The sequence below is a fragment of the Armatimonadota bacterium genome, assembly GCA_013359125.1.
In the GTDB taxonomy this organism is placed as follows: Bacteria; Armatimonadota; Fimbriimonadia; order Fimbriimonadales; family GBS-DC; genus JABWCR01.
Window position 1 is genome coordinate 57,672 of record JABWCR010000002.1, and the last position, 56,843, is coordinate 114,514.

Below are 56,843 nucleotides of genomic sequence, written 5' to 3' on the forward strand. Positions count from 1 at the left end.
CGCCCCATTCGACGTCTTGGAACAGCTGCCGCACCGTGCCTGCGACGATCGGCCCGCGCCACATGGCGGCTTGACCCTCTTCTAACAAAAAGCCGAGCGACATAAGCGAAACGCCATATCGGCGGATGGGCTGCATCTTATCGTTGGCGATGTGCGGCTTTTGGTTCTCGGCCCCCATCATCATGGGGATGCTGGGACCATAGATGTCGGCGTCCAACAGGCCGGTTTTGGCGCCGCTCTCCGCCAGCGCGACGGCCAAATTGACCGAGATAGTCGATTTGCCGACGCCGCCCTTGCCGCTGGCTATGGCGACGATATGCTTCACGCCCGGCAATGCGGAGCCGTCCATGCCGGCCTTCTCCCGCACCCTTGCGGTCATCTGGACTTTGACCTGACCGACCCCCGGGATGGCCGCTAATAACCGTTCGGCTTCGGCCTGCATCTCTTCCTTCACTGGGCAGGCGGGCGTCGTGAGTTCTATGACGGCAGAGGCGATGCCCGATTCGATCTTCGCGCTCTTGACAAAGCCGAGCGAGACGATGTCGCGTCCCAAGTCGGGATCGACGATCTGCGAAAGGCTCGCTAAAATTAGGGGATCGAGGTCTTGGCTCATGCCGCCTCATTCTACCTAACGGGTATCATTTTGTCCGTATGGTCAACACCCCTCTCATCTTTGAACGAAGCGTACCGAACCGTGTTGGAATCGAGCCCCCTGCCTGCGATGTGCCCAAGAAAAGTCTGAGCGAACTGCTCGGCGAGAGCAATTTGCGAACCGATGCGCTGATGTTGCCCGAAGTGAGCGAAATGGACGCCGTGCGGCACTATACGCGGCTTTCGCAGAAGAACTATGGCATCGACACAGGGTTCTATCCGCTGGGGTCGTGCACGATGAAGTACAACCCGCGCATCAACGAAAAGGTGGCCGCGCTGCCCGGGTTTGGCGCGATCCATCCTCTGCAGCCGGCTTCGACGGTGCAGGGCGCCCTTAAGATGCTTTTCGAGCTTCAAAGCGATCTGGCGGCGATCACCGGCTTTCCACAGGTTTGCGTGCAGACTGCCGCCGGGGCGCATGGCGAACTGCTTTGCCTGATGCTGATCAAGCGGTACCACGAATCAAAAGGAGAAGGCGGCGCCCGCCGTTACATTCTGATACCCGACTCGGCGCACGGCACTAATCCGGCATCGGCGGCGCTCTGTGGTTACGAAGTTAAATCGATTCCGACCAACGCAGAAGGCGATACCGATTTGGAAGCGCTCTCAGCGGCGTTGGACAGCTCGGTTGCCGGCATGATGATGACCAACCCGAGCACGCTGGGGCTGTTTGACCGTAATGCCAAGGAGGCGTGTCGGCTGTTGCACGAGGCCGGAGCGCTGGCTTTCTGCGACGGCGCGAACATGAACGCCCTGGTTGGTATTGTAAGGCCAGCGGACGTTGGCTTCGACTGCATGCATCTAAACCTGCACAAGACGTTTTCGACGCCCCACGGCGGAGGCGGGCCGGGCGCCGGGGCGATCGGCGTCTCAGCCGCGTTAGAGCCGTTTTTGCCAACGCCGCTGATCGTCAAGTCGGGCGACGGGTACGGCCTTGAGCACGATCGGCCTCAGGCCGTTGGGCGGATCCACTCTTTCTATGGCAACTTTGGCAATCTGCTTCGAGCCTATGTTTACATTCGATCGTATGGCGGCGACGGATTGCGCGCAATAGGGGAGCATTCCGTGCTGAACGCAAACTACATGCTTTCGCAGATTAGGGAGGAGTTCCCGCCTCATGTGGATCGATACTGTATGCACGAGTGCGTCGTAACGGCGGAGCGATTTAGGCAACACGACGTACGAGCCTTCGACATTGCCAAGCGGCTGTTGGACTACGGTTTTCATCCGCCCACCATGTACTTTCCGCTCATCGTGCCAGAGTGCTTGATGATCGAGCCGACCGAGACAGAAAGCAAACAGACCATCGACTCCTTTGCAGGCGCATTGAAAACCATCGCGCAAGAAGCCCGCGAAAATCCCGACTTGTTGCACGACGCGCCGCTGACGACGCCCGTGCGTCGTTTGGACGAGACGGCGGCCGCGCGCAACCTGCGCCTAAGGTGGCAAGGCGAGACGGTCTATCCCGAGGACGTTCCGGCTTGCGCGTGCTGATCGAGTGGAGCGGAGCTGCCGAGCGCCAAATGGCTCGGGACGCCGAACTGTTCGAAACCCTCAAGGCAGGGGAGACCGCGCTCCGGATTTACGATTGGGATCGACCAGCGCTGACCATCGGTTCTAACAGGCCGCTCGATCCTTCCATCGGCAAAGCGGCGAGAGAGCACGGCATTTGCGTCTATAGGCGTCCTACCAGCGGCGATGCAGTGCTGCACGGGCACGACGTTACGATTGCGCTGACCGTTCGTTCCCCTCAACCAGGCAAGCGAATCAGTCCTCGTTGGCTGATAAGATCCGTCGGCGAAAGGATGATCGGCGCTTTCGGGATGCTCGGGATTAGAGCCGTTCAAGGTTCAAATGCTGTAGGAAGGTCTTCGTCTCAATTCGATTGCTTTAACAACTCTGCGCCTGCGGACATAGCGGAGGCCGAGACCAGCGTCAAACTGATCGGGTGCGCCTACCGAGTGGCCGAGCATGGCGCGCTGTTGCAGGCGTCGATACCGGTTCGCCGTCCGATCCACGATCGGCCGCTCTTTGGGCACGAGATCAAGGTGTTTAAGCTTCTCGAACGCGATGCGGTGGCCGAGGCGCTGGCAGCCAGTTTTTCAGACTTCTAGGCCGTCGTCCGGCACATATTGGCGGAGATATTCCGCCGATTCTTGCAAGTCCGCCAAAATCTGCGCTTCGGTTACGGTCGAACCGGGGATGTATTCTAAGACGAGGCAGATCTCTTCTGGCGGCGCAATGCCGGGGAAAGGCTTGCTCTCCGCAATGGCGTCGATCGCGGCATCCATCCGCACGAAGCCCTTTTCGTTGTGTCTCGCAGTGAACGGCCAATGATGGCTGGCATCCGGGGTGGTCTGTTGAAGGTGGATAACGCGGCACGCTTGGGCATAGCGTCGGAGCCATTCTCGATAGTCGGTGTCCGGCGCGTCCAATCCATAGTGCATCCCGCAGGCGTGTCCAGTATCGACCGTAAGGAACACTGGAACCCCGGCCTTCTTGTCGTTGGCTTCTCGCAGAAAGCGGCCCGCTTCATCCAGGGTCCATGGCTTTTCGCTCGGGATGTACATCTGTTCCTGAAAGATCGCGGTTAGTCCGCGTTCCTCTACCAAGACGGATAGTCCTTGGAATGTTTCTATCAGGCGGTTCCAGAGTCGCTCGGTTTCGTCGGAATCGGCCAGGGTTTCGACCGAGAAGGCGTCCCAGTGCCCTCCGATTGCAGGAGCGCCAATGGCGCAGGCAAGCTGGGCGGCCTGTTCGATCCATTGCATCATTCGCGCTCGAACCGTCCCGCTATAATGGCTCAATCCGTGAAAGCGATGCGTGGCCACGCCCGTGTAAAGATCAACAATCTGGAGCCCTTTATGTCGAGCGATGTTGCCGAACTCGGAGGCTGCATCGCTCTGATAGGACTCATCGCCGCTGAAAAAGGGATCGAGCACATCGGCGCAAAAACTAAGGCGGCGAAAACCACAGGACAACGTTACATCGACCCAGTTTTCCGGCTTTTCCCAACGGCGCGTTAGGAAAGCGCCGTTGACGCCGATCGTCAGCTTCATGCCGCGAAGAGTTTTATCAGAGCCTTGCGATGCTCCTCGGTAGCGACCAAGATAACGGTGTCCCCGGGCGACATCACCATCTGGGAGCAGGGCAATGGCTGACCGTCCCGCACAAGGGCGGCGATCAGGCTTCCTTCGGGCAGCTTCACCTCTTCGACAGCCTTGCCGACAACGGGGGAGTCGGGCGTGATTTCGGCCTCGATAATCTCTATTTGACCTCGCTGAAGAGCGCCGATCGGCAAGACTTCGCCCACCTCGACTTCTTGCTCCAAAAGGTTGATGATGTATCGCGTGCTACAGATCGTCTCCAGAATGCCCAGTCGCTTGAAAAGGCGCTCGTGGCGAGGGTCTCGCACTCGCGCCAAAATGCGCTTGACCTTAAAATAGTCCTTTGCCAATTGCGAGATGATCAGATTGTCCTCGTCATCGCCCGTAGCCGCCACAACAACGTCTGCACGCTTGGCTCCGGCGCTGTTCAGCACGCGCACTTCACAGGCATCGCCATGGATCACGATATCGCTCAGTTCGTGTCCAAGATGCGCCGCGCGCCGACGATCCTTCTCAAGCAGCGCCACTTCATAGCCTTGTTGGGCCAGAGCCTTTGTAAGGTAGTAACCGACATCTCCGCCGCCCGCAACGATCACAAACATTTCGATCTCCTATTCGCTCATCAGCTGCTGTAGTTCTGGCAAAAAAGCGTTGTATTGGTCGATTGGGCCGGACGGCTGCTCGGTCAACCAATCGCGCCAGAGACCCGCGACCATGGCCCCTGGCGTAATGGTAAAAATGCCTTGATTCCGATAGGCGTCGGCGCGAACGGGGTCGTTGACTTTCGCCCCGACTCGTTTGACGCCATAAAGTTCGCGCGCCATCTGAGCGACCATCAGATTCGTGTTGTCGCCCTTTGTGCATGATACGAAGGCCTCGGCGCCTTGTAGGCTCGCCTTCTGCAGGGTGTCTTCGTCCAGACCGTCGCCAACCACCACTTGGCACTTGTGCCGCTTGCCCAGACGGGTAAACGAGGTCGAATCGACATCGATCACGGTAACTTGGTGTCCCTTCTCGCTCATGATCAGAGCCAATGCCGATCCGCTCCGTCCGCATCCCAAGATGACTAAATGCATGCCTTATCCCTCCTCAGGAAATCGCACAGCCCATACGCCGCACTGAGCGTTTCGCAGCACAATGTCCAGGTTGTCTCCCATTAGAGCCACACCAATCCCTTTTCGGCGCCCGGCTTCCATTACGATCACGTCTACCTTTGTGTCTTCCGCCCTTTGCAGGAGCGCTTTGGCAACTTGGTGCGAACGAATGACTTGAGCGGCGCCTTCTATGCCAGCGTCGGTCATGATGGTTTTTGCGTTAGCGATCGCCGCTTCTGCTTGCGCCATGCCGGGCGGATTCGGATCGTCCGTCGAGACGGAACGGGGCAGTTCTAGGACGTGCACCGCCTCGATTTCAGCCCCTACTGCCATAGCGACCTCGCAAGCCAGTTCTAAGGTGCGGCGGTCGTTGGCACGGCCAGGCACTGCGACCAACAGCTTCTGGGGAAGGCTTTCTTCACCGGCGTCGCCAAAGCCAAGCAAACGCATACCTTTCAATCTTACCCCAAGCCAGGAAGCGGGGTCTCTTTGGCGAAGAATCGAGCAATGCAACTTGAGTTCGAAGCCTTCTCCGTAACGAAGAAAGTACCTCTCACCATCAGCCGCGGCACGACCGCACAGACTCATAATGTTTGGGTGCGAATCAGCGGCGAAAGCACTGAAGGTTGGGGCGAGGCTTCGCCGTTCGGCGTGGGCGACACGGCTCAATCGACCGATCTCATCTTGTCCGAACTTGCGAGGTCGAGGCCGTTGGTCGGTTCGATCGAACCGTGGGAGATTTCAAGAACTGAAGGCCTACTGATCGGCGAGAAGGTGTGCTCTGCCGCTCGCACGGCTATCAATCTGGCGCAATGGGATTGGGTAGGGAAGAAGGCCGGATTGCCGGTCTGGAAAATGCTGGGCTTGGGCCGTAACAATCTCGTCCCAACTAGCGTAACAATTGGCATAGGATCGCCCCAAGAGGCGATTGAGCGACTGGACAAGTGGCGTCAAGAAACATCTGCGGCGTCTCTGAAGATTAAATTAGGAAGCCCTGAAGGCACAAGCGCGGACAAGGCGATGATGGAGGCTCTGATCAAGGAAGCCGGAGACGGCATGGCGCTGCGAGTAGACGCGAACGGCGGTTGGTCTCTATCGGACGCGATCGAGATGTGCAACTGGCTGAAAGGGCGCGGGGTCGATTATGTCGAGCAGCCCCTCAAGCGCGGAAACGAGGAGGAACTGATCGATCTTAAGCGCTCCACATCGATGCCCATATACATCGACGAGAGCTGTTGGACCAAGGCCGACATCCTCGCCTATGCCGATCGGGTCGATGGCATCAACATCAAACTCATGAAGTGCGGCGGAATCAGCGAGGCTTTGCGGATGGTCGCAGTGGCCAATGCGCTGGGCATCAAGGTGATGTACGGCTGCTATTCCGACACGTCGCTAGCCATATCGGGCGCGTCCCAAATCTCGTCGCTGGCAGATCATCTCGATCTGGACAGCCACTTGAACTTGGCCGACGACCCGTTTGAGGGAGTCTCTATGATCGATGGCCGAATTGTGCCGACCGACCGACCGGGCTTGGGGGTCGTAAGGCGTGAGAATTGAGCCTAATACAAAGTCGGCGATCTTGTATCACGGCGGCTTCTTGGGTCCCTACGGCAAGACCGGCAATGCTCTGTTGCGCTACGCGGACTTTGACTTTGTGGCCGTCATCGATAGCGAGCGCGCAGGGCAATCGATCGAGGCTCTGAGCGGCATCCCGTGCAAGGCGCCCATAGTCGCCACGGTGGAAGAAGCGCTGGCCTATGGGCCCGAAGTTCTCTTTATAGGCATTGCGCCGCCCGGCGGCACTCTGCCTGAGCCATGGCGTGCAGACATTGTGTCGGCGCTGAAGGGAGGCATGAGCCTAGTGAACGGCCTGCACGGCTCAATGGCGGAGGACCCTGAGTTCGCCGCGGCGCTTCAGCCCAATAGGTTCATTTGGGACTGTCGATTGCCGGAAAAGATATCGACCAACGGCTCGGGAGCGGCCAGAACGCTGGACTGTTTTCGCGTGCTGACCGTAGGCGCAGATATGGCGGCCGGCAAGATGACTACAAGCCTGCTGGTTCATCGCGCTCTGGTTGGAGAAGGCATATCGAGCCGCTTTCTGGCAACCGGACAGACCGGGATCATGATATGCGGCGAGGGGTTTCCTTTAGACGCCTATCGCGTCGATTTTGCAAGCGGGGCTGTGGAGACCTATGTCCGGCGCATGGCCGACTGCCGGGTGTTGAACATCGAAGGCCAGGGATCGCTGTTCAATCCAGCGTCTACGGCGACGTTGCCTCTGCTTCGAGGCGCTCAGCCGCAAGCGATGATTTACTGTACGCGGGCTTTTCAGACGCATTGCCGCCGATACGACCATGTGCCGATTCCGCCGCTTCCTGAGGCTATTCGAATTTGCGAGGAGGTTGCGTCCGCGGGCGGCTCGTTCGAACCGGGCAAGGTCTTAGGCATCGCGATCAACACGTTTGGTCTGGACGAGCAAGAGGCTCGGCGCGCAATCGACGAGGCTGAGAGCTCTACTGGACTTTGTGCAACCGACCCGGTTCGCTTTGGGGTTCGGGGCATCGTCGAAGCGATCAAGGCGCAGCTCTGATGTTCCAAGAGGTATCAGTCAGGTCGCAAGAAGGTCTTAAGAAAGACCTTGTGGCAGTCGAGGAGCCGCTCGCGATCACGCTTATTCAGGAGCGCGCAGAGGGTTGCGAAGAGCATCCATTTGCCATCACCATGCGTACGCCGGGGAACGACTATGAGTTGGTCATGGGTCTCTTGTTCACAGAGGGCGTCGTATCGGCTGCCAGCGATGTTCAGGCAATGGCCTGCTTAGAGGGCGACGAGAATGTGATGACGGTGCGACTCCTGCCGAGCGTGGCCATAGACCCAGATCTGTTTCGTCGCAGCGTTACGGCCACTTCCGCATGTGGGCTGTGCGGTCGCGTTGCAATCGACAACTTGTTGGCCGATTATCCTAAGGCCGTGTGGAGCCTTCCGCCCTTAAAGGCGTCTCTGCTTTGTCAATTGCCGTCCGTTGCTCAAGAAGCGCAGGAGCTGTTTCGGACCACGGCCTGCGCTCATTCGTCGGCTTTGTTCGACCCGCATGGTCGCTTGATCAAGCTCTTTGAAGACGTGGGCCGCCACAATGCCATGGACAAGTTGATCGGATGGGCGGCGATCAACGACCAACTTCCGTTAGAAAACCGCATAGCCCTGTGCAGCGGAAGGCTGGCATTCGAGCTCGTTCAAAAGAGCGCGCGGGCCGGCATTCCGATCCTGGCTGCCGTCGGGGCGCCGACCTCGCTAGCGGTCGAATTAGCCGAGAGAACAGGCATTACGCTGGTTGGATTCTTGCGCCAAGACCGATTCAACGTCTATGCTCACAGCGAGAGAATCTCATGTTGAGCCTGCGGTGCGCGATCCTCGCGGGCGGGCGCTCGTCGCGCCTCGGCCAAGACAAGCGATTTCTCTCGATCCGAGGTCGAACTTGCTTTCAGCGGGCGTTGGACGCCGTTGCCGAGTTAGATCCTGCGCCATTCCTGCTGGTGCGGGACGAAGAGGATGCTCGGCAGTTAAAATGCGCGACGTGTGCGATTCTTACAGACCCTTTGCCCGGCGAGGGGCCTTTGGCGGCGCTGGCCAACGCGCTGGACCGCCTGGACAAAGATTGGCTGCTGCTTCTGGCCGTGGACTATCCGCTTGTAACGCCTTTCTTCCTTAAGCGCATGACGACCTATGCCGAAAGAGACGGCAGAGATTCGCTCTGCATTGTGCCCTGCGAGGGAGAGATGCCGCATGTAACCTGCGCTCTCTATTCGAAGCTGACCGCACCTTCATGCCAGAAGTTTGTGGACGAAGGCGGGCGATCGATACAGCGATGGATACGCACCCTCTCGCCCATTTCGTTCGTCGATGAGTCGATTTGGGGCCGTTGGGGAGCGTACAAGCCGTTGCTCAATTTGAACACGGTCGCAGACCTTGAGGCGTTGGAAAGCCTAGACGAGCAAGGGTATACTTGAACCCAAATTCGAACCACGGAGGGCGTTTCGACATGAACCTTGAACAACGATTGCAAGATGCTATAGAGCCCTATCGACTTCTGAATCACCCGTTCTATCAGGCTTGGAGCGAAGGGACCTTGCCGATTGAAAAACTGCGCGTCTATGCGGAGGAGTACGGCGCCCTGGTTGGACTGCTACCGATGGGCTGGACCGTTCAAAACGACGAGGAAACCCAGCACGAGGAAGAGGAGCATATCGAACTGTGGGAAGAGTTTGCCCACGGCCTTGACACGCACGCTGGGGAAGGCACGATCGCCCAGACTAAGACCCTGGTGGAAACGACCAGACGGCTGTTCGGCAACCGGGCAACCGCGCTCGGGGCGCTTTATGCGTTCGAAGTGCAGCAGCCCGAGACAGCCTCGTCCAAACTAGACGGTTTGCGACAGTTCTATAGCCTGCCGACCGAGGTGGAGCCTTACTTTATCGAGCATAGCAAGAACCATCACGAGGCCGAGAAACTGATAGCCCGACTGACGCAGCTGAGCGATGAGGACCAGGCGATCGCGATCGCTGCTTGCGGCGAGATGGCCAAGGCGCTCTACGACGCCCTGACCGGCATTCACGGCGAAGCTGCAGCCTGAGTCTCGATGATCTGTTGAGGGGCGATGCCAGCGTCTAGGCTCGCCCCCAAAGCCTTCGCCGCGTCTGTATCGAAAAGCACCCCGATCAATTCCGAACCCGTAACCGTGCCGCCCTGTCGCCACACCAACTCGCAGATTCTATGAAAGACGCTGGTTACGTTCGTGGCGTCCAAACGGGACAAATTCAGGGATATCTGGGCATGGCCTCGTTGGGGGAGCCAGACGCCGATCGCCCGAACGCCGGTCAGCTCTGGCTCGGTGTCTCGCAATTCTCGCACCTGCTTGGCCACTTCTTTAGCACACTGCAAGTCGTCTGCCGTTAAGTTCACGTTAAACGCGGCCAACGGTCGGCGCACGCCCATTATGGTAGCGCCCGCCGTTGGATGTAAGCGCGATCCGCCATAGTCCGGCTTTCGCAAGCCGTTCAAGGTCTGACCGACCCATCCTTCAAACTCGCCTTTGCGCAAAGTCGGCAGGTCGGCAATTCGTCCCGGTTTGGCGGATTGTTCATACAAATAGACTGGTGTGCCAACGTCCTTCGCATAACGCTTGGCAATGCGATGAGACGCGATGACTGCTTCCTCTTCTCTTGCTGGATCAAATAACACGAACGGCATCACATCCAGCGCGCCGATCCTTGGATGCGCGCCTTCGTGCTTGTTAAGATCGATCATCTCTCGCGCAACCATGCCCGAGTCGATGACAGCCTTGGCAACGTGCCGCGCGAGGCCAGAATAGGCAAAGACAGTGCGATTGTGATCGGCATCGGGCCATTCGCCATGAAACTCGACGCGATGGGACGCAATGGCGTCTCGGATTGCTTGGAGGACCTTTGGGCGACGGCCCTCTGAGAAGTTGGGGACGCATAGAAGGCGCAAACCCTTCATGCCGCCAAGTTTACCAGCCTGTTATGCGGCCAGTCCTTGGAGAGGCGATTCGCTCAACTCGGCTTCGCAGCCAATGATCACGGCTTGGAGCTGATTAGGGGTCAGTTTTAGGATTTCGAGAGTCCACTTTGGAGGCGCCGGCTCTTCTTCTTCGATCTGTTTCCTGACAAGATGGGCCGTCCAGTCCGCAAGTTGAGTAACGGCGGTCAGCCAGGGTTCTTCGAGCGCGGCAGGGTCATCCTCATGATGCTGTCCGATCGCATTTGCAAGATTTTCGGGGAATCGCCAGTGGAGGCTGACCAAACGACCCAGCTCCGCATGTTCGCAAGTGAAAATCTCTTGCTCGGCGGGCAACGTCGGTACGCCTTGGGCGACCAGTTGCTCTACCAGATCGTAATCTTCGCCGCCATATCGATCCAGCAGCGGCTTGCCAATGTCGTGCAACAATCCGGCGGTGTAGGCCTCTTCGGGCGATGCTTCGTGAGATTGGGAGGCGATCAGCCGGGCGCACAATCCGACATCGATGGAGTGTCGCCACCACTGCCTTCTTCGAACGTTCTCTCGATCGGCCTTGCCTAAGAACAGCTCGAACATGCCAGCCGTGGTCGCGATGTGGCGTATTGTCTGAAAACCCAAGAAGACCACCGCTTCCTTAATCGAAGCAATCTTTCGCGGCAGACTGTAGTAAGCCGAATTGACGGTGTTCAAGACGCGAGAAGACATGCCGGGGTCGATCGAGATGACGGCTTCCAATTCTTTGGCTGTGGCATGGGGATTGGACGTTAGGTCGATAACTTGATGAACGACCTGAGGCAGAACCGCAATGTCCCGGATCTGTGCGATTATCTTGTTGCCATCGTTCATCTATGTGCTCCTTGGCAAATCTATCCGCTGTAGATAACGCGGACAATCTCCTCGATCGTTGTTTCGCCCATCAGCGCTTTGCACAGCGCGTCGTACTTCAGCGGTCTCATGCCCGTTGCCAGCGCCGTTTCTCGTATGCTGTGCGCTGCAGAGTGCTTCAGTATCTGGTCCCTAATCTCGTCGTTGATCGTCATCAGTTCGTGCAATCCCGTACGGCCCTTGTATCCCGTCCGCTTGCAGAAGTCGCATCCCGCGCCGCGATAGAGCTTGACTCGTTCGGGCGGATTGGGCAAGTCGAAACCCTGAGCGAGCAATTCATGGTAGGGGATTGTGTACTCTTCCTTGCATCGAGGGCAGATCGTTCGGGCCAGTCTTTGCGCCAGTACGGCGACCAAAGACGAAGCGATCATGAAGGGTTCGACGCCCATTTCGGTCAGGCGAGGCGGCGCGCTGGGGGCGTCGTTCGTATGCAAGGTAGACAGGACTAAGTGCCCGGTCAAAGCCGATTCGACCGCGATTGTCGCCGTCTCTTGGTCTCGCATCTCGCCGACCATGATGATATCGGGGTCTTGACGAAGCATGGCTCTCAAAGCCCGTCCGAAGGTCAAACCGGCCTTGTGGTTAACCTGCACCTGGTTGACGCCCGCAAGTTCATATTCGGCAGGATCCTCTGCTGTAATTATGTTGACCAATCCGGTGTTAAGTTGCGAGAGAATTGAGTAAAGGGTTGTGGACTTTCCCGAACCTGTAGGGCCCGTTACCAAGATGATCCCATAGGTGCGCGCGCAGACCTCTTCTAATTTCGTCAGCGTGTCGCTCAAAAAGCCTAGCTTGCTCAGACCGATCCGTATGTTGCCTTTGTCCAGGACGCGCATGACGACTTTCTCGCCATAGAGACAAGGCAGGGTGGAGACGCGAAAATCATACTCGTGCCCATCGATCGTCGCGCTGATGCGATTGTCCTGAGGCACGCGCTTCTCGGCGATGTCCATTTCGGACATGATCTTGAATCGCGAAACGAGCGATGCCTGCACGCGCTTGGGCAGCACCATATTGTCCAGCATGACGCCATCGACGCGGTAGCGAACTTTGACGCACTCTTTAGTCGGCTCGACGTGGATGTCGCTCGCGCCGTCCGCAATCGCCTGAGTGATGATCATGTTGGCCAGGCGGACAATTGGCGCGTCTTCGCCCAACTCTCGGAGTTCTTCGACGCTGAGCTCCTCTTCTTGCTCTTTGGTGATGGCGATCTCGTTGCTTGCAAACTCCTGCATCACCTGTTCGACGGCTTTGACCACCGAGGCGTCGTTTCGGTAGTATTGGCGCTGGATGGCCTGTATATCCTCTTCGACAGCAATGTAGGCCTCGACCTCGCAACCGGTCAGAAGGCGGATTTCGTCGATGGCAAAGATGTCGAGCGGCTTGGCCATGGCGACACAGAGCCGGTTGTCTTCGTGCTTGAAAGGAACGGCTTTGTACCGTCTGGAGGCTTCGGCCGAAAGGAGCTTGACGGCGCCTTCTTCGGCGCTCGTTTCGCTCGGATCGTAAAAGGGCACTCCCCAGTGCGCGCCCAGGGCGCGAGTGCGGTCTCGGTCTGTTATAAAGCCAAATTGCACGAGGATGTCGCCTATCGGTTGAGTGGCGCCTTCCTCGTGCTGTTTGGCCAATGCCTGCTGCAGCTGGTCGTTGTCGATCAGCCCGAGCTGAACAAAGAGTTCCCCTGTGTACAGTGTTTCATTCCCCCGTTCTTCTCCAAGGTTGGGCGCCGCCGGACGACGGCGCCCAGACCATAGTTACTCTCGCTCATCCGATATGAGCCTAACCGTGATCATGATGACGATCTCCGATTGGCCGCGCTCTTTGCTGTCTTTGCGGAACAGCTGGCCGATGATGGGCAGGTCGCCTAAGAGCGGCACCTTTTCCATCTTGCGAATCTCGTCTTCGCGTATGAGACCACCGATAACGATCGTCTCGCCATCCCGGATGCGGATGGTCGTGTTGGCAAATCGGCGCGCTACCTGTGGCAGGCTGCCGCCGCCGGGCACCTGAAGGAAGCCCGTGATAACGGACGCTTCGGGATGAAGATTGAGCGTGATGAGCGAATCTTCGTGCACCCTGGGCGCCGCCTGAAGGATTATTCCAGCATTGACCTTCCCAGTCTCAATATTAATTCCGGTCGAGGTCTGCTGGATCGATTTGACGTAGTTGATCTCGTCGCCGATGAAGATCGTGGCTTGGCGCCCGTCGAGCACGGCGACCTTAGGACTGGCCAACAGGCGATTGCGCTGATCGGTCATCATGGCATTGAGGGTCGCGTTGACTTGCCACGGAATCTTGATCAAGCCAAACCGAATGCCTTCATGGTTTCCAGAGACGTTCAGTTCGTTCGTCCAGGGAGCATAGTTGCTGTTGCTCGGGTTGAACTGCTTAAAGTCCCAATCGATGCCGATCTCGCTGAGCTTTCTGTCGATCAGATCGACGACTTTTGCCTCGATCAAGACCTGAGGCACGCGCACATCGGCTTGCGCCAGCACGTTCAGCGCGCGCTCTACATCGCCGGTCGGGCCATAGAGGAGCAGCGTGCTGGGCGACTCCATACCGGGCGTTGCGGCCGTCGATGTGGAGGTTCCGCCCGATGGAGCGCCTGCGCTGGCCGATTGAGAAGAACCCGAAGCGCCTGCGGAGTCGCTACCGCCTTCCGACGATCCGGCGCTGCTGGTCATGGCCGATCCTCCGCCCAGAGTCGCATGGCTTACGAGCGGCATCGGACCCAAAGCGACCGAGACGGTCGGAACCATCTGCTCGACGATTTTCTTCAGGTCGCGGGCGTCGGAGTACTTAACCCTGTAGGAGTGGGCGACAATCTGAGAATCGTCCGACACGGTGCGTTGAAACTCCAACACGGCTTCGCGAGCGGCGACGACCGAATCTTTCGGGCCGGAGAGCACGATGTAGGGCATGGCCGACTTTTCGGGCACGCTTGATTTAACGCTCGGAAACTTAGCCGTTATGTAGTTTGCCACTTCGCCGGGAGACGTGTTGACCAAAGGGATCACATCGGTCAGCATCTCTACATTGGTTGGGATTGGGGAGCGCGAGAACTCGGCTATCGAACTTTCGGAGCCTACGATATAGGCGCTGTCCAACCGTCTGTAGTGGAACTTGCTCAGTCGTGCGACTAAGTTCAGCGCTTCATCGACCGTTACATTGGTCAGGCTGACGGTGATCTGCCCCTGAACTTCTGGGCTGGTTACAATGTTCACGCCCGATTGATAGGCAAGAGCCTTGAGGACATCGGTGATCTCGGCCCGAACAAATTCGAGCGAGATTCGAACATCGCTGGCGGTCGTCCTGTAATCAAACCGACTCGTGCGCGAAGCGACCGTCATGGGCTGGCTTGCTAAAATGGCAGCCGGCGGCTCGACGGGAGTCTGGGCAGCAATGACGGCCTCGCGCAATGGCTCGGCCAGGTTGGACGACTTGATGGGCTCTGCCCGCTGGGGCGGCGCTGGTTTGGCATTCTTGCCCAAAACGATCTGGTAGCCGTTGTCGACGGTGGTCAGCCGATAGGGCGTCTGGCCCTTAAGCGTCAGCACCAGCCGCACTTTAGGAGGCTTGTTGGTGTACCAACCATACCGATAGCTGGCAAGATGCGGGTCGTTCAATCGCTGGGTTTTGGGCTTGCCATCGAGCGACGCGCTAAAATCGACGACCAACAGGTTGCCTTTCATGGATGCGATGGTCGGCTTTGGCAGCGCCTTGCCTTCGATCGTAACGGCGCATCCGCCGTCCTTGCAACTGGTGTGAACGATCTTATCGACTTTCTGGGCGTTGGCGCACACGATGGCTGCCAACGCGATGAGTATGGCTATCGGCCTCATTGTTTCCGGCCTCCTTGACTGTATTCTTCGGAACCTTCGTGCTCTTGGCCTGGGCGAAGCTCGAATCGTTCGCCATGGCCCGAAATCGTCACCGAACCGCGTTTGACTTCGACCAGGCGATAGCCGTTTCCTAAACTGTCGCCTGGACGAGCAAAGCGGGTTGTTCCATCAGCGTTTCTGACGATGGCCAATGATTTAGGGCCCTGTACGACGCCCTCGATCGTGGCTGAAAGTATAGGTTTGCTCGGCGGCTCTTCTACATTATTCGGGTCTGCCTCGCGCAGACCAAACGATCCGGTCAGCGGCGGCAAGGGCTGATCGATCCGGTATCCGCCGTTCGATCGGTTCGTTGCGACCGGTTCGTTATTCTCCGGTTGAACAGGCTTCAGCGAGAATCGACGATCCGGCTTGAAGGGGTCCTGCTGAGGCAACTGGGCGAGCATCGTTGCATTCATCAGATTCGCCCCATCGTTCGCGTCTGGCTTTTTGGAGGTATCCTCTGCGCTCTTTTCGGCCTTGTCGACAGGCGGATCGCCGCCCATGTTCTGATACTGCCAAAAGCCGACTGATAGAATGACGAGGGCAAGCGCGCCCAACAGCGCCAACGGAGGCTTCTTGCCTGCGTCGCCAGCTTCGCTTTTGCTTTTTAGTTTGTCAAGAAATCCAGCCATCGCCTATCCTCCTTGGCCGCTTGCATTGTCGTTTGCCGCTTGTTTGAAGATAATCGCCTTGACTTCCGTCGTTACTTCTAACTGAGGATTCCCGTCGCTGTCCGCGTCGGCCTTTGTCTGCACCGTTACACGCTGGACAGCGAGGATCTTAGGGAACTGATTGAGCGCTTTTAAGAACCGCATCGTGGCCCAGAAGTCTCCTTTGACCGCCACCGAGATAGTTTGCTCGTCGTACGGCTTTCTGACTTTGGGCGCGGTCTCGGTTTGGGCGTCGCCTTGCGGCGGCTTGGCCGTGGCCGCTTGGCTGACCGGCCTAACGGCTGCAATCCTCAAACCAACGCTGGTCGCCATCGCCTCCATCTGTTTGAGCAGGGTTGGCACGTATTCGCGCGGAGTAACGCCCTGTTCGAGATAGGCGATGTGGTCGTACAGACCGTTGATGGTCGCGTTAAGGACCTTTAGCCGTTCTGGAGAGGCCTTGGCCGCGACCACCTCTTCGGATCGCTTTTTGTGCTCCTCCTGTGCGATTTTGATCTGATCGTAAGCCAAGTAGGAGACGCCGGCAGAAGCCAATAGCGTAACCAGGATCAGCCCGCCCAAGACTTTGAACATCGATTCGACAGACTTAGGATTTTTCATGGGCGCCCTCCTTCTTGTCGTTGGCGACCGGCAGTTCGGTACCCTTGATCAGCGCGGACACTTCAAAGTCGACCGCGTTCGTCCAGGCGTCGAGCGTCTTCTCTTGCGTAAATTTGAGTTCGATCCGCTCCAAGTCAGGGCAATTGTTCAGTCGAAGCATGAACTCGCCGACCAACTGCTGAGAAGCCGCGGTGCCGCCAAGGGTCAGCGTGTAGGGCCCCGTACTGCCCGCCCGCTCGTTCGTCCTGATGGTGTGCAGCCACAAAAACTCAGGCGAGTTGAAGCTAATGTGGGTCAAGATTCGCTGCCATCGTCCGGTATCGCTTTGAGCGGCCACGAGCGTGGCTAATTGCGGGGTCAGCCGTGCGATCTCGCCTTCTAGTTTGGCGATTTGCTTTCTGGCCGGTTCCAATTCTTGCAGCTCGGCGTCGAGCGCGCGCGTCTTCGATTCGATGCCGGCTATAAAGAGCGCCGCAGAGAAGTATCCGCCAACCGCCAGCACGACCATTCCCAGCCAAAGGAAGCCCATGATACGGGTTCGGCCCTGCTGTTTTCTGCGTTGAGCGCGCTCGTTCGCTATCAGGTTGATCATTGACATTCGATACTCTCCTCAGGCGGCAGTTGCCAATTCCATGCTCGCGCCCATCGCGGCGCCGACCACCGTCGCATAGGCTGGTCCGATCGATTGACTTTCGGCGGTTACTCTTGACGCATCGATGGCGGGACTGGCGAACGGGTTGAGAATTTCGGCCGGCAGGTTCAACTTGTGATGGAAGTAGTCGGCCACGCCGGCCATAAGGCTGCCTCCGCCGCCTAACAACAATCGATCGATCCGCGCGTCCTTGCCCGAATCGTCGGCCATCTGACTCTGATAGTAGTTCAGCGATCGGCGAATCTCCCGAACCAGTTCGTCGAAAATCGGCTGGAGCAGTCGCAGGGGCGGATTTTCTTGCGGCGCGCCTCCGGGCGTTACCAACTCGCTCAAGTTGACCGACCTCTTGACCTCGTCCGCTTCCTCAGGGCTATAGTGGAAGTAGTTTCGGATAGCCGTGCTCATTACTTCGCTTCCGATATTGATATAGCGAGTCAGAGCAAAAGCGCTCCCGTGCATCACGGTTACCTGCGTATGGTTGGCTCCAATGTCGATCAGCGCCAATCCGGCAGGGTTCTCGACATCGGTAGCCTGCAACTGAACGCTCCGCAAGAGCGCGAAGGGTTCGATCTCCACAACCTCGGGGTCTAGGCCGGCGATTCGGGCGGCCTGCAGTCGCGATTGAACGACCTCTCTCGGCGCGGCCACGATCAGGGCTTCCATCTGGTCGGCATTGCGGCTGATTACGTCAAAGCCTACGTAATGCTCGCTGGTCGCGGTCGGCAAGTACCGGCTCGCTTCGTACTGAATCGATTTAGCAAGCGCGTCGTTGGTCATGGACGGCAGTTTCACAGGCCGTGCAACGACCGCTGGACCGCCGACAGTAAGCGACACAGCGCCGCCTTTGAGCCCGATCTCCTGTATGGTCCGCTTGATAGCCGCGCCGACGGCCGGAGCATCGATAACAGTGCCCTCGCGAACCGTGTCTTGCGGGGTTGGACATTCGAGCGCCTCTTCGATGGTTCCGTCGCAGCGCATCTGGCAAAACTTGATCGAGTGCGAACCGACGTCGATCGAGATCGCGCCCTCTTTAGAAATCCACTTACGCAGCATTTGATTCACCTCCGCCGGTCGATTCCAGGTTTGCGCCCTCGTTTTGCATCATCCATTCTTCCAGCGCGCTCTTCATAAAACGCCATTTGCCGTCTACCTGAAAAGCAGGAAGGGAACCGTTCTGAGCCAACGCTGAAACTTGTCCGGTCCGCAATCGCAAGAATCGAGAGGCTTCGGTCAATGTCATCACAGGGTGCATCGTCTGGACGATTCGTCCCAAGACATCGCAGAGCTGCTCGGAGGTCAGCAGGCACTCAAACCGGACTAGTTGCTTGTTGGTCCCCGTCTCTTCGTCTGCCTGCACAGCGAACGATCCGACCGCCGCGCTCGGCTGAGGCACATAGGGTTCGGGCGCAGGCGGCGGATCAGACTGCGCTGCTCTTCTAATCGCATCGGCCAGATTCATCGCTACCACTCCTTCCCCTGAAAGTCGGATATCACCCCATGCATGGTAAACCCATCGATATGCTTTGCGCCCGAACTCATACCGATCATTAGGGCGTTGTCGGCCACTTGGCAGACCAGACGCGGATAGCCGCCCGTAAACTGATGCATCTCGAACAGCGCATCGGGCGTGAACGGTACTCGGTCTCCCGCATATCCGGCCGTGCGCAGTCGGAATTCGATCAGATCCGTCGTTGCGTTTTGGTCCAGCGGCTTGATGGTGTGCTTGACCGCCATGCGCTGATGCAGGGCCGGCACTTTTTCGACCTTCTTCAGAAGTTCCAACTGACCGAGCAGCAGTAAGCTCAGCAAGAATTGGTCGTTCATCTGGCAGTTCAGCAAGAGCCTAAGTTCCTCAAACGTGTTCGATCCGCGGATTAAGTGCGCTTCGTCGATGATCAGCACGGCGCGCTGGCCATGTTCGTACATTTCGATCAACTTGGCATAGAGTTTCTGGACCAGTTCCTGTCTGTCTCTGGAATTGACCGGCGAGCCAAGTTGGCTCAAGATTTCGCGCATCAGTTGCGTCGGCGTCAGTACTGGATTAACGATCAGTGCGACTTTGAACGCGACCGGGTCTAAGAGTTCCAATAATTTGCGACTGAGAGTCGTCTTGCCCAGGCCGATGTCCCCGGCCAACAGCCCGGCCCCTCGATTGCGCGTCAGAGTGTAGTGCAGCATCATCAGCGCGTCTTCGTGCTCTTTAGACAGATACAGGAAGCGCGGATCGGGCGTTAGAGCAAAGGGCGGCTCCGACAACCCCCAATAGGCTTCGTACATAGCGTCTCCTCCCAACGTTCGACTGATAGCCCTACTGCGGGCTCGCCATCAGGAGTTATCGGCAAGGATGCGAGGTATCTTAAGCGGAGACGGAGGTTTATCCGACAAGCTGCATCGCTCGAAGCCGCGACACAATGCGAGACTTGCGAACCGCGCCGGCATGAGCGGGCTCGGGAGGCGGGTAGGCGGGCAGTTCGAACAAGAGCCGATCAAACTCCCCATAGTAGGCTGGGACGATTTCTCTCATGCTGGCCATCCGACAAGCGCCGATCAGTTTCAAACAGGCTCCAAGGGACAGAGTTTCGGAGTGGACGGCCACGACCAAGGCTTCTTCTAACTCGCCTTTTATATCGGACGAGGCGATCGTTTGGCGCGCCTCGCGCTCGGCCAACGCGATCGAATCGACGATAGCCCGAATTTGGGCGACGGTCTCAGAGAGCTCCGATCGCCCGCTCAGCGCCGAGATTTGGACAAAACCTTGGACGGTGGCGCTGCCCTCGCCGTACAATCCCCTGGCCGTAGCGCCCAAGGTCTGTAGAGCCTGAATCCATCGCGAGGAACCGCCGGATCGATGAAGTCCCGGCAAGTGAGCCATCAAGCCAAGGCGAGCGCCGCCTCCCAGATTGATCGGGGAAGCCGTCAAGTAGCCCAACTTTCGACTGTGCGCCCAATCCGTGCCGATGCGCTCCGAAAGATGCTCCCAATGGCTGATCGCGCGCTGAGCGGACCATCCGCGAAATGCCTTTTGAAGTCGCAGATGGTCTTCTTCGTTCGCCAGACCTGCCAACGACAGATCGGCGCTGGTCAGGATAGACCGTTCGGGCAGGGGATGCCAAAAGGCTGTTCCCGCTATTCGGGCGCCGACAAAATCAGCTCGTTCGTCCAAGGATGTCGCTTCGAGCGGCGTCTCTTTCAGAGGCCCAAATCGATCGCAAAGCCTCTCCGTAACGATGGCGCGCGAGGATCGAAGCTGTTCCGGGGTGGCCGAGTGAGGAAAGGGCAGATCGAGCAGATTTCGAGCGATTCTGACCCTTGTCGAGAGAACCACGTCCGATAACGCTCCCTCTTCTCCCAGCCACAGCGGCGATACGAGCGTCATTCTACGGAATTCTACCCAAGCAGACGTCTGGGTAAAGAGGCGCCGTTCGATCGCCAAATATTGAAGGGTGAAGTCGGCTTCCGGCATCACGGGGCATCGCCTGACCGCCCTGAGGGTGGCCCTTGCCATGCCGGACGCCGATACGCGCGAAGGATGGGTTGAGTGAAACCGAAAGCGATTGAGGACAAAGTGAGGAGCAGCGTCGCGGCATTGAGACCATTGCCAGCGGCCGTGATGGAACTGTGGGAACTGGCCGATTCGCCCACTGCAACGGCAGAGCAAGTCCACGATGTGGTGCTGACAGATCCGGCCCTGACGGCCAAAGTGCTCCGTTTGGCCAATACGGCCTACTATGGGCTATCGAAGCAGGTCGATACCATACGTCAGGCTGTGATCGTGCTTGGGATGCAGACGGTGAAGAATCTGGCGCTGGGGGTCGCGGCCTTTCACACGCTCAAGGGCGGCAAACGTTCGGCCATTCCCGAAGAAACCCTGTGGCGACATGCGATGGCCTGCGCATTGGTCTCGCAACGACTGGCCAAACACGTCTGTCTCTCTGCCCGCGATGTCGAATCGGTTTTTATTGGCGGATTGTTGCACGATCTCGGGCTGATCTTTCTGACCTTCCACTTTGAGCAGGAGTATCACAAGGTGCAAAAGTTGGAGCGCCAGCGTCTTACGCGCGAACAGGCAGAGGCTAAGATCTTTGGCATCGACCACGTCGAAATCGGTCGTCTGATTTGCGCGCATTGGAACTTTCCCGAATCGCTGACCGCCATGATCGCACCTCCAGAAAGCGCTCTAGACGCCGGAGACCGACATCGAGAGATGGCCGGATGCGTCCAGTTGGCCGACTATTGGCTGCACCTCATCAACGAGGCGCCGCCGGGGCTCTTCGCTATCGACGATCCAGTGCCCGAACTGTTGTCGTGGCCTAGGCTGAAGGAAGAAGAGCAAAGCGCTTTGATCGCCGAATCCCTAGAGAACTTAGGCGCGATGCAGAGCGCGCTGACAGCCGCCTAAGGCTGAGTCCAAGGACGCGGCAGAAAGAGCCGCTCGTAAATCTGGATGGCATATCGATCGGTCATTCCGGCGATGTAGTCGCAGATTTTGATCTCGACCGACTCCTTCGATGTGGGAACGAAGCCTTCTGGAAGCGTTTCAGGATGCTGGATGTAATGGCCAAACAGTCCGCCGATCAGACCTTCCGCTCGCTCTCGCTCGTTGACCACTTTGGGGTTCTGATAGACCGTTTCGAACATGAAAGTCTTCATCTCGTTCATCGCCTCTAGCATGGGCGGGCTGAACGCGACCGTTCCTGCTTGTCGGCTGGTGTCGGTCAGATCGACGACCATGGCGGCGATGCGCTGGCTGTGGCCGTTTCCTAATCGTTCTTTCAGAGTCTTGGGCAGGTCGTCGTCAGACAGCAGGCCGGCCCGTTTCGCATCGTCCAGATCGTGATTGAGATAGGCGATCCGATCGGATAGTCGGACGACTGCCGCTTCTGGGCTGCTCGCGCTCGCCGCCTCGTCTTGGCCGAGATCGGACGCGCCTTTAGAGTGCCCGGCAATGCCTTCTCGCGTTTCGTAAGTCAAGTTGAGACCCTTGCCATCGTTCTCAAGCGCGTCCACAACGCGCAAACTCTGTTCGTAATGCCGAAAGCCTCCCGTTTGACCGTGCGCTTTCATCAGCGCGTCTAAGGCGGCCTCGCCGGTATGTCCAAAGGGCGGATGGCCAAGATCGTGTCCCAGAGCGATCGCCTCGGTCAGGTCTTCGTTAAGGCGCAGCGCTCTTGCAACCGTGCGAGCAATCTGAGCCACTTCCAGCGTGTGGGTCAGGCGGGTGCGGTAATGGTCTTCGCCCGGATCGAGAAACACCTGCGTCTTATGTTTTAGCCTACGGAAGGCCTTGCAATGGACAATCCGGTCGCGATCGCGCTGAAAGGCGGTCCGAACCGGGCAGGGAGGCTCTTGCCGAACTCGCCCTCTGGACCGGCTGCTCTTGGTCGCCCAGTCGGACAGGAGTTGTTCTTCCAGCGCTTCGTTCTGCTCGCGGATGGTCATTGGGCGCCGTTTTCGGTCGGCGTTTCGTCGGCGATAGCGCCCAACACGCCGTTCACAAATCGACCCGACTCTTCCGTGCCGTACTTCTTGGCCAGTTCCACGGCTTCGTTCAGGGCGACCGCTTTGGACAGATCCCTATTGAAGATCAGTTCGTAGGCGCCTATGCGGAGCACGTTTCGGTCGAGCACTGCCAAGCGATCCAAAGTCCAATCCTTGAGCCGGTCGGAGATCCGCTTGTCCAACATGGCTCGATGTTCGCAGATTCCCATGACCAGTTCTCGCAGATATTCCTCGAGCGACGGCTCCAACTTGGCGACGGGGACGACCTCCTCCAAGGCTTCGACGGGGCTTTTGCCGGCGACCTCGATCTGATAGAGCGTCCGTAGCGCCCACTCTCGCGAAGGTCGTCTGTTCAGGCTCATCGGCGGGCCACTGCGTCGTCTGGCGCAAGCACAGAACGCGCGAAGTCCGTAGTCGCCTGGCCTGCAACGAAGCGCGGGTCCGTAATCAGCCTGATCAAGAACTCTCGACTAGTGCGGAAGCCTGTCAGTCGAGTCTCGTGCAGCGCGCGTTCGAGCCGAGCGATCGCCTGTTGACGATCCGGCGCCCGAACGATGATCTTGGCTAACAACGGATCATAGAACGGAGGCATCGAATAGCCCGTGTAGAGGTGGCTGTCTACCCGTACCCCGGGTCCGCCCGGAGGAATCCACTGGGTGACATCGCCGACCGAGGGCGCAAAATCGTTCTCCGGAGATTCAGAGGTCAGCCGCGCTTCGATCGCCCAGCCGTTGATCTTCAACTGAGACTGTTCGACGTCCAACTTCTCGCCGGCAGCGACACGAATCTGCGTTTGGACGATGTCAACTCCGGTGATCAGTTCGGTTACGGGGTGCTCCACTTGAAGCCGTGCGTTCATCTCGATAAAATAGACTTGCCCCTCGCCGTCCATCAGAAACTCGACCGTGCCGGCGTTCGTGTAGCCGACGGCCTTTGCCAATCGCACGGCTCCCTCTCCCAATTGAGCTCTCAAAGCAGATGAGACGGCGGGAGACGGCGCCTCTTCGATCATCTTCTGATGGCGCGGAGTCTGCACCGAGCATTCGCGCTCAAAAAGATGGATCGCATTGCCGTGCTGGTCGGCCATCAATTGAACTTCGATGTGCCGCGGATCAGAGATGTACTTCTCCAAATAGACGCTCGGCGACCCAAATGCAGACTGCGCTTCGTTCTGTGCGATTCTCAAGGCCGGTATCAGTTCGTCCCGTGCGAAAACTCGCCGGATTCCGCGTCCCCCGCCTCCCGCAGCCGCCTTGATCAAGACTGGATAGCCCAATTCGTCCGCCAGCTGGTACGCTTCGTCCTCGCTGTCCACCGGTCCGTCGGACCCGGGCAGCACGCTAACGCCGACCGACCGCGCTATCTGCCGCGCAACGGCTTTGTCTCCGACCGAACCGATCGCCTTGGGAGGCGGACCGATGAAGACGATTCCAGTGCCTTCACAGGCTTCGGCGAAGCTTTCGCGTTCAGACAGATAGCCGTAGCCCGGGTGGATGGCTTCGCAACCCGTGATCTTGGCCGCCATCAGGATGTTGGGCAGATTGAGGTAACTATCAGTGCTTGGCGGTAGGCCGACGCAGACCGATTCGTCCGCCATCTGAACGTGAAGCGAGTCCTTGTCTGCCGTGGAGTAAACTGCGACCGAACGGATGCCCATCTCGCGGCAGGCGCGAATGATCCGCAGCGCGATCTCTCCTCGATTAGCGACAAGTATTTTCTTAAACATGATCAGTAGTTGGCGTGATCCGGATTGGGGCAGCGCACGGAACCGTTACGATTGTCATAAAGGTAAGGCTGCTGTACGATTGGACAACTCAGCATCTCGTTCGGGAAGCGCAGAACCCGAAGAGAATCGGGCGGCGCTTCGTCGGCATTGATTCTCTCTACTTGAATGCCCATTCGAATCTGGTTCAGGTTCTCCTTGCACTTGACCGACTCGGCGGCCTGCTTGGTCTCGGTAATTCGGCTGACGGGCTTTTCTCCAGGCTTGCGCTTCTTTCCGTCTGGTTGCCAATAGAGCCAGACCATCATGAGCGCCATCACTATCACAAGAGCAGCCATGGCGCCGATCAGGGAACTGCCGTTTTTTCTCATGACTCTTCGCCACCCGAGACCTCTATCACCGCGATCGGTTGTGCGAACTCGACGGGCGCATTGTCGGCTATTCGCCATTCGGTTAGAACACCGTCGGTGGGCGATGGCACGTCGATTTGAATGCCCATCGCCTCTATCGTGCCAAGGCTCTCTCCGCGCTTTATGGTTGCGCCCGGAGCAATTTTGGCCTGATAGAAGAATCCGACCAACGGCGATTGTGCTTCTACCAGAGCGCTGCCCGGCCAATCGACGCTGAGTTCGGTTTCTTCTACGGCAGCCGCTTCCATCGGAGCGTAGAAAAGGGGGGGCAACAGTTCGTGGCTTTCGTCATTGGCGCGTCTCAATCGAATTCGCCCTTCGGGGCCAGAGAGCGACACTTCGGTCAATCGCCGTCGAACCATCAGGTCCGCCAGGCGCTGTATTTCGTTCAACAATTCCGGGTTCAGATCTTCCATGAGAAGCAAGCGGTTTCGACCAGCCTCAAGAGATAGCTTAATAGAATCACGGCAAAGCAGACGTAGAGCAGCATCGCGGCCATTTCGTTTGCCTGCATCGACGCTTGTACGGCCTCTGTGCTTCCCGTCGGCCCCGACGGACCGCCTGGCGTCAGCGAGATCTTTGCCAGGACGTTGTCAGCCGTCTGAAGCAATTTGAACATGGAGCCCTTCAGCGAATCGTGCAACAGGTAGGCGCCGCCGATGATGCTTCCGACCGTTACGGGCGCCAAGAGCTGATACTTCTGCTTCTGGTGCTCGTTGTAGATGACGCACTCTTTGCACCGCTCCTTTTTTTCGAAATCGGAGAGTTGGCGATTGTAGGGAATGAATCGCACATTCATCTCTGGATCGGCGGCGGGCGCTTTGTTCATCATGGCGGTTACGATCGCCTTCTCCTCGCACATGCACCCGACGCGCTCGCGCCAACAAGTGCGTCGAGAATGGTAGATCGGGCATCGCTCGCGCACGTAGCTTCGGCAAAAGGGCAGTTGCCAGCATTTGCCCATAAACCGGGCGGTCGGCACTTCCTGTTGTTTGACGTCCTGCCCGACGCCCAACACTTGATCCAACTCGGAGCCGTACTTTAACCGCCTGATCCCGCGATTGACCCCGTCGAACACAGCCAAGAAAACGCCAGGGATGAAGAGCACCCACGCCATGTTTTGCATCTGCCCAAATGCCAGATCGACCATCCGGTTGGAGCCGGACAGTTCGCCCTTGAACTGCGTGAGGGTGAAGGGAATTGCGAAGTAAAGCAGCACGGCCACGACGATCATGAAGTAGCCGAGCGACGATTCGTCGATATAGAGCCAGCAGGCGCCCATGACCAAAAGCGCGCAGCCCATGATGCCCAACTTTCCGACGTTGTTGATCGTGTTGACGTTGTCGGGGCTTGCAGCGCTGGCTTCGTCTAGTCGACCGGTTACTAGCCAAAAGAGGAGGATCAGCAGCGCCAAGACGGAAAGCCCCGATCCGAAATAGACGAATCCTAAGGCGATGCTGCTGATGCGCTCCAATACTCGGGCCTGAGCGGCTTCTGCGGCGTACTTAGCAGGATCCATACCGATCTTTTCTATTCGACTGTAGGCCCGCTTTCCCTGCTAAGCCTTCTTGATGCGTTCGATATACAGCCCTTCGCGCGTGTTGACCTTAAGCAGGTCGCCGACGTTGATGTGAAACGGCACCTGGACGACCGCGCCCGTCTCCAGCGTGGCAGGCTTGTATCCGCCCGACGCCGTGTCGCCGCGAAAGTTGGGATCGGTCTCTTTGACCTCCAACTCCATGAACTCGGGAATTTCGGCGCCGACGATCTGGCCGTCGTGATTGAGGATTTGAACTTCCATCGATTCCTTCATATACTTTGAAACGTCTTCGAACAGGCTCTTAGGCACGTGCGCCTGGTCGTAGGATTCCAAGTCCATCAGTACATAGTCGTCCCCGTCTTCGTACAGGAGTTGCATTTTCCTTCGCTCGATATACGCGCTTTCGAAACGCTCGCCCGACTTGAAAGTCCGCTCTCGGATGGCGCCGTCTCGCAGGCGCTTCAGTTTCACGCGCATGATTGCGCTGCCCCGACCCTGATGCGACTGTTGATAATCAACGATCGTATTGATCTCGCCGTCTACAATAATGTTCAACCCGCTACGAAAATCGGCAGTATCGACCACTCAAATATCCTCCGCCAGAAGTATACCGCTTGGCTAAGAAACGATCGTTTCGCTCCTCTCAGGTCCGACCGACACGATGGATACGGGAACGCCCGTGCGCTCTTCGATAATCGACAAGTACCGCTGTGCGGCATCGGGCAGCGCTTCTCTCGATCGGATCCCTCGCAGGTCGTCTTTCCAGCCCTCCAACTCGATGTAGACAGGACCGTTCGAACCGTGCTCGATGCACGCTTTCAATGGATCGATGCCCGACAGAACGTCAAGCCGTGTTATTGCCAACTCGGTCATGGTGTTGATCTCGGCAGAATACTTGAGCATCGGCAGGTCCAGCCACCCGCAGCGTCGGGGGCGGCCGGTTGTTGTTCCATACTCTTGACCCTGGTCTCGGATCCGTTCCCCGGTCGAATCCTTAAGTTCGGTTGCAAAGGGCCCTTCGCCTACTCGTGTGGTGTAGGCTTTCGCAACGCCAATAATTCTCTTCAGATGGCGCGGACCAATCCCAGTGCCCAAACATGCGCCGGCGGCTATCGGGTGCGAGGAAGTTACAAAAGGATAGGCGCCATAGTCGATGTCCAGAAGCGTGCCTTGCGCTCCTTCCATGATAATGCGCTTGCCGGACCGTACTGCATCTAACAGGCGTGCAGGCACATCGATGGTCTGATCGCGAAAGCGCCGACCCAACGGCTCGTAAATGTCCAGCATCGATTCGAGCGCGATGGGCGCATGGCCGTAAAGATGTTTTAGGATGGCGTTCTTCTGTTCGAGACTCTTTTCCAATCGGGCACGGAACCGGAGAGGGTCCACCAAATCTTCCATGCGCAGGCCAGATCTCGCGGCCTTGTCGGCGTACGTCGGGCCTATGCCGCGCTTGGTTGTTCCGAGCGGGCTAGAACCTCTGCGCGACTCCTCCAACTCATCGATCATCGTGTGGTATCGGAGGATCAGGTGACAGCGCGAGCCGATTCGAAGATTAGAGGAATCGATCCCCTTGGCAGCGACAATGTCCAATTCCTGCGCCAAGTTGATCGGATCGACCGCCACGCCGTCGCCGATGACGGCTGTCGCATGGGGATGCAAGAGCCCGCAAGGAACCGTGTGGAATTTGAACTCCTGGTCCTTAAGCCAAACGGTGTGGCCCGCGTTGTTGCCTCCGCCGTAACGGACCACATAGTCTGCATCGCTGGCCAGGAAATCGACTATCTTGCCCTTTGCCTCATCCCCCCATTGGGCGCCCACGACCACGGTAACAGCCATAGGTAAGGAAGTGTACCCTGCGACTAAGCGGGTTGCGCTTGGCCGATCAGTTCTGTAACGGTCGCGATCTTGCGCTCTGCCAGGTGCGCCGTCAATCCGTCCAGCGCCTCGATAGACGCGGTCGGCTGAACGTAGCTTCCGCTTCCTATCTGTACCGCGCTGGCACCGGCATAGATGAACTCCAGCGCATCTTGCCAGGCGATCGCTCCGCCAATACCGATAATCGGCGCCTTCAGCTCGGTCGCTGCCCGCCAGACGTGATAGAGCGCGATCGGTTTGATGGCTGGGCCGGACAATCCCCCTGTTCTATTGGCCAAGCGAAATCGACCGGTGAGCGGGTTGATGGCAATGCCTCGAACGGTGTTGATCAGGCTGAGAATCTGCGCTCCCGAGCGCAACGCCGTTTCGGCCAGCGGCACGATATCCGTTACATTGGGCGAAAGCTTAACGATTAAAGGCAGATCGGTTTCGCTTCTGACTGCGCTGACGACTAGGGCCAGCGATTCGGGGTCGACTCCAAACTCGATTCCGCCTCTCTCTTGGTTTGGGCACGACACGTTCAGTTCCAAAGCTACAAAACCACTGCGTCCGGCTAAACGACGGACGATCTCGACAAAGTCGCCGACCGTATCGCCGGCAATGCTCACGATGACGGGGGCGCCGAGCGTTGCAACCTTGGGCAGCTTCTCCTGAATAAACATCTCGATGCCGTCGTTCTGAAGCCCGATGGCGTTCAAAAGCCCTGCAGGCGTTTCGACCACGCGCGGCGGTTCGTGGCCTGGACGGGGCGCCAGAGTGCAGCTTTTAGTAACGATCGCGCCTAATCGAGAGACATCGATCAGGTCGGCGAACTCGATGCCGTAGCCAAAGGTGCCCGAGGCGACCATGATCGGATTGGGAAAGCGGAGCGGACCGATCTGTACGGCGAGGTCGGGAGCGGAACTCATGCCGATATTATGGCGCGGAAGGCGAAAAAATGGGATAAGGGGGGCTCAACCCCTTATCCCGATGTTGCTCTACTCAACCGCATGGGTATATTATACCGGATTGAGTCAATGGGTTAAACGAGTATTTCAAAAAAATCGGCGAGCATCACCGATTCAGGGCACGCTCCAGTTCTTTAAGCCGCCGGCCCAGTTCTTCAAAATCGCCGCTCTTCATCGCATCCTTCACGCGGGTTAGCGCTTTCTTGGCATCCTCTAAGGCGTTGCCAGAGGAGGGTTGCGCCGTTGGTCTGGTCGCCGTCGCGACGGGCGCCGCGCCCGTGCCGAGCAGTTGTTGCAAGCCCTCGCCGACCGTGTTCGTCATAACGACTCGATTGCCCGCGCCCAAAATGATCTTCTTCAATTCAGGGATCGCCGTCTCATTCGAGGCTTTAAGATAAAGCGGCTCGATGTAGAGGGCAGAGCGTCCCATGGGGATGACCAGCATATGTCCGCGCACCACCTCGCTCACCTGCTGGTTCCACAGGTTCAATTGTTGCGAAATCACCGGGTGTTGGCTGATGCGCGCCTCTACCTGCACGGGGCCATAGACCAGCCGTTCTTTCGGAAATCGGTAGAGAAGCACCTGGCCGTAGTGTTCGGGATCGCACCGCGCGGCCAACCAGGCGACCATATTGCCGCGCCCTAGCGGCGTAAATGGCAGAATCAAGATATATTCGGCCTTTGGCTCGCCCGGAAGCTGAGCGATCACATAGTACGGCTCCATCATTTGTGGCTGAGCGCCTTGGAAAAGTTCTTGAGCGATCGTCCAGGCATCCTCTTTGTTAAAGAAGACTCTTGGATCGGTCATGTGATACAACTGGAGCATGACCGACTGAACCGTAAAGAGGCTCTGGGGATAGCGGAGATGCTCCGCCAATTCCCTGGGCATCTCTGAGATCGGCTTAAACAACTTCGGGAACATCTTGCGGTAGGCTTTGAGCATCGGGTCCGTTTCATCGACCATGTATGCCTCTACCTGGCCAGTGTAGGCGTCGATCGTAACCTTGACCGAGTTGCGCAAGTAGTTGAACGAGGGCGCCGCGCGCTCGTTTTGCCGAAACGGTTTGCTATAAGGATAAGCGTCTGTGTGCGTGAAGGCGTCCCACATCCAGGTGATCCCGCCATTGAAAATGACGGGATAGGGATCGTCGTCAAAAAGCAGGTAGGGGAAGACGGCCCGCACCCGCTCGCCGATCTGTCGCCTAAAGAGCAGTCTCGATTCGGAGGTCAGATCGCGAGAGAGCAGGATGTTGGCGTCGCTGAGTCGCAGGGAGAACATCGTTCTCACCAAAGCGCTACTGAGGGGGGCGCCCCCGTCGGCGCCATACGTTGTGTAGGCGTTGTCTTCCTGTCCTTCTCCTACCAAAAGCGGATAGTCGAGTTCTTTCAGCTTGGATCGGACGATACTGTATCGCCAGGTGTTCTCGCCAAAGTAAATCGCCGGATTCTCGACATCGATGTCTTCTGGAGACTGTGGCGGTAGATCCTTGATCAAGAAAACGGGCTGGCCTTCTTCCGTCGCCTCGTTGACGCGATTGAGGACCAATCCATAGCCGTGCGTGTACAGCAGATGCAGGTTTTGCCACTTTTGCGCTTGCGGCGGCAGGCCCTCGGTGTTCAACTCTCGCACGGCCATTGTAACTTGCCGGAGCTTTCCATCAATCTTGTAACGATCGACGTCGATGTCCATAAATCGGTAGTAGGGTTTGAGCGCTTGGAGGCTGTTGTAAACCTGCTTAAGCGGCCGATAGTCCCACAGTCGGATGTTCTCGATAGTCTCTGGCGCGGTTGCAAGGTCGCTTGCGGCGATCTCCGTCTGGATGTTCATTTGAGACACTTTGAACCGCTCCAGACCGTACGCTTGTCGCGTCATTTTCAAGTGGGTCTCGATGAACTCGCCTTCTCGCTCCAACTGATTGGGCACAACGTTAAAGCGCTGAATCATGCTGGGATAGGCGCCCAAACCCAGAATGACCGCGACCAGCGCCGCGACAGCGGATACCGCCGGAAGGATGAACAGTCGTCCCACCTTGATGTTGACCAGGCAGAGAACCGCGGTTAGACCCAGCAGACCGATCACGATGTTTAGAGCGGGCAGACTCGCGTGTATATCGGCGTAGCCTGCGCCATAGAACTGATCGTGATCGCTGAACAAGAAGTCATAGCGCATCAGGCTCACTCGCGCTGTTACCGCAGCAAAAAAGAGCGCGGCCAGTGACAGCAAGTGCGGCCTCACCATTGCTGCGAGCGTTGGCAGCCCCCCCAACCATCCGAGCGCCCGATTGAAGTAGTAGTAGACCCCTGTGGCGATCAGCGCTACCAACAGCACGAAGGCGATCGAGCCGTAGAGCTGCTTCAAGAAGGGCAATTTAAAGAGGTAAAAGCCCAAGTCCTGATTGAACAAAGGATCTGTCTCACCTACGACCACGGCGCTCTTGAAAAGCAGAAAATCCTGCCAGCCCGAAACGGCGGTCAGGCCGAACATGAGGCCGACAAACAGCGCCGCGCCCATCATGCCCCAATAGGCTGCTTTCTTGATCGTGCGCGCAAACCGTGCGAGCTTCACTTGATCGAGTTTGGACGACAACAGGATGTCGAATCCGGCCACTCGGTTGGCGATGAGCAGGTTGAGAATCACTATTGCCGCGAATCCAAGACCGAAGATCAGAAAGAGCGTCCACTTGGCACCCATGATGGTCGAAAAGACATCAGGACGGTTGACATCGGTCGAGAACCATACCCAGTCGGTATAGACGCGCACCATTACCCCGCCAAAAATCATGAGAAACAGCCCGAGAGCAATAAAAAGGATGCAACCAATGCCGCATCCTTTTGGCTCTTGCGCAGTTCGGCGAGGATTAGCCATTGTTGGTTAGACCGCCATCACCACGGGCTCGCTCTCCACGCCCGCTTTGTTGATGGCATAGACGGCGGCTTGCGATGCGGGGATGGTCGGCAGCGCTACAAGCTCCTTTTGATTGCCAGGGAAGAGAAAGAGCTGCTGTTGATTCCGGTGGAAGGCTTGGACGGCCCAAAGGAACGGCTCGCCCCCGTTGCCGCCGACGCGCAACTGGAGCGGCGAGCGATCTTCAAGTTTGACATAGGGCCTGCCGGGCCGCTTCTCGCCGAGCCAGGGATAGGCCAAATTGAGAGCAGGCTGTGCGTAAGAGGTTGCCTGAATCTTTTCGGAAATCCCGCCTCTATTTTGCAGAAAGACCTTCATGCTAAAGTGGATGACGCCATGGGAGCCTTTGGTTCGGCGGCTCACTTCGATCTGGTTGAGCGGTTCTTCTACCGGATAAGATCGCGCTGTGCCGTCCTCGACCAAGCTGGTGAATAGACCCGGCACCATGTTCCTCTGCTTGCGGTTCTGCTCGATCCACCATTTTAGAAGCTCTGGAAAGGCCTGCTTGGGCGCTTCGATCTTCCAGTAAAGCTGGGGCGCGAAGTAGTCGAGCCAGCCGTTCTCCAGCCAAATCTTTGAGTCGGCGTACAACTCTAGGTACGGGTCGAAGCCGCTGACGCTGGGCGGGTGGCCGGGACGCCAGATTCCAAACGGGCTGATCCCCACCTTTACATGTTTCTTGACGCCCTTGACTCGATCGTACATCTCCTTCACGAACCGATTGATATTGTCCCTTCGCCAATCGTCTCGGCTCAATTTGCCCCCTTTTCGTTGATACGCCGCCCAGCTGGGATCGTCGGGGAACGGGATGATCGCCCCTTTCGAGTCCCTCTCTTTATAAGGATAGAAGTAGTCGTCGATGTGAACCCCGTCCAAGTCGTATCGCGAGACAACGTCTAAAACCACGTCCAAACTGTGTTTCTGCGCGTCCGGTTCGCCTGGATCCAGCCATAAGTACCGGCCATAGGTTTTGCAAATGCGCGATTTCGTCCGACTCACGTGCGTCGGCCCGGGCTGGGACTTGCTTTCGTAATGTCTGGCTCTGAACGGATTGAACCAGGCATGAAGCTCGATCCCTCGCTTGTGCGCCTCGTCGATCGCGAAGGCCAAGGGGTCGTAATCGTCGCTCGGCGGCTGGCCTTGCGTGCCGGTCAGAAAGTCGGACCAAGGCTCCAGTTTTGATTTGTACAGAGCGTCGCACGCTGGACGTATCTGAAAGATAACCGTGTTTAGGTTTAGCTGCGCGCACTTGTCCATGATGGCCAACAGCTCGGCGCGCTGATTTGCGGCTTGCAGGGCAGGCTTGGTCGGCCAGTCGATGTTCGCGACGGTGGCCACCCAAACGCCTCTAAACTCTCGATTTAACGGAGGAACCATAATCTCTTCAACCTCGCTCGATACTCCTTCCAATGCGTCTTCTTTCGACGGCTCTGGGGCTATCCCTTCAAGCCGGTAAGCGTTACACCCTGAATGAAGTAGCGCTGAGTAAAGAAGAAGAGCGCGACCACGGGAGACATGACCATGGTGCACGCCGCCATCAACATGCCCGGCTCGCCCCCGTGATCGGTTTGGAACAGCTGAAGGGCATAGGCTACAGGCATCTTTTCTGGGCTGTTGATGTAGATGAGCGGCCCCATGAAGTTGTTCCAAGCGCCCAAGAAGGTCATGATGGTGATGGCGGCCATAGCGGGCTTGATTAAGGGCAAGGCGACCCTCCAGTAGATGCCGAACGGCGTGCAACCGTCCAGCTTGGCCGCTTCCTCCAATTCAAGCGGGATCGTCATCATAAATTGCCGAAACAGAAACACAGAGAAGGCGCTGGCAAAGAAGGCAGGAACCCAAAGCGGATTGAGCGTATCGACCCATCCCAGCGAACGAAAGATCAGGAATACAGGAAGCATCGTTACTGCGCCGGGCAGCATCATCGTCGCCATCATCAGGGCGAACATCGCGTCCCGCCCCGGAAAGCGCAGACGCGCAAAGCCAAAGGCGACCATGGAGCTGGAAAGCACGATCCCAATAATGTTGAGCACGGCCAAAACCAGCGTATTGCGCAAGAAAGCCCAGCCTTTCTCGGCTTCTTCGGGCAGAAAGCGCAAGGCATCGCGGTAGTTCTCCCATCGCAGGCCGACTTTGCGTATCGGTGTGATTTCGGAGCGCAATCGAACGATCTCCTCGCCTGCATTGGGGTCGGGCGGCAGGATTCGCAATCTCTGCTCGCCGCTTTCCAAGTTCTCCAACACAGCGGCCTCTGCCGGACGACCGTCCACATGCACGATGGAAATGGGATAGCGCTGATCGCCGATCTGCCTCTCGATCTGGCGCTTCGGAACCCAGACTGGCGGGAACTTGGACATGTCGATGTCTTCTTTGAACGAGGTAACGATCAGCCATGCGAAGGGCACCGAGAAGACGGCGGCGCCCGACGCGAGCGCTAAGTGCAATCCGGCGCTTCGGAGAGCTTTGCCAAAAGGACGCCGCCACAATCGAATGCCGACTCGCGCCATTCGCGCACGGGCGACCCAGTAGGCCGCATAGACAGTTGCGAGCAGGCCAACGTCCAACAAAAGTTGCCTGTACGGCTGCTCGGCTACGAACTGGGCGACTACGAGAGAGAGAGCGCATCCTGCGAACAGTGTGGCAAGGGCGGAGAGCAAACGAAACCGAATCGCTATTTGCGCAACCGCTAGGCCGCGCCAGAGAGCGACGTAGAAGAGCGCAACCGCCGCTATCCATCCAATGGCCGCCATGCTGGTTTATTCTTCTGACTGGGCGCTCGTCGTCCTGCAGGATTGGCATCCCCTTCGTATAAATGACGCCCCATGACCGACCCCGAATTGTGCTTCTTAGAAAGCGATAATTACCCTTACCGCGCCATTGTGCCCCCGATAGTCCAGTCCTCGCTTTTCACTTGGGACGATCTCGAGCAGTTTCTAAAAAGGGGCGAGTTAGAAGGCTGGGACTATACTCGCGTGGGCAATCCGACGATCGACGTTGCGGAACGGATCATTGCCCAGGCGGAGGGAGCGGAGAAGTGCATGCTGTTTGCTTCGGGGATGGCGGCGGTGAGCGCTGCGGTATTGGCTTGCGTGAAGTCCGGGGATCATGTGGTCGCCGTTGAAACGTGCTATGGCCCGACGAGGGAGTTCTTGACCGACTATCTGTCGCGGTTTGGGGTAACGGTCGAGTTTGTGTCGGGCGAATATCCAGAAAAGTTTCGAAAGCCGGCCAAGCTCTACTATCTGGAAAGCCCTTCGAGCATCTTCTTCAACTTGCAGGACATCCAACAGGTTGCGGCAGTTGCCAAGGAGACCGGCGCGCTGGTTGTGATCGACAATAGTTGGGCGACGCCGCTCTATCAAAACCCGATCTCAATGGGAGTCGATTTGGTAATTCACTCCACCAGCAAGTACCTGGGCGGGCATAGCGACATCATGGGCGGGGCGGTGGCGGGCCGCAGGGAGTTGATGGAGAAGGTAGGCGTTGAAAGACGGACCCTTGGGGGATGCGCCGATCCGTTTGCGGCCTATCTGCTGATTAGGGGACTGAGGACGCTGCCGGTGCGAATGGCTCGGCATCAGGAGACGGGTTTGGCGCTGGCTTCGGCCTTGGCAGAGCGCCCTTATGTAGACGCCGTCAATCATCCGGGGTTGGAATCGCATCCGCAATTTGAATTGGGCAAGCGTCAGATGAGGGGCTATTCTGGCCTGTTCAGCTTCTGGCTGAAGCCTGCGTCGAGAGAGAGCGTTGTCAGGGCGATCAACTCGCTCAGGCGCTTTCGCATAGGTCCCAGTTGGGGCGGGCCGGAGAGTTTGGTCGTGGCATTTCCAGAGGAGCAGCCGCCCCATCGCTGGGTGGTTCGGCTCTCTGTGGGGCTTGAGCCGGCGAGCGCGCTGTTGGACGATCTCGATGCCGCGTTTGACGGATTTGGGGCATGATTCGTACTCACAATTGTGCTACAAATCGAAAAAATCCCGTTCAGAGCGCTTAAGCGAGATGCAACTCTGCCCTTCCGGGCGGCACAATCCGCAAGAAGCGCCAGGCAGAAGCCGGGCGTTCCGATCACCGGCTCGCGGGGACGCTCGCCCTCCCGGTGGTTTAGGTCTAATGAACGGGATTTTTTCATAATGTAGCACAAAATTGAGTACGAATTCTCCAAGTACCGCCGGCGTCCTCGCTGGCCCTCGACGCTTCGACGGCCAAGAGAAGACAAACCCGCGACACCTGCGAGTGTAGCGGGATCCCAAAGCCTCACTCCGCTAACAGGGCAGTAAGCAGCTTGTCGATTGCTTTAGCGGTGCGGTCGTCGTTTAGTTTGCCGTTCTCATCGAACTTGTCGGCGGCGAAGGAGACGAAAACTTCGGCGCTCGTGATCGCGACAAGGTCCAGAAAGACAAAGCACTGCCGCAGGTGATATTGGCAACGCGCGCCGCCCAACATGCCCGGCGAGGCGCTCATGATGGCTGCTTTCTTGTTGGCAAAGGGGTTCGGGCGCGGTCGGCTGGCCCAGTCGATCGCGTTCTTTAGAACTCCGGGGATGCTGTAGTTGTATTCCGGAGTTATGAAGAGGTATCGATCGGCCCAGGCGACTTGTCTATTGAGGCGTTGCACGGACTCGGGCAGGGGATCGGCATCGATATCCTGGTTGTAGAGCGGCAGGTCCCCGATCTCGGCCACTTGAACCTCGGCGCGGCTACCAATAGCCTCCAGGGCATGGTTGGTCAGCATTCGGTTGAAGGACGCCTTTCGCAGGCTGCCGCAAAACAGGAGTATCTTCATGGCGGGCATTTTACCTTTTCAAGCGTGCGAAGACTTTTCGCGCCAGGGGCTTGACAAAGCCGAATCTCTGTGGGTAATATCGCTACCGTCTGCATTCGGCGCCCCCATGGAAGCCTGTAAGGGTTTGCTCGGAGCAACAGTTTGTGATAAAATTCACAAAGGCCGACCGGCAGGAAACGGATTTCTGTCGCAGAAGAAGGAGACGATAGGCCGGCGGCGAATGGGTTTCGGCAATGGGCTTTTGAGATCGCATGGAAGCGATCGATGCAGACCGACGGAGCGGTTGAGGCAGGACCGCTTCTAGTTTAGAAAAATAGGGAGGCGGGCCGATGCCTCAGATCTTTCCTGAAAGCAGCAACACGATAGCGAGGGCGAGTTTAGTCGGCGGAATCCTGCTGGTGGCGGGCACGCTGGTTACCGGTTCGCAAATCACCCGCCACAGTTTTGGCACCGACGCCAAGGTTGCTATCGAGCAGCCCATCCCTTTTAGCCACAAGCACCACGCCAACGAGCTAGGCATCGACTGCCGCTACTGCCACACTACGGTTGAGACTTCCAAGTTTGCCGGCATCCCCCCGACCGAGACGTGCATGAGCTGCCACTCGCAGATTTGGACGAACAGTCCCTTGTTGGAGCAGTTGCGCAACAGCCTGAAGGACAATAAGCCGATCGAGTGGACACGGGTGAATCGACTGCCCGATTTCGTCTACTTCGACCACTCCATCCATGTGAACAAGGGGATCAGCTGCTTCACCTGTCATGGGGATGTGCAGGAGATGCAACTGACCTATAAGAACGAGCCGTTCTTTATGAAGTTTTGTCTCGATTGCCACCGCGAGCCGGAGCTTTTCATTCGGCCCAAGGATCAAGTCTTGAACTGGAAGTACAAGGCAGAGGTCAACCAGCGCGAGTTGGGCGAGCGGCTGGTGCACGATTTCGACATCAAGAAGGGGCAGCTAACGGATTGCTGGACGTGCCATCGCTAATGGATAGGATGCGAGAATGAGCGACAAGACCACGTTGCAGGCGCTAAGGGACAAGTTGGCAGGGAAGCAGCCAGGAGGCTATTGGCGAAGCTTAGAAGAGCTGGCCGGGTCGGAGGAGCTCGCCCGATACGCCGACGACGAGTTTCCGCATCGCGAATCGCTGGTCAACGGTATGGATCGGCGTTCGTTCGTCAAACTGATGGGCGCATCTGTGGCGCTGGCCGGGTTGGCGGGATGTCGCCGTTTGCCGGCCGACCACATTGTCCCCTATGTTCGCCATCCAGAGGAGATCGTTCCGGGCAAAGCGCTTTACTATGCGAGTTCGTTCGTTCTGGGCGGCTATGCATTGGGCGTGCTGGTAGAGAGCCACGAAGGGCGCCCGACCAAGATCGAGGGAAATCCGATTCATCCTGCCAGCCTGGGTTCGACCGAAGTTTTTTCTCAGGCTTCCATCTTGAATCTGTACGATCCCGACCGGGCGCAGGCGATCAAACAGTTTGGCACCACGCGGTCGATGGCGCAGATGATGAGCGCATTGCGCGGCGCCTTGGCGCGGCAGATGGACAAGAAGGGCGCCGGACTGCGCATTTTGACGGAGACGGTCAGCTCGCCCACCTTGGCACGGCTGATTGATAACTTCTTGGTCGAATACCCCGAGGGTCGATGGATTCAGTACGATCCGGTTAACGAGGATAACCTGTGGGTCGGGATGAAGGCGGCTTATGGTCGGTACGTTCAACCGGTCTACGATTTTACCAAGCCCAAGGTCATTCTATCGGTCGATTGCGACTTTATGGTCGAACTTCCGGGCAGCGTGCGCTACAGTCGAGATTTTTCCGCACAGCGCCAGATTAGGGACGACAAGCACGACATGCCGAGGCTTTATGCGCTCAAATCCGCTCCAAACGTTACCGCTTCGCTTGCGGATCACAAGCTCACTGTAAAGCCTTCAGAGGCGGAGGCTATCGTATGGTCGGTTGCCGCGGCGATGGGGATGTCGGTCAACGCGCCCTCGACCGAACATCAGGGCTGGGCTTCGGCTGTCGCCAGCGATTTGCGAGCAGCGGGCGCCGAGGCGTTGGTGATCGCAGGGCCGCGGTGCTCGCCTCAAACGCAGACTTTGGTCATGCAGATGAACGAGGCGCTGGGCGCGATGGGAAATACGGTTCGCCTGGTCGAACCTGTGCTGCCCAAAGTCGAAGAGCAAACAGCGTCGATGATGGCATTAGCCCAAGAGATGCGGGCGGGAACGGTCGATTGCCTGATAATGTTGGGCGGAAATCCGGCCTACAATGCGCCCGCAGATGCCGAGTTTGCACAGTCGCTCGAGACGATTTCTAAGAAGGACGGCGCCTTTACTCTTCGCTTGGGAATGCACGACGACGAAACAGCCGGGATCAGCCAATGGGTGGCGCCCGACGCGCACTACTTAGAGTCGTGGAGCGATGCCGTGGCGTTTGACGGCACTGTTTCGCTCGTTCAACCTCTTATCGAGCCGCTGTATAGCGCAGTCTCGCCCCTCGATCTGTTCTGTGCGATCGAAGGCAAAGGCCGCACGGCTTACGATGCGGTCAAGGACTATTGGAAGGCGGCGATGCCTCGCGCAGATTTCGATAAGTTCTGGCGAAAGTGCGTTCACGATGGCATGATCGCCGGTACGAGCGCCAAGGTTGCGAGCGTGTCTGCAAGCGGAGGTGCCCAGCCGCCCAAGTTGAACCAAGGGATGGAGCTGATCTTGGCTGCCGATCCGACAGTCTACGACGGTCGATATGCCAACAACGGCTGGCTGCAGGAATTGTCGAAGCCTGTTACGAGCCTTTGTTGGGACAACGCCTGCCTCCTCGGCGTTCGAAAAGCGCAAGAGTTGGGAATCGAGAATCAGACGATGGTCAACCTTAAAGTCGGAGAGCGCTCGGTAAAGGCCGCTGCTTTTGTCGTGCCGGGCCATCCGAACGAGGCCGTAACGCTTCATTTGGGATACGGGCGTCGGCGCGGCGGAGAGGTAGCGGTCGGCTACGGATTTGACGCTTATGCGGTGAGGAATTCCGACCATCCTTGGGCTGCGCCGGTAGAGGTTGAGAAGATCGGCGGCGAGTATCTTTTGGCCTTTACGACCAACCACAACGTGATCTGGCACGGTCAAAAAGGCGAGGACACGCAGTTTGGCCGAGACATTATTAGAACGCACGATTTGCACGGCGAGCACGACGACAGCGGACATCACGGCCATCATGGCGAACTGCGATCGATGTATCCCGAGCGCGAGTGGGACGGCTACAAATGGGCGATGGTGATCGATACCAACCTGTGCAACGGATGCAACGCCTGCGTGATGGCTTGCCAAGCCGAGAACAACATCAACATTGTTGGAAAGGATGAAGTCCGCCGCCATCGCGAGATGCAGTGGATACGGATCGATCGCTACTATCAGGGCGACGTGGACAATCCGGAGACGTATCACGTGCCTTTGCCGTGTATGCATTGCGAACAGGCGCCGTGCGAGCCTGTTTGTCCGGTGGCGGCGACGGTCCACAGCGCAGAGGGTCTCAATCAAATGGTCTACAACCGATGCGTAGGCACTCGGTATTGCTCCAACAACTGTCCTTACAAAGTTCGCCGCTTCAACTACTTCAAGTACGGCTATTTGAAAGACAAGTACGATCTGGAGCTTCCGGTTTTGAAGCTGATGCGCAATCCAAACGTTACCGTGCGCGGCCGAGGCGTGATGGAGAAGTGCACCTACTGCGTGCAGCGCATCAACGCGGGACGAATCGAAGCGAAAAAGGCGAACCGTCGGCTCAAGGATCACGAGGTCGTTACCGCGTGCCAGCAGGCATGTCCGACCAAGGCGATCGAGTTTGGCGACATGGCCGATCCTGAGAGCGCGGTCAGCAAGCTGCGGGCGCAAGAGCAGCACTACTCGCTGCTCGAGGATTTGGGCACCAAGCCGCGCACGACTTATCTCGGGCGATATCGCAACAACAACACCGAACTGGAGAAGGCATAAGCATGGCCGCTCAACCTGCCAGCGTGATTGACGGGCCAATGATCGAGGGTCAGCAGACCTATGGCACGATCACCGAGCACATAGGCGATATTCCGGCTAAAAGCCCGCCTGCGCCGTGGTATTTCGGCGCCGCGTTTGGGTTTGGATTGCTGGGAGTCATGGTGCTGACCATCGGCTCCTTGCTGTACAACGGTATCGGCATTTGGGGCGTTAACGTACCGGTCGGCTGGGGCTTTGACATTATCAACTTTGTCTGGTGGATCGGAATCGGACACGCGGGCACGCTGATTTCGGCGATTCTGTTGCTGCTGCGGCAGCAATGGCGCACGTCGATCAACCGTTTTGCCGAGACGATGACGCTCTTTGCAGTCATGTGCGCCGGTCTGTTCCCGCTGTTGCACACAGGTCGTCCGTGGGTGGCTTATTGGCTGGTGCCCTACCCCAACATCATGGCGGTCTGGCCCAACTTTCGCAGCCCTCTGGTGTGGGACGTTTTTGCGGTTACGACCTACCTGACCGTGTCGGCGCTGTTCTGGTACGTTGGATTGATCCCCGACCTTGCGACGATGCGCGACCGCGCAAAGAGCAAAGTGAAGCAGGTTGTAACGGGGATGCTGGCGATGGGCTGGCGCAACTCCGCCGCGCACTGGTTCCGATACGAGACGGCCTATCTGCTCTTGGCGGGACTGTCGACTCCGCTGGTCATCTCGGTGCACTCTATCGTTAGCTTAGACTTTGCGGTTTCACTGATGCCCGGTTGGCACACGACCATTTTCCCGCCTTACTTTGTTGCGGGCGCGATTTACTCGGGCTTTGCGATGGTGCTGACCTTTATGATCCCCGTCCGTCGATGGTACAAGATGGAGAACTTTGTAACCATGAAGCACATCGACTGGATGGCCAAGGTGATGCTGGCGACCGGTTTGATCGTGCTGTACGGCTATGGGATGGAAGCGTTTATGGCTTGGTACAGCGGCAGCCTTTGGGAAGAACTGATGTTTGAGAACCGGACGACCGGTCGATTTGGGCTGTCCTACTGGCTCCTGATTCTGTGCAACGGCGTCATCCCGCAACTGTTGTGGCTCCCGCGATTTAGGCATCATATGGGCGTACTGTTCTTCATCTCGCTGGTGATCAACGTCGGGATGTGGCTGGAGCGGTTCGTGATCGTCGTAACCAGTCTGCATCACGACTTTCTGCCCTCGTCTTGGGGCATGTACTATCCGACGATTTGGGATCTTGGGATGTTTGCGGGCACCATCGGGTTCTTTACCTTCATGATGTTCTTGTTCCTCCGATTCTTGCCCATGATCGCCGTGTTCGAGATGCGCGATCTGTGGCACAAAGTCAAGCCAGACGGGCACGGCGATCGCCATGCGCCGGTTCCGACGGGGAAGAGCTGAAATGAGCGAAGCTATCTACGGACTGATTGCAGAGTTTAAGGACGAGCACGACCTGATGAGCGCGGCCGAACGTGTGCGCGAGCAGGGTTACAAGCGCGTCGATGCCTTTTCGCCGTTCCCGATCCATGGTTTGGCAGAGACTTTAGGCATCGACGACCATCGCGTGCCCTTGATCGTAACCTTCGCCGCCTTGGCCGGCGCGGCGGGCGGCTTCTTAATGCAGTACTGGATCTCGGTTGTGGACTATCCGCTCAATATCGGCGGGCGGCCCGATCTGAGCTGGCCGTACTTCATTCCGATTACCTTCGAGTGCATGGTGCTGAGCGCGGCGTTCGGAGCCGTGTTAGGCATGTTGGGACTGAACGGACTTCCTCAGCCGCATCATCCCCTGTTCGACGCCCCTAACTTCGATCGCGCCTCGAACGACCGGTTCTTTATCTGTATAGAATCGAAGGACCCCAAGTTTGAGCGAGAGCAGACGGAGGCGTTTCTGAAGACCTTGAATGCCGAGAACGTTGCCGAGGTGAGCTTATGAGGCGATTGGTCGCCACCGTGGGCAGTGTCTTGATCGTGGCTGGATTGACGGGTTGCCACACCGACATGTGGGTTCAGCCAAGGGTCAAAACACTCTCAAAAAGCGACTTCTTCAAGGACGGTTCGTCGGCTCGGATGCCAGTCAAGAACACGGTTGCATGGGGCAACTTGCGGGAAGACGAGGCTTACTACACGGGCAAGCTTCCGACCGGCAAGTACGTTCAGGAGCTTCCGTTCGAACTAACGAAAGATGTTCTGCTACGGGGTCGGGAGCGATACGACGTCTTTTGCGCGCCGTGCCACGGCAAAGTCGGGGACGGCCAAGGCATGATCGCTCAGAGAGGTTTCAATCAGAAGAGGCCGGTGGCCACGCTCCATCAAGATCGTCTTCGGCAGGCCCAGTTGGGCTACTTCTTCGAGACGATTACGAACGGATTTGGCGTGATGTATTCCTATGCGTCCAGAATTCCGGTTGAGGATCGCTGGAAGATCGCGGCCTACATTCGAGCGTTACAACTGAGTCAGAATGCGACCTATGCCGACGTGCCGCAAGAGGTGTTGCCCGAACTGATCGAGAAGGGCAAGGTCGATCTAACGCCCAAGAAGGAGGCGCCTGCCAGTGACCACTAATGCGGCGATGGGCCGGCTGGAAGGCCTCAAGAAGACGGGAGTCATGCTGGGTTTGGCAGGCATTGCAGGCTGCGTGGTCGGGATTGCTACTAACCGAGAAGGCTTCTTCCAGTCCTATTTGATCGGCTTTTCGTTTTGGGCGATCTTGACGATGGGCTTCATCGGGCTTGCAATGCTGCAGCACACAGTGCGCGCGTCGTGGCTGACGCCCATAGAGCGGATGATCGAAGCGGGCGCATTTTGCTTGCCTATTCTCATCGTCAGTTGGGCTGTCTTGTTGGCCGGACTGCCCATGATGTACGAATGGGCGGTTCCCGAAAAACTGAACGCGAATCCGTATATCAAGCACAAGGAGCCGTTTCTGAACCAGGGCGCGTTCATCGGCGGATCGTTGCTCTACTTTGCGATCATTGCGTTTTTCTTAGCCATGACGAGAGGATTGGCCGACAAGTACGATGCGACGGGCGACCCCAAATGGCGCCAGAAGCGAATCCAACTGGGCGCGATCAGCTTAGTGCCGGTCGTGCTGGCCATCACGTTCGCTTCGTTTCATTGGATGATGTCGCTCGATGCGGACTGGTTCTCCACCATGTACGGGGTCATTGTGCTGGTGTCGGGCGCGTTAGGCGCTTTGGGTCTTTGCTATTTCTTGTTAGGCAGGTACTCCCATCTCGAGCCATTCAATCAATTTGTAGACAAGAAACGGATGCGCGACTTGGGCAACTTTATCCTCGCGCTGAGCATCTTTTGGAGCTACGTTTCGTTCTCTCAATACCTGATCATCTATGCGGGCAATCTGCCGGAAGAGGTCGGCTACTTCTTGCGGCGCCAAGACCGAGGCTGGTACGCTATAGGCACGGCGCTGATGATCGCGCAGTTTGCAATTCCAATGTTGCTGTTGATGCCGAATCCGATCAAAAAGAACCCAAGATCGCTTGGATGGGTCGGGCTATGGATTTTCTTTGTGCGCCTGTTAGAGACTTATTGGTTGATCGCTGGCTCTTCTTCAATTGGTCGAGACTTAGGCGTCCATTGGATGGATTTCGCTGCGCTGTTAGGTATCGGCGGCATCTGGATGGCGATGTTTGCGAACAACCTGCAAAAGCGGCCGCTGATGCCCGCGCCGGAAACTCCCGTAAAGGAGGCGCTTGAGCATGCATAAGCCTGCGACCAATGAAGCCGAGTTGCAGTTGGCCGCCGAATTGGGCTATCAGCCAGAAGAGCCGCCTGTCCGCTCCATCGCCGTCTTTACAGCAGGGCTGTTCATCGTGGTCATTGTTACAACCATCATCACCTACTTTATCTACTTGATGATAATGCCCGATTTTAGCAAGCCGATAGCTAACCAAACGCAGTTGCCGGCGCCTAAGACGACGCCTCCGCCGCCCGTTCTGCAGACCGACCCGATCAAGGACATTAACGAACTCAACGCGGAAGCAGATAGGCTATTGCATTCGATGGAAATTATCGACAGCAACGCGGGCGTGGTGCGGATTCCGATCGAGCGCGCCATCGACGTGATCGTCGAGAACGGCCTTCCAGTCCCTCCAGAAGTAGAGGCGCCGGCGCAATGAAAAACTTAACAATTTTTGCCGTAATGGCTATGTTCGCAATGGGACATGCCCAGTTTTGGAACGGCAAAGCCCGTCCCTTGCCACCGACCAAAGAAGTGGAGCAGAACGTCGACATTGTACAGAATCTGGGCGGCCTGATCCCTCTCGATGCGGAGTTCACCGACTCGGACGGCCAGAAAGTGAAGATTGGCGATCTGCTACAGGGCAAACCGGCGCTGCTCACCCCGGTCTACTATAACTGCCCGAACCTGTGCACGGAAACGCTCAATCGGACGGTGCACGCGCTACAAAAGGTCGAACTCCGGCCGGGCGACGACTACAATATCATCACCTATAGCATCGCGCCGACGGAGACGCCCGAGTTGGCCGCCAAAAAGAAAGAGAATTATGTGGGACTGCTCAAGAAGGAGGGAGCCGAGCGAGGTTGGCGCTTCTTGGTCGGCAGTCAGGAGTCTATCAAGGCGGTTTCCGACGCAGTAGGGTTCAAATATCTTTACCTGGAGAAGCAAGATCTTTACGCTCACAAACCGGCTCTCATCTTTCTGACCCCGGACGGCAAGATTTCGCGCTACTTCTTGGGCTTGCTCTACAACCCGCGGGACGTGCGCCTTTCTCTGGTCGAGGCATCGAACAACAAGATCGGCCAACTGTCGGACAAGTGGCAGCTGTTCTGTTACGTGTACGATCCGGAGTCGGGCACTTATGGCTTTGCGGTGATGCGGGCGCTGCGCATCGGCGGCGTCATGACTATCATCGCTATGGCCGGGATGATCTTCTATTTCTCGAGGCGCAAGCCAGGCGGTGCAGGAGCTTAGCATGGGATTTCCGTTTTTGCCAGAGCAGGCGTCGGACTTTGCGGTCGAACTGGATCTGTGGTTCTGGATCATCACCGCGCTATCTACGTTCTTTACGGTGCTGGTCTTTGCCCTGCTCGTTGTGTTCGTGGTTCGCTACCGAAAGGGCTCTGCTGCCAGCCGAGAGAACGCTCACGACCACGACACGAGGCTGGAGCTTTCATGGACCGTCCCGCTGGTGGTCTTGGGATTGGTCGTGTTTTGGTACACCGCGAAGCTGTACGCCCATGCCTATGCGCCCGGACCGCCCGACGCCCAAGAAATCTACGTTGTCGGCAAGCAGTGGATGTGGCATCTCCAGCATCCAAACGGCATTCGAGAAAACAACCAGCTTCATCTTCAAGTCGGCCAGCCGGTCAAGTTCGTCATGATCTCGCAAGACGTGATCCATAGCTTCTATATCCCTGCATTCAGGATCAAGAAAGATGTTCTGCCTGGCCGCTTCAACGAAGTGTGGGTAACGCCCACCAAGACTGGCAAGTTCCATCTGTTTTGCACCGAGTTTTGCGGCACCGAGCACAGCAAGATGGGCGGGTTTGTCTACGTCATGGAGCCTGCAGAGTTTGAAAAGTGGCAACAGACCGAGCTTTTTGGCGCGGCCGCATCGGCCACGTCGATGGAAGCGGCCGGTCAGGCGCTGTACGAACAGTTGGGCTGCAACACCTGCCACACGGGAGAAAGCACCGCCCGATGCCCCACGCTCGAGGGCATTTTTGGCAAAGAGATCGAGCTAGCCGATGGCCGCAAAGTCATGGTCGACACTGAGTATGTTCGGGAATCGATTCTGGATCCGAATGCGAAGATCGTCAAAGGGTATCAGCCGATCATGCCGCAGTACGGCACTCAGTTGGACGAGGAGAAGGTGCTGCAGTTAATCGCTTACATTCGATCGCTATCGAAGGCGGGCGACGGAGGAGAGAAGAAATGAGCGCCGCAAGCAACGGCCACGGGCACAGCAAGGGCAACTATCTATCGGAGCACCCGATCGCTTCGTGGTTGCTGACCACCGATCACAAACGGATCGGCATACTCTATTTAATCTCCATCAGCGTGTTTTTTGGCATTGGCGCCTTGTTTGCCGCACTCGTCCGCATGGAGCTGATTACGCCGCAGGGCGACTTAATGAGCGCCGACAACTACAATCGCGCCTTTACGCTCCACGGCGTGATGATGATCTTTTTCTTTCTCATCCCCAGCATACCGGCGGTGTTGGGCAATTTCTGTCTTCCGTTGATGATCGGCGCCAAAGACGTTGCATTCCCGCGGCTAAATCTGCTCTCTTGGTACATGTTTGTAATTGGCGGAAGCCTTGCAGTCGTCGCAACGGTCCGCGGCGGGATCGATACCGGCTGGACGTTCTATCCGCCCTACAGTTCGACCTATGCCCACGGGCAGGTGTCGTTAGCGTTGGTCGGCGTGTTTATCAACGGGTTCTCATCGATTTTCACGGGAATCAACTTCCTGGTGACCATTCACAAGATGCGCGCTCCCGGCCTCACTTGGTTCCGCTTGCCCTTGTTTGTCTGGGCCCAATACGCCACCAGTTTTATTATCGTGTTCGGAACGCCCGTGGTCGCGATCACGCTCGCGCTGGTTTTAGTCGAAAGGATTTTGAGAGTCGGCATCTTCGATCCCGCGCTTGGCGGCGACCCGATTCTGTTCCAACACTTGTTTTGGTTCTATTCGCATCCCGCGGTCTATATCATGATTCTGCCGGCGATGGGCGTCATCAGCGAGATAATCTCGACTTTCTCTCGCAAGCGGATTTTTGGATATGAGTTCGTAGCTTTCTCCAGCATGGCGATCGCGATCGTAGGCTTCTTGGTCTGGGGGCATCATCTCTTTACGACCGGCCAGAGCATCTATGCCGGCATGGTTTTCTCAATCCTGAGCTTTCTAGTCGCGGTGCCGTCGGCCGTCAAGACGTTCAACTGGCTGACTACAATGTACAAGGGGCAGGTCGTGCTCCGCGCTCCAATGCTCTATGGGCTCGGATTTATCGGTCTATTCACTATCGGCGGTCTGACCGGGCTGTTCCTATCTTCTATGGGCGTCGATATTCACCTGCAGGAGACCTACTTCGTGGTCGCTCACTTCCACTATGTAATGGTCGGCGGAGCGATCATGGGCTACTTGGGAGGCATCCATTACTGGTGGCCTAAGATGTTTGGCCGAATGTATCCCGAGACGTGGGCCAAGATTGCCGCGCTCATCGTGTTCGTCGGCTTTAACTTGACTTTCTTTCCGCAGTTCATCGTGGGCAACTTGGGGATGCCGCGACGCTACTGGGCTTATCCAGAAGAGTGGCAAGTCTGGCATCTTCTATCGACGGCGGGCGCATCGATCTTGGGAGTGGGCTACTTCTTGCCCAGCGTCTATTTGGTCTGGTCGATCTTCAAAGGCAAGCCGGCCGGCAACAATCCTTGGGGCGCGTCAGGGTTAGAATGGACGACCGAATCGCCGCCCATCACGCACAACTTTCACGAGACGCCGATCGTTACGAAAGAAGCCTATACCTATGACGACGTGCCCGACATGATCGAAGAGGACGACCAGCCGGAGCGAAAGGAGCCAGCGCATGTCTGACCAGACTCATCCCCTCTATCTGGGGCACCACTTCGAGGATATCGAGCAGCAGAACGAATCCTACTCGGTCGGGATGTGGGCGTTTCTCGTTACGGAGATCATGTTCTTTGGCGCGCTGTTCGCCAGCTACTTCATCTATCGCTGGATGAATCAGCACGAGTTCCATGTGCTGTCGCACCACTTGGATTGGAGACTCGGATTTGTCAACACCCTGATCCTGCTGACCTCCAGTTTGACGATGGCCTTAGGCGTGAAAGCGGCGATGCGCAACGACCGACGCAAGCAGATCGGCATGATCCTGGCCACTATCGCTTGTGGCGGCGGCTTCCTAGTCGTCAAATACTTTGAATACACCGACAAATTCAAACACGGGCTTGCGCCGGGAGTCAACTTTAGCTATCCGTATGCGGACGACGGCGCGCCCATTGCGCACATGTTCTACTGCATCTACTTCTTTATGACCGGACTGCACGCCCTCCACGTCGTCATCGGTATGATCGTGATGGCCTGCCTGATCGCCTGGATCAAGAAAAATCCGATGAAAGAACAGGACTTCATGCCGACCGAAATGACCGGACTCTACTGGCACTTTGTGGACATCGTTTGGATCTTCCTCTACCCGCTGCTCTATCTCATTCCGGGGAAATAAATACATGGCTGGCAAAACGCATCAACCTCACTATCTGGACGACAAGACCTACTTCATGGTCTTTGGAGCGCTCATGGTCTTTCTATTCTTGACCGTGGGTGCGGCGCAAGTGGACCTTGGGGCGGCCGTCAACAACGTCATTGCCTTGGCCATTGCAATCATCAAGGCCTATATTGTCGTTAAGTTCTTCATGGGCGTCAAGATGGCAACCAAGCTGACGTTTCTTTGGGCGGTTGCGGGTTTTGTCTGTCTGCTGATCTTGTTCGGCCTGGCGTTCAGCGATTACGGCTCGCGCGGCTGGGTCGATCATAATCCGGGCTGGTAGAGAATTTGATTTTCGGCAGGTTCAAACCGGCAAAAACCGGGTTATACTCTCTTCGCAATGAATTTAACAGGGCCTCTGTGGCCCTACCTATTAGAAGCGGAAGAGAGCGTCATATCGCGAGCGCAGAAAGGAGATTCAGGAGCGACGGAGTACATGCTCTATCGCTACAAGAATCTGGTTCGCCAACTGGTAAAGCCTTACTTCTTGGTCGGAGCCGAAAAGGACGACTTGATCCAAGTAGGCATGATCGGGCTGTGGCAAGCGATCATGGACTTTCGAGAGGAGAAGCAGTCCTGTTTCTCTGCCTTCGCACGCATCTGCATCACTCGCCATGTGCTGTCAGCCGTAAAGGGCGCTCTTCGCTTCCATCATCAACCGCTAAATACTTGCGTCCTGTTCGGGACGGAGCCGGACGGATGGCCCGACCTGAGCGATCGGATCGCGGACAGGTCGATGGCGCCCGAGAGAGTTTTGATCGAGAGCGAGCGCCGTGCCGAGCTGGAGCAGCGGCTGAGCGATCGATTGAGCGCTTTTGAGCGAGAAGTTTTAGACCGTTACTGTATTGGCAAATCGTACTGCGAGATCTCTAGCGAATTGCGCTGCTCGACAAAAGCAGTGGACAATGCGCTGATGCGAATCAAGCGGAAAGTGGCACGGCAGGCTTAGGCGCTATCGGGTATCATTTGACCCACAGATCAACCCCTTGGCGGGCTATTGACAGGAGGGTCGTATGCCTGACGCAGAATCCATTGTGCCCTACCGTCCCGGATTGGAAGGCGTAACAGCCGGCATATCGGGCGTTTCAGACATAGTTGCGGAAGAGAATAAGCTTCTCTATCGAGGCTACGATATCCGAGAGTTGGCCGAAAACTCCGAATTTGAAGAAGTCGCCTATCTGGTGCTCTATGGCGAGCTGCCCAATGCAACGCAACTTTCTCAGTTCAAGGCCGAACTGGTCGCCAATCGCGAGGTTCCCGAACACGTTTATCAAGCGCTGAGAGCCTTGCCGAAAGAGGCTGCGCAAAACATGATGTCGGTACTCCAAATGGGCGTTGCGGCATTGGGGGCGACAGAACCCTTGGCCAGAGACAACTCTCACGAAGCCAACCTGAAGAAAGCGATCAAACTGACCGGGCAGATGGCCACTTTGGTCGCCAACGGCTATCGTGCGGTAAGCGGTAAAGCAACTGTGCCTGGCGATCCGAACTTAGGCCATGCGGCCAACTTTCTCTATATGCTTCATGGCGAAAAGCCAAACGATCTGTTCGCCAAGGTGATGAACCTGACGTTCATCCTCTATGCCGAGCACGGCTACAACGCTTCGACGTTCACGGCTCGCGTGGTCGCTTCTACCTTGGCAGGGCTTCATTCAGCCGTTGCGGCCGCCATCGGCGCGCTGCACGGCAACCTGCACGGCGGCGCCAACGAAGCCGTCATGGACGATATGCTGTCCATTGGAACCTCCGATAGAGCGGAAGGCTGGGTGCGCGAGCGATTGGCGTCCAAACACCGAATCATGGGATTTGGCCACCGCGAATATAAGACCGGCGATACGCGGGCGGCCATCCTAGGAACCTATGTCGATCAGTTGGCCGAACTGACGGGCAAGAGCGACTTGGCAAAGATGCAGCGAATTATGCGCGAAACGGTGCTGAACGAGAAAGGCTTGCATCCAAACGTGGACTTTCCCGCCGCACCGATCTATTATATGATGGATATCCCGATTCCGCTCTACACGCCGATCTTTGCAGCTGCTCGCATAACCGGTTGGAGCGCGCACGTGATCGAACAGCACGATGGCAATCGGCTGATTCGACCTCGCAGCGATTACAACGGACCGGCGCCCCGCCCCTATGTGCCCATAGCGCAACGATAAATGGTCAACGGCAATTCTCGCACGGGCAAAGTGGGCGTTATCGGCGCAGGCTCGATGGGATCGGGCCTCGCGGCCCATTTCGCCAATTGCGGTTGGCAGGTCGAACTGTTGGATCAAGGCGAAATCGCTCAACAAGCGCTTGAAAAGATCGTAAAGACAGGGTTGCTCTATGATCCTGCTTGGGCAGCGCGCATTGTGCCCGGAAACGCTGAAAGCGATCTAGGCCGGCTTGCCGACGCCGATTGGGTCGTCGAAGCGATTATCGAACAGATTGAGCCCAAACGACAACTCTTTTCTCGATTGGCGGACGTAGTGTCGGGCGACTGTCTGCTGGCTACCAACACCTCAGGGCTTGGCATCGCAGAAATGTCGTCGCATCTGCCCGAAAGCGCGCGAGAGCGGTTTCTAGGCGCGCACTTCTTCAATCCTCCCCGACAGATGGCGCTTTTGGAACTCATCCCTACGGACGAATCCACGGCCCAGGTCGTCGATGGCTTTTGGAGCTTTGCCGAGAACGTATTGGGCAAACGAGTAGTGCAGGCCAAGGATAGGCCGGGCTTCATCACAACGCGCATCGGCATTTATGCGCTGGCCGCGTCATTGTCGGCGGCGGAACGGCTGGGCATCGCACCCGAAGAGGCCGACATGCTGATGGGGCCGCTCATCGGTCGGCCTCGAAGCGGCGTCTTCCGTCTGGCCGACTTGGTCGGATTGGACATCATTGCCAGCATTATTCGTAATCAGACCGAGCGTTTGCCCAACGACTTCTTCTTGCAGGCGTTCTCACTGCCCAGCACGCTTCAGAAACTGATCGATTCGGGTCGATTGGGCGAGAAGAGCGGCGCAGGATTCTATCAGAAGGAAGGCAAGACGATTCGAACGCTCGATTTTGCTTCGATGGAGTACCGAGACCGTATCGAGGCCAATGTGCCGATGGACCCCGACTTGCACAAGGCGCCGCTACCCGAGCGAATCAAGGCGGCGCTCTTTCTGCCATCGCCCTACGGAGATTTTGTGCGCGAGGCTTTGATGCTGCCGATCGCCTACGCCGCCGAGTATGCCGAGGAGATCGCATGGGACATACCATCCATCGATCAAGCGATGCGGCTGGGCTACAACTGGCAATTGGGTCCGTTTGAGTATTGGGACGCGATCGCGTCGGGCGTTTGGGAGGATCAAATCGGCCTATTGGCCAATCGACCGAACATCTCTGGATTGGACGCCGCTTTGGAGATTCTAAGCCAACTGCCCGCCGCGCCTCAAAAGGCGCCCGATGTCATCGAGGCGATGCGCCGCGAAGGCTACGATGCGTTCTACCGTCGCGAAGACGGCGTCGCGCGCTACTTCGACTTTGCCGGCCACATGGCCGAAAAAGACATCGAGTACGACTTTATCGTTATCGACGACCTAAAGGCTTCTGGGGCTGAAATTGAGGCGACCAAAGAAGCGTCCGCCATCGATCTGGACGACCAGGTGATGCTGATCGAGTTCCATACCAAGGCTAACGCGCTGACGCCCGAATTGATCGCCTTTACCGCGTCCTGTATAGAACGGGCAGAGCGCGAGTTTGACGCCGTCGTGATCGGCAATCAAGGCTCCATGTTCTCCGCCGGATTCAATCTGAAACTTTTCTTGGATTCGATGGAAAAGGCCGACTGGTCCGGCATGGAACGGATGCTGAAGGAGCTCCAAGGCGCCGTCTTGAAACTCAAGTATGCCAAGGTGCCGGTCGTTGCCGCGGTGCAGGGCATGGCGCTCGGCGGCGGATGCGAGGTGATGCTGCATTGCGCTCAGAGCGTAGCGCACGCCGAAGCGAACATCGGCTTAGTCGAGCCTTTGGTAGGCTTAATGCCGGCTGGCGGCGGCACAACCCTGTTGACCGACCGCGCGATAGCCGTCGCCGCGCAGGACGAGGATCCGTTCGCCCATCTAAAGCAGATATTTGCCGTTCTTAGCCAAGGCAAGCGGTCGTCCAATGCGCGCGAGGCTAAGCATTTAGGTTACTTGACGGCAAACGACGGTATCTCGATGAGCGCGGACCGGTTGTTGTTCCATGCCAAGATGCGCGCGATCGGCTTGGCGCACGGCGCCTATCGCGTGCCGGATCGCAGACCTATGAGGGCATTGGGCGAAGATGCTTTTGCGAGGTTGATGATGGAAGTGCATTGGGCGCGAGAGGCCCAGCAAATTAGCGAACACGACGCCTTGATCGCCGAAAAGATCGCTTTTGTGATGAGCGGCGGGCGAGTGAAGGGCGCTGTGGACGCAAGCGAAGAGTACTTCCACGAACTGGAGCGCCAGGTTTTTGTCGAACTCTGCCAGACCGAAGCGACCAAAGCCCGGATCGAGCACATGCTTGCTACCGGCAAGCCCCTGCGCAACTAATCCCGCCGTCCGGTCAGCCGATCAAGAAAACGCAGAGTTGGGTTCGTATCTATTATCTCACTGATCGACTTGCGCTCGGCGACGATGTGAAGCGCAAGCAGGGAGATGAGCGCGACCGCCATAGACCAGGTCGGTGTCGTGAGGAGCGCGGCGCCTAACGATGCTCCTAACAGGTTGCTCCCCGTGTCACCCAGCATCCAACGGCCCGCACGATCGAACGGATAGAGCAATACTGCCGTAACCCACAAGTAGGCGTTCCAAGGCATCCACAGAGCGAAGGCGCCAAGAGGCAGATAGAACGACAAAGCCCTGCCAGGACGAAGATCGAGCAAGTTCATGGCATTAGCACAGAGCGCTACCAATGGCATGGCGATCCAAACAGCCGCTCCCTCGACCGCATGGAACGCAAGGCAAATAGATAGACCCAGACCACCGGTCAGTTTCAACAGACCGGTCGTGAGCCTGCCCTCTGTCAGCGCCTTCAGGTGGCCGCGCAGACCTTTGGGCGAGTTTCCGCCGAACAGGTCGTCGATCAGTCCCAAGAGGCCAAATCCGAGCAGCGCCATCCAACTGAGATCTCCCCGTCCATTGATGAACCAACCGACCCCGGCCGCGCACAACACAGCCAACCCCATCGCGGGGAAAACGCGATCTCCGCGATAGTTGGGCCGCCGCCACCCAGCGCCCCAATGAACCGCGGCCGCAACCGCGACCGAGCAAACACAGACGATCAGGGTGATATTCTTACCCCTCGAATAGCGCGTCGGATGGCAAGGTATTGTCGTCCGCGATGCAGAAAGCCCTTCAGCGTCTTGCCTAACTCTCGATGCCGAATGTCGATCGGTATTTCTCCCACAGCGAAGCCCATCGATAGCGCGTCGTCCGTCAGGCCGACCTCTAAGCCATATTCTGGCGCCACGCCCTTGAGCGACTGGACCAAGCGATTCGACAAACAGCGCTGACCGCTCAACGGCGCTGCGAATCGGGCGCCATGCTTCCGTAGCAAGTAGTTCCTCGCCATTCGTGCGGCGAGTCCAAACCCGCCTTTCCTGGTGGAAGGCGGCGCGCCGACCGCCATGTCTAATTTGCCGCTGAGCACAGGTTGGATGAGCGCCTTGACCGCCGATGCAGTTTCTCCCAAGTCCGCGTCTACCAGCAAGCAACAGTCATATTTGCCTATGGCCCGAAGACCTCGCCAAACAGCGGTTGCTTTGCCCGGAGGCAGATCGGGATCGTGCAGTCGGATGACCGTTGCTCCGGCCTTTTCGGCCCATGTTGCCGTATCGTCCGAACTGTGGTCGTCCACCACTAAGACTTGCAAATCGCCGAGCGCCGCTATCGTCTGGACAATCGTAGCCGCTTCGTTTCGAGCGGGCACAATTGCTACGAACTCATGGCTCAATCTCGGCCCCTGGGTTTGCCAGCGCCTCGACAAGCAGAGCGCGACCTGTGTTGAGGTCCACCGCCGAAACAGAGGGAATGCGGAGCGACTTCAGATTGGATGGTTCCTTGCAAACAAGAGGCTCCGCACCGACCACAAAGATACCAGAGTCGATGAGAACCTGGACGGCAGCGCGCTCCTTGGTCGCCAACTGCGTCAAATCGTCATCCGGCGACAGACGGTCAAACCCGCCGACCACGATCACCGCGTCGGGCCTGCCGTTTATTCGACCACTAATCGCGATGCCTGCTCGACGGTGCAGATAAGACATGCTGGATTGGGGCGCGCCGGAGAGCGCCGTTGCGAGATTCGTCCATACGAGGCGCTCTTCGTCTGGCAAAAGCTCGCGCAGTCCGACCCGTATGATCGCGTCGGCGCGTCCTCCCGCGGCCTCGATGGCTCGTTCGACGGATGTTGTGGCCTCATCGTAATCGCCCGTCTGAACGATCGCGAGGCGACGGCCGCTGAGATGTCTGCCAGAAAAGGAGGCGGGCGCATCCAGTTGATTCACAGCCTCGCGATACCGGTCGATCTGATTGCGCAGGTCTTGAGTCTCGTTCGCGCGCTCGTCAATGCGCTTTTCTAACTCGGTCAGGCGATTCTTCAGATAATCGGGCACTGTGGGCGACAGATAGAGCGCGCCTAGCATCAGCCCGATCGCCAAGCAAAGCAGGCACGCCGAGAGGCTGGCCACGTGATAGCGCCAATCGCTCACAGTCGCCACCAGTTCCGCACAAGTTTCACGATGAACTGCCCAGTGGGCGAGAAGGCCAGCGCCACCGCCACGGGACAGAGCGCGGCCAAGAACAGCCATACGATCTCGCGCGCTTGCTTGCGAACCGAGTAAAGCCGCCCCACGCCCTTAGCGTCAACCAGCCGCGAGCCGACCTTCAGCCGGACCAAGAACGTGCTGGCCATGCCCGAACGCCCTTTGTCCAAAAACTCTTCCAGCGCAAAGCGACATCCGACGGTTACAATCAACGGGCAGTCCAATTCGTAAGCGATCAGCATAGCCAAATCTTCGCTCGTTCCCAGCGATCGAACGACCAGCGCATCTAAGTGTTTTTCTTCGGCTACGGCCATCCCTGGCGAGGGACGATCTTCCTGAGAATAACCGTGCACCCAAATCCGGGCACCGCACCGAAGGGCTTGATCGGAAACACTGTCTAAATCCCCGACGATTAGGTCTGGTCGTATCCCAATATCGAGCAGCGCCTGCGCGGCGCCGTCCACCGCAATGATGGCCGGGCGCGAATCCTGCATATAGCGACGAAGTGCCGCCAAATCTTCTTTGAAGCCGGGCCCCCGAGCCACGACCACCGCGTGGCGCCTGGCCAAATGAACAAGAGGCTCCGGCAGAGGCAACGGCTCTAGGATCGGTCGCCATTCTTGCTCCAACAGGTTCAGCGTGTTTTTTGCGAATGCTTCTAGCTCGGCCCCTACATTGGCTTTGGCGGTCTCGATCTGACGATCCACATCTGAAACAGTAACTCGATTCCCTTTGCATTGTCTGCCGCCTCCATACAGGACGGCATCGCCTTCGATCGCTACTCGGTCGCCTTCTTTGATAGAATTGAAAAACTCATCGCCCAACTCGTCGATCAGAGGAATTTTGCTATCCAAGAGCATTCGAGCGCCGTAGGCCGGGTAACGACCGGTAATGGAGCGTGCCGCATTGAGCACGGCCGATACGCCCGCATCGATCAGGCTTCGCGCGGCGACGGAATCGAGATCGGCGTGATGAATGAGCGCAATGTCTCCCCGCCGGAGCCGCTGAACAAGCCGTTTGGTCCGCTCGTCAACCTTAACTCGACCAGATATGCGCGACGGAAC

Annotated in this window: 57 protein-coding genes (2 of these 57 cut by a window edge); 24 read left to right on the top strand and 33 right to left on the bottom strand. The window is 57.5% G+C overall.

Annotated features, from left to right (window positions below; translation table 11 throughout):
- Nucleotides 1-613, bottom strand: the 5' portion of a protein-coding gene (locus HUU60_01580) for an Mrp/NBP35 family ATP-binding protein (GenBank protein ID NUL81396.1). The gene continues 443 nt to the left of window position 1, outside the view; the window shows 613 of its 1,056 coding nt (coding positions 1-613); its start codon is at nt 611-613; the stop codon falls past the left edge of the window.
- A gap of 38 nt (nt 614-651) precedes the next feature.
- Here HUU60_01580 and gcvPB point away from each other — a divergent pair, with 38 nt between their 5' ends.
- Nucleotides 652-2,145 carry an aminomethyl-transferring glycine dehydrogenase subunit GcvPB gene (gene gcvPB, locus HUU60_01585; GenBank protein ID NUL81397.1) on the top strand — a complete coding sequence of 498 codons (1,494 nt, stop codon included), beginning with the start codon at nt 652-654 and terminating at the stop codon, nt 2,143-2,145.
- A complete protein-coding gene (locus HUU60_01590; protein ID NUL81398.1) occupies nt 2,133-2,765 on the top strand; it encodes a lipoate--protein ligase family protein in 633 nt (210 codons plus the stop codon). Before gcvPB ends, HUU60_01590 begins: the two co-directional genes overlap by 13 nt.
- Here HUU60_01590 and HUU60_01595 read toward each other — a convergent pair.
- From HUU60_01595 to HUU60_01610, 4 genes are read right to left on the bottom strand one after another with little or no spacing between them, the layout of a single operon-like run.
- Nucleotides 2,754-3,710 (bottom strand): TIM barrel protein, encoded by a 957-nt coding sequence (locus tag HUU60_01595; protein ID NUL81399.1) that lies wholly within the window; start codon nt 3,708-3,710, stop codon nt 2,754-2,756. The two genes, HUU60_01590 and HUU60_01595, sit on opposite strands and share 12 nt — an antisense overlap.
- Nucleotides 3,707-4,360 carry an NAD-binding protein gene (locus HUU60_01600; GenBank protein NUL81400.1) on the bottom strand — a complete coding sequence of 218 codons (654 nt, stop codon included), beginning with the start codon at nt 4,358-4,360 and terminating at the stop codon, nt 3,707-3,709. The genes HUU60_01595 and HUU60_01600 overlap by 4 nt, the downstream gene beginning before the upstream one ends.
- Before the next feature lie 9 nt (nt 4,361-4,369).
- Complete coding sequence (locus HUU60_01605; protein NUL81401.1) at nt 4,370-4,834, bottom strand: TrkA family potassium uptake protein; 465 nt, start codon at nt 4,832-4,834, stop codon at nt 4,370-4,372.
- Between the two features lie 3 nt (nt 4,835-4,837).
- Nucleotides 4,838-5,302, bottom strand: coding sequence for a universal stress protein (locus tag HUU60_01610; GenBank protein ID NUL81402.1), 465 nt, complete (start codon nt 5,300-5,302; stop codon nt 4,838-4,840).
- 57 nt (nt 5,303-5,359) lie between these two features.
- Between HUU60_01610 and HUU60_01615 the strand changes: the two genes are divergently transcribed.
- From HUU60_01615 to HUU60_01635, 5 genes are read left to right on the top strand one after another with little or no spacing between them, the layout of a single operon-like run.
- Nucleotides 5,360-6,409: a dipeptide epimerase gene (locus HUU60_01615; protein NUL81403.1), complete on the top strand. Its 1,050-nt coding sequence runs from the start codon at nt 5,360-5,362 to the stop codon at nt 6,407-6,409.
- Nucleotides 6,399-7,445 (top strand): DUF1611 domain-containing protein, encoded by a 1,047-nt coding sequence (locus HUU60_01620; GenBank protein ID NUL81404.1) that lies wholly within the window; start codon nt 6,399-6,401, stop codon nt 7,443-7,445. Before HUU60_01615 ends, HUU60_01620 begins: the two co-directional genes overlap by 11 nt.
- Entirely contained in the window at nt 7,445-8,248 is an 804-nt protein-coding gene (gene fdhD / locus HUU60_01625) for a formate dehydrogenase accessory sulfurtransferase FdhD (GenBank protein ID NUL81405.1), read from the top strand. Before HUU60_01620 ends, fdhD begins: the two co-directional genes overlap by 1 nt.
- A complete protein-coding gene (locus tag HUU60_01630) occupies nt 8,242-8,862 on the top strand; it encodes a molybdenum cofactor guanylyltransferase (GenBank protein NUL81406.1) in 621 nt (206 codons plus the stop codon). The genes fdhD and HUU60_01630 overlap by 7 nt, the downstream gene beginning before the upstream one ends.
- A 32-nt stretch (nt 8,863-8,894) precedes the next feature.
- Nucleotides 8,895-9,485, top strand: a complete 591-nt coding sequence (locus HUU60_01635) for an iron-containing redox enzyme family protein (GenBank protein ID NUL81407.1) — start codon at nt 8,895-8,897, stop codon at nt 9,483-9,485.
- Here HUU60_01635 and ftcD read toward each other — a convergent pair.
- From ftcD to HUU60_01690, 11 genes are all read right to left on the bottom strand, one after another.
- On the bottom strand, nt 9,464-10,372 hold the full coding sequence (ftcD, locus tag HUU60_01640) for a glutamate formimidoyltransferase (GenBank protein ID NUL81408.1): 909 nt from the start codon (nt 10,370-10,372) through the stop codon (nt 9,464-9,466). The two genes, HUU60_01635 and ftcD, sit on opposite strands and share 22 nt — an antisense overlap.
- A gap of 21 nt (nt 10,373-10,393) precedes the next feature.
- Nucleotides 10,394-11,236 (bottom strand): HDOD domain-containing protein, encoded by an 843-nt coding sequence (locus tag HUU60_01645; GenBank protein NUL81409.1) that lies wholly within the window; start codon nt 11,234-11,236, stop codon nt 10,394-10,396.
- Nucleotides 11,237-11,256: 20 nt separating this feature from the next.
- On the bottom strand, nt 11,257-12,966 hold the full coding sequence (gene tadA / locus HUU60_01650; GenBank protein NUL81410.1) for a Flp pilus assembly complex ATPase component TadA: 1,710 nt from the start codon (nt 12,964-12,966) through the stop codon (nt 11,257-11,259).
- A 63-nt stretch (nt 12,967-13,029) separates the two neighbouring features.
- On the bottom strand, nt 13,030-15,117 hold the full coding sequence (locus tag HUU60_01655; protein NUL81411.1) for an AMIN domain-containing protein: 2,088 nt from the start codon (nt 15,115-15,117) through the stop codon (nt 13,030-13,032).
- Nucleotides 15,114-15,788: a hypothetical protein gene (locus tag HUU60_01660; protein NUL81412.1), complete on the bottom strand. Its 675-nt coding sequence runs from the start codon at nt 15,786-15,788 to the stop codon at nt 15,114-15,116. The genes HUU60_01655 and HUU60_01660 overlap by 4 nt, the downstream gene beginning before the upstream one ends.
- 3 nt (nt 15,789-15,791) lie before the next feature.
- Nucleotides 15,792-16,427, bottom strand: coding sequence for a type 4a pilus biogenesis protein PilO (pilO, locus tag HUU60_01665; GenBank protein ID NUL81413.1), 636 nt, complete (start codon nt 16,425-16,427; stop codon nt 15,792-15,794).
- Entirely contained in the window at nt 16,414-17,019 is a 606-nt protein-coding gene (locus HUU60_01670; GenBank protein ID NUL81414.1) for a PilN domain-containing protein, read from the bottom strand. The genes pilO and HUU60_01670 overlap by 14 nt, the downstream gene beginning before the upstream one ends.
- Nucleotides 17,020-17,037: 18 nt before the next feature.
- Nucleotides 17,038-18,132 (bottom strand): type IV pilus assembly protein PilM, encoded by a 1,095-nt coding sequence (gene pilM, locus HUU60_01675; GenBank protein NUL81415.1) that lies wholly within the window; start codon nt 18,130-18,132, stop codon nt 17,038-17,040.
- Entirely contained in the window at nt 18,122-18,331 is a 210-nt protein-coding gene (locus HUU60_01680; protein NUL81416.1) for a helix-turn-helix domain-containing protein, read from the bottom strand. The genes pilM and HUU60_01680 overlap by 11 nt, the downstream gene beginning before the upstream one ends.
- Nucleotides 18,332-18,540: 209 nt before the next feature.
- A complete protein-coding gene (locus tag HUU60_01685) occupies nt 18,541-19,356 on the bottom strand; it encodes an AAA family ATPase (GenBank protein NUL81417.1) in 816 nt (271 codons plus the stop codon).
- Nucleotides 19,357-19,453: 97 nt separating this feature from the next.
- Complete coding sequence (locus HUU60_01690; protein NUL81418.1) at nt 19,454-20,584, bottom strand: hypothetical protein; 1,131 nt, start codon at nt 20,582-20,584, stop codon at nt 19,454-19,456.
- 33 nt (nt 20,585-20,617) lie between these two features.
- Between HUU60_01690 and HUU60_01695 the strand changes: the two genes are divergently transcribed.
- Nucleotides 20,618-21,478, top strand: coding sequence for an HDOD domain-containing protein (locus HUU60_01695; GenBank protein ID NUL81419.1), 861 nt, complete (start codon nt 20,618-20,620; stop codon nt 21,476-21,478).
- Here the strand turns inward: HUU60_01695 and HUU60_01700 are convergent.
- The 12 genes from HUU60_01700 to HUU60_01755 all read right to left on the bottom strand — a co-directional run bounded on the left by HUU60_01700 (nt 21,475) and on the right by HUU60_01755 (nt 34,731).
- Complete coding sequence (locus HUU60_01700; GenBank protein NUL81420.1) at nt 21,475-22,518, bottom strand: deoxyguanosinetriphosphate triphosphohydrolase; 1,044 nt, start codon at nt 22,516-22,518, stop codon at nt 21,475-21,477. The two genes, HUU60_01695 and HUU60_01700, sit on opposite strands and share 4 nt — an antisense overlap.
- Nucleotides 22,515-22,940, bottom strand: coding sequence for a transcription antitermination factor NusB (gene nusB, locus HUU60_01705; protein ID NUL81421.1), 426 nt, complete (start codon nt 22,938-22,940; stop codon nt 22,515-22,517). The genes HUU60_01700 and nusB overlap by 4 nt, the downstream gene beginning before the upstream one ends.
- The gene (gene accC / locus HUU60_01710; protein ID NUL81422.1) at nt 22,937-24,304 is read right to left on the bottom strand and encodes an acetyl-CoA carboxylase biotin carboxylase subunit; all 1,368 of its coding nucleotides are present in this window, start codon (nt 24,302-24,304) and stop codon (nt 22,937-22,939) included. The genes nusB and accC overlap by 4 nt, the downstream gene beginning before the upstream one ends.
- A 2-nt stretch (nt 24,305-24,306) precedes the next feature.
- The gene (locus HUU60_01715) at nt 24,307-24,672 is read right to left on the bottom strand and encodes a hypothetical protein (GenBank protein NUL81423.1); all 366 of its coding nucleotides are present in this window, start codon (nt 24,670-24,672) and stop codon (nt 24,307-24,309) included.
- Entirely contained in the window at nt 24,669-25,136 is a 468-nt protein-coding gene (locus HUU60_01720) for an acetyl-CoA carboxylase biotin carboxyl carrier protein subunit (protein NUL81424.1), read from the bottom strand. Before HUU60_01720 ends, HUU60_01715 begins: the two co-directional genes overlap by 4 nt.
- Entirely contained in the window at nt 25,115-26,230 is a 1,116-nt protein-coding gene (locus tag HUU60_01725; GenBank protein ID NUL81425.1) for a hypothetical protein, read from the bottom strand. The genes HUU60_01720 and HUU60_01725 overlap by 22 nt, the downstream gene beginning before the upstream one ends.
- A 39-nt stretch (nt 26,231-26,269) precedes the next feature.
- Nucleotides 26,270-26,836: an elongation factor P gene (gene efp, locus HUU60_01730; GenBank protein ID NUL81426.1), complete on the bottom strand. Its 567-nt coding sequence runs from the start codon at nt 26,834-26,836 to the stop codon at nt 26,270-26,272.
- A gap of 33 nt (nt 26,837-26,869) precedes the next feature.
- Nucleotides 26,870-28,090 (bottom strand): adenylosuccinate synthase, encoded by a 1,221-nt coding sequence (locus tag HUU60_01735; GenBank protein ID NUL81427.1) that lies wholly within the window; start codon nt 28,088-28,090, stop codon nt 26,870-26,872.
- Between the two features lie 23 nt (nt 28,091-28,113).
- Nucleotides 28,114-29,037 (bottom strand): dihydroorotate dehydrogenase, encoded by a 924-nt coding sequence (locus HUU60_01740; GenBank protein ID NUL81428.1) that lies wholly within the window; start codon nt 29,035-29,037, stop codon nt 28,114-28,116.
- A gap of 145 nt (nt 29,038-29,182) precedes the next feature.
- Nucleotides 29,183-31,942, bottom strand: coding sequence for a UPF0182 family protein (locus tag HUU60_01745; GenBank protein ID NUL81429.1), 2,760 nt, complete (start codon nt 31,940-31,942; stop codon nt 29,183-29,185).
- Nucleotides 31,943-31,948: 6 nt separating this feature from the next.
- Nucleotides 31,949-33,358, bottom strand: coding sequence for a family 10 glycosylhydrolase (locus HUU60_01750; GenBank protein ID NUL81430.1), 1,410 nt, complete (start codon nt 33,356-33,358; stop codon nt 31,949-31,951).
- Between the two features lie 59 nt (nt 33,359-33,417).
- Nucleotides 33,418-34,731, bottom strand: a complete 1,314-nt coding sequence (locus HUU60_01755; protein NUL81431.1) for a carbohydrate ABC transporter permease — start codon at nt 34,729-34,731, stop codon at nt 33,418-33,420.
- 72 nt (nt 34,732-34,803) lie between these two features.
- On the opposite strand from HUU60_01755, the gene HUU60_01760 reads away from it, so the two are divergent.
- Nucleotides 34,804-35,919, top strand: coding sequence for a PLP-dependent transferase (locus HUU60_01760; GenBank protein NUL81432.1), 1,116 nt, complete (start codon nt 34,804-34,806; stop codon nt 35,917-35,919).
- Between the two features lie 313 nt (nt 35,920-36,232).
- Here HUU60_01760 and HUU60_01765 read toward each other — a convergent pair whose 3' ends face one another.
- Nucleotides 36,233-36,769: an NAD(P)H-dependent oxidoreductase gene (locus tag HUU60_01765; protein NUL81433.1), complete on the bottom strand. Its 537-nt coding sequence runs from the start codon at nt 36,767-36,769 to the stop codon at nt 36,233-36,235.
- Between the two features lie 320 nt (nt 36,770-37,089).
- Between HUU60_01765 and HUU60_01770 the strand changes: the two genes are divergently transcribed.
- The 15 genes from HUU60_01770 (at nt 37,090) to HUU60_01840 (ending at nt 53,569) form a co-directional block, all read left to right on the top strand.
- The gene (locus HUU60_01770; GenBank protein NUL81434.1) at nt 37,090-37,746 is read left to right on the top strand and encodes a cytochrome c3 family protein; all 657 of its coding nucleotides are present in this window, start codon (nt 37,090-37,092) and stop codon (nt 37,744-37,746) included.
- A 16-nt stretch (nt 37,747-37,762) separates the two neighbouring features.
- Nucleotides 37,763-40,753: a TAT-variant-translocated molybdopterin oxidoreductase gene (locus HUU60_01775; GenBank protein ID NUL81435.1), complete on the top strand. Its 2,991-nt coding sequence runs from the start codon at nt 37,763-37,765 to the stop codon at nt 40,751-40,753.
- Nucleotides 40,754-40,755: 2 nt separating this feature from the next.
- A complete protein-coding gene (gene nrfD, locus HUU60_01780) occupies nt 40,756-42,156 on the top strand; it encodes a polysulfide reductase NrfD (protein NUL81436.1) in 1,401 nt (466 codons plus the stop codon).
- A gap of 1 nt (nt 42,157) precedes the next feature.
- Complete coding sequence (locus HUU60_01785; GenBank protein ID NUL81437.1) at nt 42,158-42,691, top strand: DUF3341 domain-containing protein; 534 nt, start codon at nt 42,158-42,160, stop codon at nt 42,689-42,691.
- Nucleotides 42,688-43,320: a cytochrome c gene (locus tag HUU60_01790; GenBank protein NUL81438.1), complete on the top strand. Its 633-nt coding sequence runs from the start codon at nt 42,688-42,690 to the stop codon at nt 43,318-43,320. Before HUU60_01785 ends, HUU60_01790 begins: the two co-directional genes overlap by 4 nt.
- Nucleotides 43,310-44,482: a hypothetical protein gene (locus HUU60_01795; protein ID NUL81439.1), complete on the top strand. Its 1,173-nt coding sequence runs from the start codon at nt 43,310-43,312 to the stop codon at nt 44,480-44,482. Before HUU60_01790 ends, HUU60_01795 begins: the two co-directional genes overlap by 11 nt.
- A complete protein-coding gene (locus tag HUU60_01800) occupies nt 44,475-44,894 on the top strand; it encodes a hypothetical protein (GenBank protein ID NUL81440.1) in 420 nt (139 codons plus the stop codon). The genes HUU60_01795 and HUU60_01800 overlap by 8 nt, the downstream gene beginning before the upstream one ends.
- On the top strand, nt 44,891-45,709 hold the full coding sequence (locus tag HUU60_01805; protein ID NUL81441.1) for an SCO family protein: 819 nt from the start codon (nt 44,891-44,893) through the stop codon (nt 45,707-45,709). The genes HUU60_01800 and HUU60_01805 overlap by 4 nt, the downstream gene beginning before the upstream one ends.
- A 1-nt stretch (nt 45,710) precedes the next feature.
- Nucleotides 45,711-46,676: a cytochrome c oxidase subunit II gene (coxB, locus tag HUU60_01810; GenBank protein NUL81442.1), complete on the top strand. Its 966-nt coding sequence runs from the start codon at nt 45,711-45,713 to the stop codon at nt 46,674-46,676.
- On the top strand, nt 46,673-48,334 hold the full coding sequence (ctaD, locus tag HUU60_01815) for a cytochrome c oxidase subunit I (protein ID NUL81443.1): 1,662 nt from the start codon (nt 46,673-46,675) through the stop codon (nt 48,332-48,334). Before coxB ends, ctaD begins: the two co-directional genes overlap by 4 nt.
- Entirely contained in the window at nt 48,327-48,983 is a 657-nt protein-coding gene (locus HUU60_01820) for a cytochrome c oxidase subunit 3 family protein (protein NUL81444.1), read from the top strand. Before ctaD ends, HUU60_01820 begins: the two co-directional genes overlap by 8 nt.
- A 4-nt stretch (nt 48,984-48,987) precedes the next feature.
- Entirely contained in the window at nt 48,988-49,308 is a 321-nt protein-coding gene (locus HUU60_01825; GenBank protein NUL81445.1) for a cytochrome C oxidase subunit IV family protein, read from the top strand.
- A gap of 57 nt (nt 49,309-49,365) precedes the next feature.
- Nucleotides 49,366-49,974, top strand: coding sequence for a sigma-70 family RNA polymerase sigma factor (locus tag HUU60_01830; GenBank protein NUL81446.1), 609 nt, complete (start codon nt 49,366-49,368; stop codon nt 49,972-49,974).
- A 64-nt stretch (nt 49,975-50,038) separates the two neighbouring features.
- On the top strand, nt 50,039-51,184 hold the full coding sequence (locus HUU60_01835; protein NUL81447.1) for a citrate synthase: 1,146 nt from the start codon (nt 50,039-50,041) through the stop codon (nt 51,182-51,184).
- Entirely contained in the window at nt 51,185-53,569 is a 2,385-nt protein-coding gene (locus HUU60_01840) for a 3-hydroxyacyl-CoA dehydrogenase/enoyl-CoA hydratase family protein (GenBank protein NUL81448.1), read from the top strand.
- Here the strand turns inward: HUU60_01840 and HUU60_01845 are convergent.
- From HUU60_01845 to HUU60_01860, 4 genes are all read right to left on the bottom strand, one after another.
- Entirely contained in the window at nt 53,566-54,135 is a 570-nt protein-coding gene (locus HUU60_01845) for a hypothetical protein (protein ID NUL81449.1), read from the bottom strand. The two genes, HUU60_01840 and HUU60_01845, sit on opposite strands and share 4 nt — an antisense overlap.
- A 164-nt stretch (nt 54,136-54,299) precedes the next feature.
- Nucleotides 54,300-54,971 (bottom strand): glycosyltransferase, encoded by a 672-nt coding sequence (locus tag HUU60_01850; GenBank protein ID NUL81450.1) that lies wholly within the window; start codon nt 54,969-54,971, stop codon nt 54,300-54,302.
- Nucleotides 54,961-55,725 (bottom strand): copper transporter, encoded by a 765-nt coding sequence (locus HUU60_01855; protein ID NUL81451.1) that lies wholly within the window; start codon nt 55,723-55,725, stop codon nt 54,961-54,963. Before HUU60_01855 ends, HUU60_01850 begins: the two co-directional genes overlap by 11 nt.
- On the bottom strand, nt 55,722-56,843 hold the 3' portion of the coding sequence (locus tag HUU60_01860) for a DUF115 domain-containing protein (protein NUL81452.1). It continues 36 nt past the right edge of the window; only the last 1,122 of its 1,158 coding nucleotides appear in the window; its start codon lies off the right edge, out of view — the gene reads right to left on this strand; it ends in the stop codon at nt 55,722-55,724. Before HUU60_01860 ends, HUU60_01855 begins: the two co-directional genes overlap by 4 nt.

What these genes read in the sequence shown, in the direction of transcription:
- gcvPB (NUL81397.1), top strand. Translation starts at nt 652, where the DNA reads ATGGTCAACACCCCTCTCATCTTTGAACGAAGCGTACCGAACCGTGTT.
- HUU60_01595 (NUL81399.1), bottom strand. Translation starts at nt 3,710, where the DNA reads ATGAAGCTGACGATCGGCGTCAACGGCGCTTTCCTAACGCGCCGTTGG.
- HUU60_01600 (NUL81400.1), bottom strand. Translation starts at nt 4,360, where the DNA reads ATGTTTGTGATCGTTGCGGGCGGCGGAGATGTCGGTTACTACCTTACA.
- HUU60_01605 (NUL81401.1), bottom strand. Translation starts at nt 4,834, where the DNA reads ATGCATTTAGTCATCTTGGGATGCGGACGGAGCGGATCGGCATTGGCT.
- HUU60_01610 (NUL81402.1), bottom strand. Translation starts at nt 5,302, where the DNA reads ATGCGTTTGCTTGGCTTTGGCGACGCCGGTGAAGAAAGCCTTCCCCAG.
- HUU60_01615 (NUL81403.1), top strand. Translation starts at nt 5,360, where the DNA reads ATGCAACTTGAGTTCGAAGCCTTCTCCGTAACGAAGAAAGTACCTCTC.
- fdhD (NUL81405.1), top strand. Translation starts at nt 7,445, where the DNA reads ATGTTCCAAGAGGTATCAGTCAGGTCGCAAGAAGGTCTTAAGAAAGAC.
- HUU60_01630 (NUL81406.1), top strand. Translation starts at nt 8,242, where the DNA reads ATGTTGAGCCTGCGGTGCGCGATCCTCGCGGGCGGGCGCTCGTCGCGC.
- HUU60_01635 (NUL81407.1), top strand. Translation starts at nt 8,895, where the DNA reads ATGAACCTTGAACAACGATTGCAAGATGCTATAGAGCCCTATCGACTT.
- ftcD (NUL81408.1), bottom strand. Translation starts at nt 10,372, where the DNA reads ATGAAGGGTTTGCGCCTTCTATGCGTCCCCAACTTCTCAGAGGGCCGT.
- HUU60_01645 (NUL81409.1), bottom strand. Translation starts at nt 11,236, where the DNA reads ATGAACGATGGCAACAAGATAATCGCACAGATCCGGGACATTGCGGTT.
- HUU60_01655 (NUL81411.1), bottom strand. Translation starts at nt 15,117, where the DNA reads ATGAGGCCGATAGCCATACTCATCGCGTTGGCAGCCATCGTGTGCGCC.
- HUU60_01660 (NUL81412.1), bottom strand. Translation starts at nt 15,788, where the DNA reads ATGGCTGGATTTCTTGACAAACTAAAAAGCAAAAGCGAAGCTGGCGAC.
- pilO (NUL81413.1), bottom strand. Translation starts at nt 16,427, where the DNA reads ATGAAAAATCCTAAGTCTGTCGAATCGATGTTCAAAGTCTTGGGCGGG.
- HUU60_01670 (NUL81414.1), bottom strand. Translation starts at nt 17,019, where the DNA reads ATGATCAACCTGATAGCGAACGAGCGCGCTCAACGCAGAAAACAGCAG.
- pilM (NUL81415.1), bottom strand. Translation starts at nt 18,132, where the DNA reads ATGCTGCGTAAGTGGATTTCTAAAGAGGGCGCGATCTCGATCGACGTC.
- HUU60_01680 (NUL81416.1), bottom strand. Translation starts at nt 18,331, where the DNA reads ATGCACCCTGTGATGACATTGACCGAAGCCTCTCGATTCTTGCGATTG.
- HUU60_01685 (NUL81417.1), bottom strand. Translation starts at nt 19,356, where the DNA reads ATGTACGAAGCCTATTGGGGGTTGTCGGAGCCGCCCTTTGCTCTAACG.
- HUU60_01690 (NUL81418.1), bottom strand. Translation starts at nt 20,584, where the DNA reads ATGGCAAGGGCCACCCTCAGGGCGGTCAGGCGATGCCCCGTGATGCCG.
- HUU60_01700 (NUL81420.1), bottom strand. Translation starts at nt 22,518, where the DNA reads ATGACCATCCGCGAGCAGAACGAAGCGCTGGAAGAACAACTCCTGTCC.
- nusB (NUL81421.1), bottom strand. Translation starts at nt 22,940, where the DNA reads ATGAGCCTGAACAGACGACCTTCGCGAGAGTGGGCGCTACGGACGCTC.
- accC (NUL81422.1), bottom strand. Translation starts at nt 24,304, where the DNA reads ATGTTTAAGAAAATACTTGTCGCTAATCGAGGAGAGATCGCGCTGCGG.
- HUU60_01715 (NUL81423.1), bottom strand. Translation starts at nt 24,672, where the DNA reads ATGAGAAAAAACGGCAGTTCCCTGATCGGCGCCATGGCTGCTCTTGTG.
- HUU60_01725 (NUL81425.1), bottom strand. Translation starts at nt 26,230, where the DNA reads ATGGATCCTGCTAAGTACGCCGCAGAAGCCGCTCAGGCCCGAGTATTG.
- HUU60_01735 (NUL81427.1), bottom strand. Translation starts at nt 28,090, where the DNA reads ATGGCTGTTACCGTGGTCGTGGGCGCCCAATGGGGGGATGAGGCAAAG.
- HUU60_01740 (NUL81428.1), bottom strand. Translation starts at nt 29,037, where the DNA reads ATGAGTTCCGCTCCCGACCTCGCCGTACAGATCGGTCCGCTCCGCTTT.
- HUU60_01745 (NUL81429.1), bottom strand. Translation starts at nt 31,942, where the DNA reads ATGGCTAATCCTCGCCGAACTGCGCAAGAGCCAAAAGGATGCGGCATT.
- HUU60_01750 (NUL81430.1), bottom strand. Translation starts at nt 33,358, where the DNA reads ATGGTTCCTCCGTTAAATCGAGAGTTTAGAGGCGTTTGGGTGGCCACC.
- HUU60_01755 (NUL81431.1), bottom strand. Translation starts at nt 34,731, where the DNA reads ATGGCGGCCATTGGATGGATAGCGGCGGTTGCGCTCTTCTACGTCGCT.
- HUU60_01760 (NUL81432.1), top strand. Translation starts at nt 34,804, where the DNA reads ATGACCGACCCCGAATTGTGCTTCTTAGAAAGCGATAATTACCCTTAC.
- HUU60_01765 (NUL81433.1), bottom strand. Translation starts at nt 36,769, where the DNA reads ATGCCCGCCATGAAGATACTCCTGTTTTGCGGCAGCCTGCGAAAGGCG.
- HUU60_01770 (NUL81434.1), top strand. Translation starts at nt 37,090, where the DNA reads ATGCCTCAGATCTTTCCTGAAAGCAGCAACACGATAGCGAGGGCGAGT.
- HUU60_01775 (NUL81435.1), top strand. Translation starts at nt 37,763, where the DNA reads ATGAGCGACAAGACCACGTTGCAGGCGCTAAGGGACAAGTTGGCAGGG.
- nrfD (NUL81436.1), top strand. Translation starts at nt 40,756, where the DNA reads ATGGCCGCTCAACCTGCCAGCGTGATTGACGGGCCAATGATCGAGGGT.
- HUU60_01785 (NUL81437.1), top strand. Translation starts at nt 42,158, where the DNA reads ATGAGCGAAGCTATCTACGGACTGATTGCAGAGTTTAAGGACGAGCAC.
- HUU60_01790 (NUL81438.1), top strand. Translation starts at nt 42,688, where the DNA reads ATGAGGCGATTGGTCGCCACCGTGGGCAGTGTCTTGATCGTGGCTGGA.
- HUU60_01800 (NUL81440.1), top strand. Translation starts at nt 44,475, where the DNA reads ATGCATAAGCCTGCGACCAATGAAGCCGAGTTGCAGTTGGCCGCCGAA.
- HUU60_01805 (NUL81441.1), top strand. Translation starts at nt 44,891, where the DNA reads ATGAAAAACTTAACAATTTTTGCCGTAATGGCTATGTTCGCAATGGGA.
- coxB (NUL81442.1), top strand. Translation starts at nt 45,711, where the DNA reads ATGGGATTTCCGTTTTTGCCAGAGCAGGCGTCGGACTTTGCGGTCGAA.
- ctaD (NUL81443.1), top strand. Translation starts at nt 46,673, where the DNA reads ATGAGCGCCGCAAGCAACGGCCACGGGCACAGCAAGGGCAACTATCTA.
- HUU60_01820 (NUL81444.1), top strand. Translation starts at nt 48,327, where the DNA reads ATGTCTGACCAGACTCATCCCCTCTATCTGGGGCACCACTTCGAGGAT.
- HUU60_01825 (NUL81445.1), top strand. Translation starts at nt 48,988, where the DNA reads ATGGCTGGCAAAACGCATCAACCTCACTATCTGGACGACAAGACCTAC.
- HUU60_01830 (NUL81446.1), top strand. Translation starts at nt 49,366, where the DNA reads ATGAATTTAACAGGGCCTCTGTGGCCCTACCTATTAGAAGCGGAAGAG.
- HUU60_01835 (NUL81447.1), top strand. Translation starts at nt 50,039, where the DNA reads ATGCCTGACGCAGAATCCATTGTGCCCTACCGTCCCGGATTGGAAGGC.
- HUU60_01840 (NUL81448.1), top strand. Translation starts at nt 51,185, where the DNA reads ATGGTCAACGGCAATTCTCGCACGGGCAAAGTGGGCGTTATCGGCGCA.
- HUU60_01845 (NUL81449.1), bottom strand. Translation starts at nt 54,135, where the DNA reads ATGGCGCTGCTCGGATTTGGCCTCTTGGGACTGATCGACGACCTGTTC.